The sequence below is a fragment of the Streptomyces sp. NPDC001941 genome, from assembly GCF_040296945.1.
Taxonomy (GTDB): domain Bacteria; phylum Actinomycetota; class Actinomycetes; order Streptomycetales; family Streptomycetaceae; genus Streptomyces.
Window position 1 is genome coordinate 1 of the sequence record NZ_JBEOYE010000075.1, and the last position, 45,855, is coordinate 45,855.

The following is a 45,855-nucleotide window of genomic DNA, read 5'->3' on the forward strand; positions in this document are numbered from 1 at the left end:
ACCGCGCGCGCACGGGTCGGCGCCCCCGGCCGGGACGCGGCGCCCCGCCCGCGCGCGGGCCCGGTCCGCCACGCCGTCCACGACGCCCGCGTTCGTCCCGTCCCTGCCGGGGCCCGCCCTCCCGGCTGGACCGCGGTACGCGCGCCGGGCGGCCTGGGCGGTGGTCGGGTGGATCGCGGCCCTCCTGCTGCTCGCGCTGACCCTCCGGGGCGTCGCCCAGGGGAGCGGCCCGGGGAACGTGATCGCCGGGCTGGTGCTCGGGGCCATCGCGCTGGCCGGACTCGTCTGGTCCGTACGCGCCGTGGCGCAGTCCGGCGTCCTGGCCAGGACGCGGGCCGCGGCGGCGGTGGGGATCCTGCTGCACGCCCTGCTGGTCTTCCGGTCGGTCACGCTGTTCATCGCAGGGCTGTGAGACAGGGGTGTGGGACCGGGCTGTGGGGCCGGCCGCGCGGAGGCCCGGGCTCCTCGTGCCCGGCCGACGGTGGCGGTGACGGCGCGTGCGGCAGAATGGCCCTGCCCTGCCGGCAGACGAGTGATGGAACGGCGATATGACGACTGCAGCGGTTGACGACGTGTCCTCCGACCACGGGACGGGGGGCGCACGCGGTTCCGTGGGGGGCGGGCGCGCGTTCGCGTGGCTGCTGGTGATCACCGGCGCGATGGGGCTGCTCGCCGCCTGGGTCATCACGATCGACAAGTTCAAGCTGCTGGAGGACCCCAACTTCACGCCGGGGTGCAGCCTCAACCCCATCGTGTCCTGCGGCAACATCATGAAGAGCGAGCAGGCCTCGGTCTTCGGCTTCCCGAACCCGATGCTCGGCCTGGTGGCGTACGGCGTCGTGATCGCCGTCGGCGTCAGCCTGCTGGCCGGGGCCCGCTTCCCGCGCTGGTACTGGCTGGTGTTCAACGCGGGCACGCTCTTCGGCGTCGTCTTCTGCGCCTGGCTGACGTACCAGTCGCTGTACAACATCAACTCGCTGTGCCTGTGGTGCTGCCTGGCCTGGGTCGGCACCATCGTGATGTTCTGGTTCGTCACCGCGCACAACGTCCGCAACGGGCTGCTGCCCGCGCCGAACTGGCTGCGCGGCTTCCTCGACGAGTTCACCTGGGTGCTGCCGGTCCTGCACATCGGCATCATCGGCATGCTGATCCTGACCCGCTGGTGGGACTTCTGGACCAGCTGACCGGTGCGGGCGGCGTTGTCAGTGCCCTGACTTAGGGTGGGTCGACGTGGAGCCCGATCTGTTTACCGCAGCCGCCGAAGAGCGCCAGGAGAAGGACCCGTCCAGCAGCCCGCTGGCGGTCCGGATGCGCCCGCGCACCCTCGACGAGGTGATGGGCCAGCAGCACCTGCTCAAGCCGGGGTCGCCGCTGCGGCGGCTGGTCGGCGAGGGCGGGGGAGGCCCGGCCGGGGCGTCCTCGGTGATCCTGTGGGGACCGCCGGGGATCGGCAAGACGACCCTGGCGTACGTGGTGTCCAAGGCGACCAACAAGCGGTTCGTGGAGCTGTCCGCGATCACCGCGGGCGTCAAGGAGGTCCGGGCCGTCATCGACGGCGCCCGGCGCGCGGCCGGCGGCTTCGGCAAGGACACCGTCCTCTTCCTCGACGAGATCCACCGCTTCTCCAAGGCCCAGCAGGACTCGCTCCTGCCGGCCGTGGAGAACCGCTGGGTGACCCTGATCGCGGCGACCACGGAGAACCCGTACTTCTCCGTGATCTCCCCGCTGCTCTCCCGCTCGCTGCTGCTCACCCTCGAACCGCTCACCGACGACGACCTGAGCGGACTGCTGCGGCGCGCGCTCACCGAGGAGCGCGGCCTGGGCGGCGCGGTCACGCTGGCCGAGGACGCCGAGGCGCACCTGCTGCGTATCGCGGGCGGGGACGCGCGGCGCGCGCTGACCGCCCTGGAGGCGGCGGCCGGGGCGGCCCTGGCCAAGCACGAGGAGGAGATCACGCTCTCCACGGTCGAGGAGACCGTGGACCGGGCGGCGGTGACCTACGACCGCGACGGCGACCAGCACTACGACGTGGCCAGCGCGCTCATCAAGTCCATCCGCGGCTCCGACGTGGACGCCGCGCTGCACTACCTGGCCCGCATGATCGAGGCGGGCGAGGACCCGCGCTTCATCGCCCGGCGCCTGATGATCTCGGCCAGCGAGGACATCGGCCTGGCCGACCCGGCGGCCCTGCCGCTCGCGGTGGCGGCGGCGCAGGCGGTCGCGATGATCGGCTTCCCGGAGGCCGCGCTCACCCTGTCGCACGCCACGATCGCGCTGGCGCTGGCGCCCAAGTCCAACACCGCGACGCTGGCGATCGGGGCCGCGCGCGCGGACGTGCGCAACGGCCTGGCCGGCCCGGTCCCGGCCCACCTGCGCGACGGCCACTACAAGGGCGCGGCCAAGCTGGGGCACGCGCAGGGGTACGTGTACCCGCACGACGTGCCGGGCGGGATCGCGGCGCAGCAGTACGCACCGGACGAGATCCACGGCCGCCACTACTACGAGCCGACGCGGTACGGGGCGGAGGCGAGGTACGCGGACGTGGTGGAGAAGGTAAGGGAGCGCCTCAAGGGGGAGTAGGGGCGCTGCCCACGAGGCGCGGGGGCCGGGGCGGTCATAAGCTCGGGCCATGATCAGACGTGGTGTCGGGGTCGGCGTGCTCCTCGTGGTGACGGCCACCGCCTGCGCCCACCCCGGGGACGGCCCCTCCGCCGCGGCGAGGTCCAGCGCGGCCGCGCTCGTCTCGGCCGTGCCGCTGGTCAGCCCCGGTTTCCCGCCCGACCCGGCCCGGGCCAGGGAGCAGCTGGCGAAGCTCACCGTGGCGTGGGGCAAGAACTGGGAGACGTACAAGCGCGCCGAGTTCGGCGAGACGTGGTCCGACGACACCGACGCCCCGGGCGGGCGCAACGGCTGCGACACCCGCGACGACGTGCTGCGCCGGGACCTGAGCGACCTGCGGGTCGGCGACCGCAACCCGTGCGTGGTCCTCTCGGGCGTCCTGCACGACCCGTACACCGGCAAGGAACTGCCCTACTCCTACCGGCGCGCGTCCCAGATCCAGACGGACCACGTGGTCGCGCTCGGGGCGGCCTGGCGGGCCGGCGCGTACGGCTGGACGCCCGCGCGGCGGCTGGCGTACGCCAACGACCTGGACGTGCTGCTCGCCGCCGACAAGCAGACCAACTACGACAAGAGCAGCAAGACCCCGGACAAGTGGAAGCCCCCGCGCCAGGCGTACTGGTGCGAGTACGGCCGCCGCTGGACCGGCATCAAGGCCAAGTACGGGCTGACCGTCACGGCTCCGGAGAAGCTCGCGCTCCAGGACCTGCTCGCCACCTGCCCCTGAGGAAGTCCCCGGGGGCTCAGGAGCGCGCCGCCTCGAAGAGGGTGCGCATCGCGCGGCGCAGCCCGGTCACGTCGGCGACCGGCTCGGGGAAGTCGAAGCGCACGTCGAAGCAGTGCCCGCGCGGCCCGTGCCCGTCGCTGAAGCGCAGCCGCAGGCCGAAGCGGTCCAGGGCCAGCGGGGCCGCCCGGAGGTCCGCCGCGCCCGCCGCCCGCTCGCCCAGGAGCGTCCGCAGCTCGCGCACCTGCCCGCCGTGGACGGAGGCCAGGTGCTGGAGGAGTTCCGTCTCGTGCTCGACGAGCGGGTCCGGGGCCGCCGCCGCGAAGTCGTCCGGCTCCACCGCCTGGGCGCCCCACAGGTCGTCCACGTACGCCTCGCCGACCTCCAGGCGCAGCAGCATCCGGCCGGGCTCGGCGACGCCGGGCACCCGGGTCAGCCAGCCCGACACCCAGGCGCGGCCCCGGATGCGGTGCGGGACGGAGACCGGGGCCACGTCCGTGAGCTCCAGCACGGCGGACAGCTCGTCGTCCTGGGCGTGGGTGGCGGCCCGTACCGCCGGGGAATCGGCCGGGAACAGCAGGTAGACCTCGCCGTCCTCGCCGACCGTGCGACCCTCGGGGACGAGCTGCTCGGGCAGGGGGGCCTCGACCCCCGGCACGACCAGCACCGCGGAGCATGTACTCTGTACGAGAGTTCGTGTGCGCTCGGCTGCTGACGGCATCCGGGTGGTTTCAAGTCCGCTGGGACGCGGCTGACCACGATCTGATCGGACCTCCGTCACGTGACCGGCTCCCTCGAGGATGCCGGGGCCGCCCCCTTGGGTTTTCAGGGTAGCGGCCTTCTTCGTGCTGTCCGTGACGTGACTGGTGTTCCCCGGACGAGACATGCGATCTCCTTGAGTAAGGTGAGCCTAACCTAACCTACAACGGAGGTCTGGAGAACGTGCCTAACCAGTCGCGTCCCAAGGTCAAGAAGTCCCGTGCGCTCGGCATCGCCCTGACGCCGAAGGCCGTCAAGTACTTCGAGGCCCGCCCCTACCCGCCGGGCGAGCACGGCCGTGGCCGCAAGCAGAACTCGGACTACAAGGTCCGTCTGCTCGAGAAGCAGCGCCTGCGCGCCCAGTACGACATCAGCGAGCGCCAGATGGCCCGCGCCTACGACCGCGCCAAGAAGGCCGAGGGCAAGACGGGCGAGGCCCTGGTGGTCGAGCTCGAGCGCCGCCTCGACGCGCTGGTCCTGCGTTCGGGCATCGCCCGCACCATCTACCAGGCCCGCCAGATGGTCGTCCACGGCCACATCGAGGTCAACGGCGGCAAGGTCGACAAGCCGTCCTTCCGCGTGCGTCCCGACGACGTCGTGACCGTCCGCGAGCGCAGCCGCGCCAAGGTCCCCTTCCAGGTCGCCCGCGAGGGTGGCTACGACACGGACGGCGAGACCCCGCGCTACCTGCAGGTCAACCTGAAGGCCCTGGCGTTCCGCCTGGACCGTGACCCGCAGCGCAAGGAGATCCCGGTGATCTGCGACGAGCAGCTCGTCGTCGAGTACTACGCCCGCTGATCCAGCGGTAGCGGCCCCACCAGGCGCTTCAGCCCGCCGTCTCCCCACCGTTCCCGGTGGGCGAGCCGGCGGGCTTCCGCTTGTGCGGCCCCCGTCGCGCCTCCCGGGCCTGCGGTACGGCACGCTGCCCCGCCCCCCGCGCCACCGGCGGCTCCTCCCGCCGGGCCAGCGCCCGCTCCACCAGCGCGTCGAGCCCGAGCTCCGCGCCCTTCGCCCGGCAGCGCGCGTACCCCTCCGCGCCCAGCGCCTCCCCGGCCGTCCGCTCGCACACCGCCCGCGGCGCCCCGAAGTAGCCCGAGCCGAACAGCTGCACCCCCACCGACTCCCACACCGGCGCCGCCGCCCCCTGCAGCACCGCGGCCTCCGCCGGATCGCCCTCGCACGCCGTCACCAGCGCGAGCAGCTCGACGGCGAGCACCAGGCCCACCAGGTCGTGGAAGGCGTGGTCGATGGCGATGCACTCGGCCAGCAGCTCCCGCGCCCGCCCGTGCTCCCCGCGCGTCCACGCCGCGTACGCCAGGACGTACAGCGCGTACGCCCGGGTCCACAGCTCACCGCGCTCCGCGCAGACCGCGCGGACCTCCTCGCACACCTCCACCGCCGCCGCCAGGTCGCCCTGGAAGGCCAGCGCCATCGCCAGCTCCACCCGGCCCATCAGCACGTTGCTGTTCAGCTCGCCCAGCTCCGCGTACTGCCCCAGGGCCCGCCGCAGCAGCTCCTCCGCGCGCGGCATGTCGTCCGAGAGCAGCGCCAGACAGCCCAGCCGGTGCGTGGAGTACGCCGCCGCCACCGGGTTGCCCGTCCGCGCGGCCCCCTCGCGGCACTCGTGCAGCGCCCCCACCGCACCCGTGCCGTCGCCCTGCAGCACCGCCACGTACCCCAGCACCCACAGCGCCTTCAGCCGCGCCTCGTCGTGGGCCGGCTCCGCCGACTCCTGCGCCACCGCCCGGTCCAGCCAGTGCCGGCCCTCCGCCAGCCGCCCGCAGCCCACCCAGTAGAACCACAGGGTCCCCGCCAGGTGCTGGGCCAGGTGCGTCTCGTGCGGGTCCTCCAGGCACAGCTCGATGGCCGCCCGCAGGTGCGGCAGCGCGCTCTCGGTGGTCGCCGCCACCTCCGGCTGCCGGGCGCTGAACCAGTCCAGCTCGCACCAGGTCGCCAGGCCCATGTACCAGTCGCGGTGGCGCCGCCGCATCCGCGCGGTGTCGCCCATGGCCTCCAGCCACTCCGCCCCGTACGCCCGCAGCGTGTCCAGCATCCGGAAGCGCACCCCGGCGGACGTGTCCTCGCGGGCCACCACCGACTGCGCCAGCAGCTCCTCCAGGACCTCCAGCACCTCGTCCGCGGGCAGCCCGGCGCCCGCGCACACGTACTCCGCCGCGTCCAGGTCGAAGGGCCCGGGGAAGACCGAGAGCCGGGCCCACAGCAGCCGCTCGCGCGGCGCGCACAGCTCATGGCTCCAGCCCACGGCCGTCCGCATCGTCTGGTGGCGCGGCAGCGCCCCGCGCCGCCCCCCGCTCAGCAGCCGGAAGCGGTCGTCGAGCCGGTGCAGCACCTGCTCCACCGAGAGCGCCGGCAGCCGCCCCGCCGCCAGCTCCAGGGCCAGCGGGATCCCGTCAAGGCGGCGGCACAGCTCGGCCACCGAGCCCGGGTCGGCCGTGCGGAAGCCGGGCGTCCCGGCCGCCCGGTCGGCGAACAGCCGCACCGCGTCCTCCTGCGCCATCGGGTCCAGCCGCTGCACCGCCTCGCCGTCCAGGCGCAGCGTGCGCCGCCCCGCCGCCAGCACGGTCAGGCCCGGACAGCGCCGCAGCAGGTCCCGCACCAGGGCCGCGCAGGGCTCCACCAGGTGCTCGAAGCCGTCGAGGACGAGCAGCAGCCGCCGCTCGGCCAGGTGCTCGGCCAGCACGTCGCGCGGGGACCGGGAGGTGTGGTCGGTCAGCCCGAGCGCCCCGGCCACCTCGTGGTCCAGCAGCTCCGGGTCGCGCAGCAGGGCCAGCTCGGCCAGCGCGGCGCCGTCGGCGTAGCGGTGCCGGGCCGCGGCGGCGCCGCGCAGCACCAGCCGGCTCTTGCCCACGCCGCCCGCTCCGACCACCGTGACCAGGCGGGACCGGTCCAGCAGGCGCCTCAGCTCCGCCAGCTCCCCGGACCGTCCCACGAACCGGTTGAACTCCGCCGGGAGGTTGCTCCGTCGCATGGGACACGGAGCGTACTGAGTCGGCCCCGCTCCGTACAATCGTCACCCCGTTCTCCTTCCCTCCGGACCGCAAATGCGGTACGGGGACCGCCCCGGGGCGCGATAGGGTCGGAGGTCGAGAGAAGTCTTCGAAGGTGCCCCCGACGACGAGCAGAGAGCGGTGCGCAGTGACCGGTGGAGAGGTGGCCGGGATCCTGGTGGCCGTCTTCTGGGCGATCCTGGTCTCCTTCCTCGCCGTGGTGCTGGTGAGGCTGGCCCAGACGCTCAGGGCGACCACCAAGCTGGTGGCGGACGTGACCGAGCAGGCCGTGCCGCTGCTCGCGGACGCCTCGGCGACGGTGCGCTCCGCGCAGACCCAGCTGGACCGGGTCGACGCCATCGCGTCCGACGTCCAGGAGGTCACCTCCAACGCGTCGGCGCTGTCCACCACGGTCGCCTCGACCTTCGGCGGCCCGCTGGTCAAGGTCGCGGCGTTCGGCTACGGCGTGCGCCGGGCGATCAGCCGGGGCAAGGACGAGGCGCCGCGCCCCCAGGCCCGGCGCACCGTGGTCGTCGGCCGCACCGTACCGTCCGCCAGGCGCCGCAAGCAGAAGGACTGAAGCCGCGATGTTCCGCCGTACGTTCTGGTTCACCGCGGGCGCAGCGGCCGGTGTGTGGGCCACCACCAAGGTCAACCGCAAGCTCCGGCAGCTGACGCCCGAGAGCCTCGCCGCGCAGGCGGCGAACAAGGCCGTCGAGACCGGCCACCGGCTCAAGGACTTCGCACTCGACGTGCGCGCGGGAATGGTCCAGCGCGAAGCCGAGTTGGGAGAGGCACTCGGGCTCGACGCCCCCGTCGACGCCGAACTGCCCTCCCCGCGCCGGGCACCGGCCCTGGACCGGGCCGCGCACCCCACCCACCACTCGTACCCCACGATTTCGTACAACCGGAATGAGGACCACTGATGGAGTCGGCTGAAATCCGCCGCCGCTGGCTGAGCTTCTTCGAGGAGCGCGGTCACACCGTCGTCCCTTCGGCGTCGCTCATCGCGGACGACCCGACTCTGCTCCTCGTGCCCGCGGGCATGGTGCCGTTCAAGCCCTACTTCCTGGGCGAGACCAAGCCGCCCTCCCCGACGCTGACCAGCGTCCAGAAGTGCGTGCGCACGCCGGACATCGAAGAGGTCGGCAAGACCACCCGGCACGGCACGTTCTTCCAGATGTGCGGCAACTTCTCCTTCGGCGACTACTTCAAGGAAGGCGCCATCCGCTACGCCTGGGAGCTGCTCACCAGCTCCGTGGCCGACGGCGGCTACGGCCTGGAGCCGGAGAAGCTCTGGATCACGGTCTACCTCGACGACGACGAGGCCGAGGCCATCTGGCGCGACAAGATCGGCGTCCCGGCCGAGCGCATCCAGCGCCTGGGCAAGAAGGACAACTTCTGGTCCATGGGCGTCCCCGGCCCCTGCGGCCCCTGTTCCGAGATCAACTACGACCGCGGCCCCGAGTTCGGCGTCGAGGGCGGCCCGGCCGTCAACGACGAGCGGTACGTGGAGATCTGGAACCTGGTCTTCATGCAGTACGAGCGCGGTGCCGGCGACGGCAAGGAGGACTTCCCGATCCTGGGCGACCTCCCGTCGAAGAACATCGACACGGGCCTCGGCCTGGAGCGCCTGGCGATGATCCTCCAGGGCGTGCGCAACATGTACGAGACGGACACCCTCCGGGTCGTCATGGACAAGGCCACCGAGCTCACCGGCGTGGCCTACGGCGCCGCCGACGCCTCCGACGTGTCGCTGCGCGTGGTCGCCGACCACATCCGCACCTCCACCATGCTCATCGGCGACGGCGTCACGCCGGGCAACGAGGGCCGCGGGTACGTGCTGCGCCGCATCATGCGCCGCGCCATCCGCAACATGCGCCTGATGGGCGCCACCGGCCCGGTGGTCCAGGACCTGATCGGCGTCGTCGTCGACACGATGGGCCTGCAGTACCCGGAGCTGGTCACCGACCGCAAGCGCATCGAGACCGTCGCGCTCGCCGAGGAGGCCGCCTTCCTCAAGGCCATCAAGGGCGGCACCAACATCCTCGACACCGCTGTGACCGAGACCAAGGCCGCCGGCGGCACGGTCCTGCCCGGCGACAAGGCGTTCCTGCTCCACGACACCTGGGGCTTCCCGATCGACCTCACCCTGGAGATGGCCGCCGAGCAGGGCCTCGCCGTGGACGAGGACGGCTTCCGCCGCCTGATGAAGGAGCAGCGGGACCGGGCCAAGGCCGACGCCAGGGCCAAGAAGACCGGGCACGCCGACGTCTCCGCCTACCGCGAGATCGCCGACGGCTCCGGCGCCACCGAGTTCACCGGCTACGTCGCCACCGAGGGCGAGTCCACCGTCGTCGGCCTGCTGGTCAACGGCGTGCCCTCGCCCGCCGCCACCGAGGGCGACGAGGTCGAGGTCGTCCTCGACCGCACCCCCTTCTACGCCGAGGGCGGCGGCCAGCAGGCCGACCAGGGCCGCATCCGGCTGGACACCGGCGCCGTCATCGAGGTCCGCGACGTGCAGAAGCCGGTCCCCGGCGTCCACGTGCACAAGGGCGTCGTCCAGGTCGGCGAGGTCACCGTGGGCTCCTCGGCCCACGCGGTGATCGACGTCCGGCGCCGCCGGGCCATCGCCCGCGCCCACAGCGCCACCCACCTGACCCACCAGGCGCTGCGCGACGCCCTCGGCCCGACGGCCGCCCAGGCCGGTTCGGAGAACTCGCCCGGCCGCTTCCGCTTCGACTTCGGCTCGCCCAACGCGGTCCCGGGCGCCGTCCTCACGGACGTCGAGCAGAAGATCAACGAGGTGCTCTCGCGCGAGCTCGACGTGCACGCCGAGGTCATGAGCATCGACGAGGCCAAGAAGCAGGGCGCCATCGCCGAGTTCGGCGAGAAGTACGGCGAGCGGGTCCGCGTCGTCACCATCGGCGACTTCTCCAAGGAGCTGTGCGGCGGCACCCACGTGCACAACACCGCCCAGCTCGGCCTGGTCAAGCTGCTCGGCGAGTCGTCCATCGGCTCCGGCGTGCGCCGCGTGGAGGCCCTGGTCGGCGTCGACGCGTACAACTTCCTGGCCAAGGAGCACACGGTCGTCGCCCAGCTCCAGGAGCTGGTCAAGGGCCGCCCCGAGGAGCTCCCGGAGAAGATCTCCTCGATGCTCGGCAAGCTGAAGGACGCCGAGAAGGAGATCGAGAAGTTCCGCGCCGAGAAGGTCCTGCAGGCCGCCGCCGGGCTGGTGGACGGCGCCAAGGACGTCCGCGGCGTGGCCCTGGTCACCGGCCGGGTCCCGGACGGCACCTCCGCCGACGACCTGCGCAAGCTGGTGCTCGACGTGCGCGGCCGCATCCCGGGCGACCGGGCCGCCGTCGTCGCGCTGTTCACCACGGTCAACGGCAAGCCGCTGACGGTCATCGCCACCAACGAGGCCGCCCGCGAGCGCGGCCTCAAGGCCGGTGAGCTGGTCCGCACGGCCGCCAAGACCCTCGGCGGCGGCGGTGGCGGCAAGCCGGACGTCGCCCAGGGCGGCGGCCAGGACCCGGAGGCCGTCGGCCAGGCCATGGACGCCGTGGAGCGCCTCGTGGCGGAAACCGCCTGATGCGACGCGGACGCCGGCTCGCGATCGACGTCGGGGACGCCCGGATCGGGGTCGCCTCGTGCGACCCCGACGGGGTCCTCGCCACACCGGTGGAGACCGTGCCGGGACGCGACGTCCCGGCCGCCCACCGCCGGCTGAAGCAGATCGTGGACGAGTACGAACCGATCGAGGTCGTCGTCGGACTCCCCCGCTCCCTCAACGGGGGCGAGGGCCCGGCGGCCGCGAAGGTCCGGCTCTTCGCCGGGGAACTGGCCCGGGGCGTCGCGCCGGTGACGGTCCGTCTGGTCGACGAGCGGATGACGACGGTGACGGCGAGCCAGGGCCTGCGGGCCTCCGGGGTGAAGTCGAAGAAGGGCCGTTCGGTGATCGACCAGGCCGCCGCCGTGATCATCCTTCAGAACGCTCTTGAGTCCGAACGGGTATCAGGTAATCCGCCCGGTGAGGGCGTCGAAGTGGTCATCTGATCGCGATACGGTAACGTTCCGCGCGATGCGGCGGCATTCGAACAGCCGCCGCACGACGTAGAGGCGGACCGTCCGGACGCCTCGCGGCTGGTTGGGGATCGATGACTGATTATGGCCGGGGCCACGGCTCCGAACCGTGGCATCCCACGGACCCGTTGTACGGGGACCAGGGATGGGAAGGTCAGCAGGGTGCCGACGGCCACGCGACGTACGGCGGTCAGCACCAGCAGCAGTACCCGCAGGCCGCGCAGTACGACGGTCATGGCCAGGGCCAGGTCCCGCACGACCCGTACCAGCAGCAGCCCCAGCACTACGGTGACCAGCACTACGGACACCAGGGCTACCAGCAGGACCCCTACCAGCAGGACCCGTACCACCAGCAGCAGTCGCAGCAGGGCTACGGCGGCGGCCAGCAGCAGTACGCGACCGACTGGGACACCGGCCAGCAGGCGGCGATGCCGTACGCGGCCGGGGTCCCGGCCGATCCGTACGGCGGCCAGGCCCCCGACCTGTACGGCACCCCCGACGCCTACCCGCCGCCGCAGCCCCCGGGCCAGCGGCACGCCGAGCCCGGGCCCGAGGTGCCCGGGCACCAGGAGGAAGAGGAGAACCACCCCTTCTTCACCGGCGCCGACGCACCCGGCGACGACCGCGACGGCCGGGACGGCCGCGACGGGGACGCCCCGGCCGGCTCCCGCAGGGCCGGCCGCGGCAAGGGCGGCAAGGGCGGCAGGAACAAGAGCCGCAAGGGCAAGAACGGGATGGCCTGCCTGGTCGTCGCGGCCGTCCTGGTCGGCGGCGTGGGCGGCGTCGGCTACTTCGGGTACCAGTTCTGGAAGGGCCAGTTCGGCGCGGCCGAGGACTACTCCGGCGACGGCTCCGGCACGATCCAGGTCGAGATCCCCAAGGGCGCCGGCGGCTACGAGATCGGCATGATCCTCAAGAAGGCCGGCGTCGTCGCCAGCCAGGCCGCCTTCGTCTCGGCGCAGAACCAGAACCCGCAGGGCAAGCTGATCCAGGACGGCGTGTACACGCTGAAGAAGGAGATGTCCGCCAAGAGCGCGGTCGCCCTGATGCTGGACAAGGCCAGCCGCTCCAACTTCGTCATCCCCGAGGGCCGGCGCAACGCCTGGGTCTACGCGGAGATCGACAAGCGCACCGGCAGCAAGGCGGGCACCACCGCGGCCGTCGCCAAGTCCCAGGGCGCCAAACTCGGCCTGCCCGAGTGGGCCACCGGCCACCCCAACCTCAAGGACCCGCTGGAGGGCTTCCTCTTCCCGGCCAGCTACCCGGTCGCCCAGGGCTCCAAGCCCGAGGACGTGCTGCGCAAGATGGTCGCGCGGGCCAGCGCCGAGTACGCCAAGAAGGACCTGGAGGGCGAGGCGGAGAAGCTCGGCCTCGACGGGCCCTGGCAGCTCGTCACCGTCGCCAGCCTGGTGCAGGCCGAGGGCAAGACGGAGGACGACTTCCGCAAGATGGCGGAGGTCGTCTACAACCGCCTCAAGCCGACCAACACGCAGACGAACCAGAAGCTCCAGTTCGACTCCACGTACAACTACCTCCGGGGCACCAGCCACATCAAGATCTCCTCCAGGGAGATCAACGCCGACCCCGACCCGTACAACACCTACTACCACCGGGGCCTGCCGCCCGGTCCGATCGGCAACCCGGGCCTCACCGCGCTCGACTCGTCGATGGACCCGACGAAGGACGGCTGGCTGTACTTCGTCGCCACCGACGGCAAGCACAAGACGGAGTTCGCCAAGACGGTCTCCGAGTTCGAACGGCTGAAGAAGAAGTTCAATGACAGCACCGGCTGACCGGCGACGGGCGGCCGTCCTCGGCTCGCCCATCGCCCACTCCCTCTCCCCGGTGCTGCACCGGGCGGCCTACGCCGAGCTCGGCCTCGCCCACTGGTCCTACGACCGCTTCGAGGTGGACGAGGCCGGCCTGCCCGGCTTCTTCGCCCGCGAGCTCGACGGGACCCGCGCCGCGGACGGCGGCTGGGCCGGGCTCTCGCTCACCATGCCGCTCAAGCGCGCCGTGATACCCCTGCTCGACGACGTCAGCCCCACGGCCGCGGCCGTGGAGGCCGTCAACACGGTGGTGTTCCACCGGGACGGCCGCCGCACCGGCGACAACACGGACGTCCCCGGCATGACCGCCGCGCTCGCCGAGCGCGGCGTCGACAAGGCGGAGTCCGCCGCCGTCCTCGGCGCCGGGGCCACCGCCTCCTCCGCCCTGGCCGCGCTGGCTCTGATCTGCACCGGTCCCGTCACCGCGTACGTACGCAGCCCCGAGCGCGCCCGGGAGATGCTCACCTGGGGCGAGCGCCTCGGCGTGGACGTCCGCACCGCCGACTGGGCCGACGCGACCCGCGCCTTCGAGGCGCCGCTGGTCGTCGCCACCACCCCGGCCGGCACCACCGACGCCCTCGCCGCCGCGGTCCCCGACCGCCCCGGCACCCTCTTCGACGTCCTGTACGACCCCTGGCCCACCGCGCTGGCCGCCGCCTGGTCCGCCCGTGGCGCGGCCGTCGTCGGCGGCCTCGACCTCCTCGTCCACCAGGCGGTCCTCCAGGTCGAGCAGATGACCGGACGCGCGGACGTGCCCCTCGCGGCCATGCGGGCCGCCGGGGAACGGGCGCTCGCCGCGCGCTGAGGGCCCCCGCCGTCCGATACCTGGACCGGAGGCGAGCCGATCCCTCCCGGCATGGGAGGATCGGGGGTGGCGGGCCAGGGCCGCGCACCCGGTCGCGCCGTCGCAGTTCCAGGCGCGAGCATCGAGGAGCACCGTTGAGCAGGTTGCGCTGGCTGACCGCTGGGGAGTCCCACGGACCCGCACTTGTGGCCACGCTGGAGGGTCTTCCCGCCGGCGTCCCGATCACCACGGAGATGGTGGCGGACCACCTGGCCCGGCGGCGCCTCGGCTACGGCCGCGGGGCCCGGATGAAGTTCGAGCGCGACGAGGTCACCTTCCTGGGCGGCGTGCGCCACGGCCTGACGATGGGTTCGCCCGTCGCCGTCATGGTCGGCAACACCGAGTGGCCCAAGTGGGAGCAGGTCATGTCGGCCGACCCGGTCGACCCCGACGAGCTCGCCGCGCTGGCCCGCAACGCTCCGCTGACCCGCCCGCGCCCCGGCCACGCCGACCTGGCCGGCATGCAGAAGTACGGCTTCGACGAGGCCCGGCCGATCCTGGAGCGCGCCTCCGCCCGCGAGACCGCGGCCCGGGTCGCGCTCGGCGCGGTCGCCCGCTCCTACCTCAAGGAGACCGCAGGCATCGAGGTCGTCTCCCACGTCGTCGAACTGGCCGCCGCCAAGGCGCCCTACGGCGTCTACCCGACCCCCGCCGACGTGGAGCGACTGGACGCCGACCCGGTGCGCTGCCTGGACGCCGACGCGTCGAAGGCGATGGTCGCCGAGATCGACCAGGCCCACAAGGACGGCGACACCCTCGGCGGCGTCGTCGAGGTCCTCGCCTACGGCGTCCCGGTCGGCCTCGGCTCCCACGTCCACTGGGACCGCCGCCTCGACGCGCGCCTCGCGGCCGCGCTGATGGGCATCCAGGCGATCAAGGGCGTCGAGGTCGGCGACGGCTTCGACCTGGCCCGGGTGCCCGGCTCCCAGGCGCACGACGAGATCGTCCCCACCCCCGAGGGCGTGCGCCGCTCCTCCGGCCGCTCCGGCGGCACCGAGGGCGGCCTGACCACCGGTGAGCTGCTGCGCGTGCGCGCCGCGATGAAGCCGATCGCCACCGTGCCCCGCGCCCTGAAGACCATCGACGTCACCACCGGCGAGGAGGCGGCGGCCCACCACCAGCGCTCCGACGTCTGCGCCGTGCCCGCCGCCGGCATCGTGGCCGAGGCCATGGTGGCCCTGGTGCTCGCCGACGCGGTGGCCGAGAAGTTCGGCGGCGACAGCGTGGCCGAGACCCGCCGCAACGTCACCTCGTACCTCGACAACCTGCGCATCCGGTGAGCGCACCCGTCGTCGTGCTCGTCGGGCCGATGGGGTCGGGCAAGTCCACCGTGGGCGCACTCCTGGCCGAGCGGCTCGGCGTCGCCTACCGGGACACCGACGCCGACATCGTGGCGGCCCAGGGCCGGGAGATCGCCGACATCTTCGTCGACGAGGGCGAGGCGCACTTCCGCGACCTGGAGCGGGCGGCCGTCGCGGCCGCCGTCGCCGGGCACCGCGGGGTGCTCTCCCTCGGCGGCGGCGCGGTCCTCGACGCCGACACCCGGGCGCTGCTGGCCGGACTGCCGGTCGCCTACCTGTCGATGGACGTGGAGGAGGCGGTCCGCCGGGTCGGCCTCAACACCGCCAGGCCGCTGCTCGCCGTCAACCCGCGCCGCCAGTGGCGGGAACTGATGGACGCCCGCCGCCACCTGTACGAAGAAGTAGCCCGCGCGGTCGTCGCCACCGACGAGCGCACGCCCGAAGAGGTCGCCCAGGCGGTCCTCGACGCACTGGAGTTGAAGGAAGCATGACGGACCAGGCAGTCACCCGGATCCAGGTCGCGGGCAGCGCCGGTACGGAGCCGTACGAGGTGGTGGTCGGCCGGCAGCTGCTGGGCGAGCTGCCCGGCCTGATCGGCCCGCTGGCCAAGCGGGTCGCGGTGATCCACCCCGAGGCACTGGCCGAGACCGGCGACGCGCTGCGCGCCGACCTGGCCGACCAGGGCTACGAGGCCGTCGCCATCCAGGTGCCCAACGCCGAGGAGGCCAAGACCGCCGAGGTCGCCGCCTACTGCTGGAAGGCCCTGGGCCAGACCGGCTTCACCCGCACCGACGTGATCGTCGCCGTGGGCGGCGGCGCCACCACCGACCTGGCCGGGTTCGTCGCGGCCAGCTGGCTGCGCGGGGTGCGCTGGGTCGCCGTGCCCACCACCGTGCTCGGCATGGTGGACGCGGCCGTCGGCGGCAAGACCGGCATCAACACCGCCGAGGGCAAGAACCTGGTCGGCGCCTTCCACCCGCCCGCCGGGGTGCTCTGCGACCTGGCCGCGCTGGACTCGCTGCCGGTCCACGACTACGTCTCCGGGCTCGCCGAGGTCATCAAGGCCGGCTTCATCGCCGACCCGGTGATCCTGGACCTGGTCGAGGCCGACCCGGCCGCCGCGCGCAGCCCGCGGGGGCCGCACACCGCGGAGCTCATCGAGCGCTCCATCCGGGTCAAGGCCGAGGTGGTCTCCGGGGACCTCAAGGAGGCCGGCCGCCGCGAGGTCCTCAACTACGGCCACACCCTGGCGCACGCGATCGAGAAGAACGAGCGCTACAAGTGGCGGCACGGCGCCGCGGTCTCCGTCGGCATGGTCTTCGTCGCCGAACTGGCCCGTCTCGCCGGCCGCCTGGACGACGCCACCGCCGACCGCCACCGCACGGTCCTGGAGTCGGTCGGCCTGCCGCTGACCTACCGCGGCGACCAGTGGCCGCGCCTGGTGGAGACCATGAAGGTCGACAAGAAGTCGCGCGGCGACCTGCTGCGCTTCGTCGTCCTGGACGGCCTGGCCAAGCCCACCGTCATGGAGGGCCCGGACCCGGCCGTGCTGCTCGCGGCGTACGGGGAGGTGTCCGCGTGAGCCGTCCGGTCCTGGTGCTCAACGGGCCCAACCTGGGCCGCCTGGGCTCGCGCGAGCCCGACGTCTACGGCGCCACCTCCTACGCGGGCCTGGTGCGGGCCTGCCAGGAGCTGGGCGAGGAGCTCGGCCTGGACGTCGAGGTCCGCGAGACCAACGACGAGGGCGAGCTGATCCGCTGGCTGCACGAGGCCGCCGACGGCAGCGTGCCCGTGGTGATGAACCCGGGCGCCTTCACGCACTACTCGTACGGGATGAGGGACGCGGCGGCCCAGCGCACCGCACCCCTGATCGAGGTGCACATCTCCAACCCGTACGCGCGCGAGGAGTTCCGCCACACCTCCGTGGTGGCCGCCGTCGCCAGCGGCACCGTCGCGGGCTTCGGCATCGGCTCCTACCTGCTGGCCCTGCGCGCCCTGGCGGACCAGCTCGCCGCCTGAGCCGGGCACTTCGCGGGCCCCCCGGCCGTTGCCCTGGTGACGGCCGGGAACGGTACGGTTCGACCACGGCGGGCCGAACGGCCGCCGCACCGGCGCCAGCCGGGACCAGTCGCACGAGGAGTGGCACCGGATGCAGCACGCAGGGGGAGTCCCGCTGCCAGCGCCCCACGGCGTCGGCGGGGGAGCGGCCGGCTGGTCCGCACCGGCCCCGCCGCCCGGCGTACCGCCGCGCCCGCAGGGCCACCCGGTGGCCCCGCACCACCCGGCCCCGCCGCCGCCCCCGCGGGGCGGCCCGCCGCCCGGCTGGATCGGCCCGGCCCCACAGCACGCCCCGGCGCCGCCCTCGCGCGACACCACGGGGCACGTCCGGCTGCCACCCGGCGGCCCCGTACCGGTCCCGGCCCCGCCGGCCGCCGGGGCGGGCACGGGCACGGCGACCCTGGCCGTCCTGCTGATCGGGCCCGCGGGCGCCGGAAAGACCACGGTGGCCCGCCACTGGGCGAGCCGGCGGCCCGTGCCCACCGCCCACATCAGCCTGGACGACGTGCGCGAGTGGGTCTGCTCCGGCTTCGCCGACCCGCAGTCCGGGTGGAACGACCACTCCGAGGCCCAGTACCGGCTGGCCCGCCGCACCTGCGGCTTCTCCGCGCGCAACTTCCTGGCCAACGGCATCTCCTGCATCCTCGACGACGCCGTCTTCCCGGACCGGCCCGTGGTCGGCCTCGGCGGCTGGAAGCGGCACGTGGGCCCCGGCCTGCTGCCCGTGGTGCTGCTGCCGGGCCTGGACGTCGTCCTGGAGCGCAACGCCGAGCGCAGCGGCAACCGGCGGCTGTCCGACGAGGAGGTCGCCGGCATCCACGGCCGGATGGCCGGGTGGTACGGCTCCGGGCTGCCGATCATCGACAACTCCAAGCTCGACGTGGAGGCCACCGCCCGGGTCCTCGACGAGGTCCTGGGCCGCGCCCTGAGCAGTCCGCCCGCCTGGTGACCCCCGGTCGGACGCGCTGAACCGGCCGCCCCGGCGCACCGCTCATAGGCTCGGGGCATGTCAGAGGTGCACGCGGTCCGCCGCACCCGGCTGCGCGACCGAGGCGCGGCGGCCGGAAGCGCGGCGTCACTGGTCTCACGTCCCGCCAACGTCCGTTACCTGGCGGGCGGCGCGCCCCCCGGTGCCGTCCTGCTGGTCGGCCCCGAGGAGGACGTGCTGCTCAGCCCGTTCCCGCTCACCGGCGACCCGGCCCACGGGCGCACGGACGAGCGGCTGCGCGTCGCCGTGCTGTCCGCCGGGGGCGGCGACGCGGTGGTCGCCGCCGCCGACTTCGCCGCCAAGGCGGGCGCCGACTCCCTCGCCGTGGAGGAGCACCACCTGACCGTGGCCCGGCACCGGGCGATGGCTTCGGTGGCGCCCCGGCTGCGGCTGGCGGACCTGGGCACGGCGGTGGAGCAGCAGCGGGTGGTCAAGGACGAGGAGGAGATCGCCTGCCTGCGGATCGCGGCGGAGATCGCGGACCAGGCGCTCGGCGAGCTCCTGGAGTCCATCCTGGTCGGCCGCACCGAGCGGCACCTGGCGCTGGAGCTGGAGCGTCGCCTGGTGGACCACGGAGCCGACGGCCCGGCGTTCGCCACCTCGGTGGCCACCGGACCGCACTCCGGCCGGGGCGGGCACCGGCCCACCGACCGGCGGGTGGAGGAGGGCGACTTCCTCTCGGTGTGCCTGGGCGCGAACTACCGCGGCTACCGCTGCGAGATCGGCCGCACCTTCGTCATCGGGACGACTCCGGCGGACTGGCAGATCGAGCTGTACGACCTGGTCTTCGCCGCCCAGCGGGCCGGCCGGGAGGCGCTCGTACCGGGCGCGGCCTGCCGCGACGTGGACCGCGCGGCCCGCCAGGTACTGGAGGCCGCGGGGCACGGTGAGGCCCTGGCACCGCTGACCGGACACGGCGTGGGGCTGGAAATCCAGGAGGACCCGCAGATCGCACCCGGCGCCATGGGTAAACTGGACGCTTGTGTGCCGGTCACCGTCGAACCGGGGGTCCACCTCCCGGGCCGGGGCGGCGTCCGGATCGATGACACGCTCGTCGTGCGCCAGGAGGCGGACGGCGGACCCGAGCTACTCACCATCACGACCAAGGAGCTGCTCGCGCTGTAAGCGCGTACGCCTCCGGCGGTCCACGTCAGTCCAGGAGATTCCGCAACCGTGGCTTCCACGAACGACCTCAAGAACGGCATGGTGCTCAAGCTCGACGGGGGCCAGCTCTGGTCCGTCGTCGAGTTCCAGCACGTCAAGCCCGGCAAGGGCCCCGCCTTCGTGCGCACCAAGCTCAAGAACGTGCTCTCCGGCAAGGTCGTCGACAAGACGTTCAACGCCGGCGTCAAGGTCGACTCGGCCACCATCGACCGCCGCGACATGCAGTTCTCGTACATGGACGGCGAGTACTTCGTCTTCATGGACATGCAGACGTACGACCAGCTGATGGTCGACCGCAAGTCCGTCGGCGACACCGCCAACTTCCTGATCGAGGGCTTCACCGCCTCCGTCGCGCAGCACGAGGGCGAGGTGCTCTACGTCGAGCTCCCGGCCGCCGTCGAGCTGACCGTCCAGGAGACCGAGCCGGGCGTGCAGGGCGACCGCTCCACCGGTGGCACCAAGCCCGCCACCCTGGAGACCGGCCACCAGATCCAGGTCCCGCTCTTCATCACCACCGGTGAGAAGATCAAGGTCGACACCCGCACGAGCGACTACCTCGGCCGGGTGAACAGCTAACCGTGGCCGCCCGGAACAAGGCCCGCAAGCGCGCCTTCCAGATCCTCTTCGAGGCCGACCAGCGCGGTACGTCCGTGCAGGAGGTCCTCGCGGACTGGGTGCGGCACGCACGGTCCGACGACCGGCAGCCGCCGGTCAGCGAGTACACGATGGAGCTGGTCGAGGGGTACGCGCCGTACGCGGCCCGGATCGACGAGCTCATCTCCACCTACGCCCAGGGCTGGACGCTCGACCGCATGCCGGTCGTCGACCGGAACATCCTGCGGCTCGGCGCGTACGAGCTGATCTGGGTGGACGGTACGCCGGACGCGGTGGTGATCGACGAGGCGGTCCAGCTCGCCAAGGAGTTCTCCACCGACGACTCCCCGACGTTCGTGAACGGCCTGCTGGGCCGGTTCAAGGACCTCAAGCCGAGCCTGCGCCGGGACGCCTGACGTCCCTCGCCCGGGCCGGACGGCGCAAGGGGCCGCGACACCCTCCCAGGGGTGTCGCGGCCCCTTCCGCCGTTCAGGTGGCTCTGGCCAAGGCTTCGGCCGCGGCCGACGGGATCCGGCCAAGCACAGGCCATGGCTCGGGGGACACACGAAACCGCCGGGTGCGAGCGGGCCCCAGGGGTCCCGCCGCTCCCGGCGGCAACGTTTCTGCTGAAGTGCCGTCAGGCGTCTTCGTGGGCGACGGCGCGGCGCGCGTCGGCGTCCAGGACGCCCCAGCTGATCAGCTGCTCGGTCAGGACCGAGGGCGACTGGTCGTAGATCACGGCAAGGGTGCGCAGGTCGTCCTGGCGGATCGACAGCACCTTGCCGTTGTAGTCGCCGCGCTGCGACTGGATGGTCGCCGCGTAGCGCTGGAGCGGGCCCGCCTTCTCCTGCGGGACGTGGGCCAGCCGCTCCAGGTCGAGGACCAGCTTCGGCGGCGGCTCGGCGGCACCGCCGGGCGTCGTGCCGGGGAGCAGCTCCTGCACCGGGACGCCGTAGAAGTCCGCCAGCTCGGCCAGGCGCTGCACGGTCACGGCGCGGTCGCCGCGCTCGTACGAACCGACCACCACGGCCTTCCAGCGGCCCTGCGACTTCTCCTCCACGCCGTGGAGGGAAAGGCCCTGCTGGGTGCGGATGGCACGGAGCTTGGCCCCGAGCTGCTTTGCGTATTCGCTGGACATAAAGCTCCCCGGACGCTGTGGCAACGTGCGGCTTCGCCGCGTTGGTAACTCACTGTGAGGTTACGCAGCGTTACTTGGCCGCGTCAAGCCGAACGGTCCGTACCGACCATGGACCGGCCTGGTGGCAGGGCCGGTGACGGCGGCGGGAAGCGGGCGGCGGGGGCGCCCGCGGAAGGGGCCGGTGAAAGGGTCCCCGAGGGGCCTGCTACCGTGGATGACGCAATTCCGACGTCCTTTAAGGTCCGTCCCGTGAGGCGGAGAAGGAGGTCCTCTTCATGGACAACGCACACTCCGATGCGGCACGCCCCGTTCTCGAGGCCCCCGACATCGCGCGGGTACTGACCCGCATCGCCCACGAGATCGTCGAGCGCGCCAAGGGCGCCGACGACGTGGTGCTCCTCGGCATCCCCACCCGCGGCGTCTTCCTCGCCCGCCGGCTCGCCGACAAGCTCCGGGAGATCACCGGCCGCGCCATCCCGGTCGGCTCGCTCGACATCACCATGTACCGCGACGACCTCCGGCTGAAGCCCGCCCGCGCGCTGGGCCGCACCGAGATCCCCGGTGACGGGATCGACGGCCGCCTGGTCGTCCTGGTCGACGACGTGCTCTTCTCCGGCCGCACCATCCGCGCCGCGCTCGACGCGCTCGGCGACATCGGCCGCCCCCGCGCCGTCCAGCTGGCGGTCCTCGTCGACCGCGGCCACCGCGAGCTGCCGATCCGCGCCGACTACGTCGGCAAGAACCTCCCCACGTCGCTGCGCGAGACGGTCAAGGTCCAGCTCTCCGAGGAGGACGGTCGCGACACCGTGCTGCTCGGCGGCAAGCCCGCCTCCGCCTAGGACCGGCTTCCCGGCGGGCCGGGGCACCCCCCTGCGCGCCCGCACGCCCCAAACCTCCACGATCCCGGAGAAATCCCAGATGATGCGTCACCTCATCTCGGCCGCCGACCTCACCCGCGACGACGCCGTCCTGATCCTCGACACCACCGAGGAGATGGCCCGGGTGGCCGACCGGCCGATCAAGAAGCTGCCCGCGCTGCGCGGCCGTACGATCTGCAACCTCTTCTTCGAGGACTCCACCCGCACCCGGATCTCCTTCGAAGCGGCCGAGAAGCGGCTCTCCGCCGACGTCATCAACTTCGCCGCCAAGGGCTCCAGCGTCTCCAAGGGCGAGTCCCTCAAGGACACCGCGCAGACCCTGGAGGCGATGGGCGTCGACGCCGTCGTCATCCGCCACAGCGCCTCCGGCGCCCCCTTCCGGCTCGCCACCTCCGGTTGGATCGACGCCCCCGTGATCAACGCCGGGGACGGCACCCACCAGCACCCCACCCAGGCGCTGCTCGACGCGTTCACCATGCGCCGCCGGCTGGTCGGCGCCGACGCCGGGCTCGGCCAGGGCCTGGACGGGAGGCGCATCACCCTCGTCGGCGACGTGCTGCACAGCCGGGTCGCCCGCTCCAACGTGGACCTGCTGCACACCCTGGGCGCCGAGGTCACCCTGGTCGCCCCGCCGACCCTGCTGCCCGTCGGCGTCGAGACCTGGCCCTGCGAGGTCAGCTACGACCTGGACGCGGTCCTGCCCAAGAGCGACGCCGTGATGATGCTGCGCGTCCAGCGCGAGCGGATGAACGCCGCCTTCTTCCCGACCGAGCGCGAGTACTCCCGCCGCTACGGCCTGGACGGCCAGCGGATGGCCCGGATGCCCGAGCACGCCATCGTGATGCATCCCGGGCCGATGGTCCGCGGCATGGAGATCACCGCCGAGGTCGCCGACTCCGACCGCTGCACCGTCATCGAGCAGGTCGCCAACGGCGTCCACACCCGGATGGCCGTGCTCTACCTGCTCCTGGGCGGCAACGAGCCCGCCGTCAGCCACACCCGTACCGAGGAGAACAAGTAACCATGAGCAAGACCCTGATCCGCGGTGCGCAGGTGCTCGGCGGCGAGCCGCAGGACGTCCTCATCGACGGCGAGACCATCGCCGAGGTCGGCACCGGCCTGTCCGCCGACGGCGTGGACACCGTCATCGAGGCCGGGGGCCAGGTCCTGCTGCCCGGCCTGGTGGACCTGCACACCCATCTGCGCGAGCCCGGCCGCGAGGACTCCGAGACCGTCCTGACCGGCACCCGGGCCGCCGCCACCGGCGGCTACACCGCCGTCTTCGCGATGGCCAACACCTTCCCGGTCGCCGACACCGCGGGCGTCGTCGAGCAGGTCTACCGGCTCGGCCAGGAGGCCGGCTACTGCGACGTGCAGCCCATCGGCGCCGTCACCGTCGGCCTGGAGGGCAAGAAGCTCTCCGAGCTGGGCGCCATGCACGAGTCCGCCGCCGGGGTCACCGTCTTCTCCGACGACGGCAAGTGCGTCGACGACGCCGTGATCATGCGCCGCGCCCTGGAGTACGTGAAGGCCTTCGGCGGCGTCATCGCCCAGCACGCCCAGGAGCCCCGCCTCACCGAGGGCGCCCAGATGAACGAGGGCGTCGTCTCCGCCGAGCTGGGCCTGGGCGGCTGGCCCGCCGTCGCCGAGGAGTCGATCATCGCCCGCGACGTGCTCCTCGCCGAGCACGTCGGCTCCCGGGTGCACATCTGCCACCTCTCCACCGCCGGCTCCGTCGAGATCGTCCGCTGGGCCAAGTCCCGCGGCATCGACGTGACCGCCGAGGTCACCCCGCACCACCTGCTCCTCACCGACGAGCTGGTCCGCTCCTACAACCCGGTCTACAAGGTCAACCCGCCGCTGCGCACCGAGCGCGACGTGCTGGCCCTGCGCGAGGCCCTGGCCGACGGCACGATCGACATCGTCGCCACCGACCACGCCCCGCACCCGCACGAGGACAAGGACTGCGAGTGGGCCGCCGCCGCCATGGGCATGGTCGGCCTGGAGACCGCCCTCTCGGTGGTCCAGCAGACGATGGTCGAGACCGGGCTGCTGGACTGGGCCGGCGTCGCCGAGCGGATGTCCGCGCGCCCCGCCCGGATCGGCGGCCTCGACGGCCACGGACGCCCCGTCTCGGCAGGTGAGCCCGCCAACCTCACCCTGGTCGATCCGGCTTACCGTGGTGTCGTGGACCCCGCGGGCTTCGCCTCCCGCAGCCGCAACACCCCCTACGAGGGCCGTGAGCTGCCGGGTCGCGTCACCCACACCTTCCTGCGGGGCCGTGCCACGGTCGTCGACGGGAAGCTCGCGTGACATCTCTCATCATCCTGGCCGCCGAGGAGAAGTCGGCGGAGGTGACCAACTGGGCCGGACGCATCGGCTGGGTGGTCGGCCTCGCCCTCTTCGTCGCCTTCGTCTACTGGCTGATGCGCCAGGGCTGGAAGTGGCGCGGCAGCCTCCAGTCCGACCTGCCGGCGCTGCCCGCCGTGCCGGAGCCGGGCGCCCCGGTGACACTGGAACTGAGCGGCCGCTACCACGGCTCCACCACCGCCGGGCAGTGGCTCGACCGGATCGTCGCCCAGGGCCTGGGCGCGCGCAGCCGGGCCGAGCTCACCCTCACGGACGAGGGCCTGACCGTCCTGCGCCCCGGGGCGGACGACTTCTTCGTCCCGGCCGCGGCCCTGCGCGGCGCCCGGCTCGACAAGGGCATCGCGGGCAAGGTCCTCGCCGAGGGCGGGCTGCTCGTCGTGACCTGGGAGCACGGCGGCCGGCTGCTCGACTCCGGCTTCCGCTCCGACCGGGCCGCCGAGCACGCGGCCTGGGTCGAGGCCATCAACCGCATGAACCAAGCAACCACCACGAAGGAAGGCACCGCACGATGACGACCTCCACCAGGGGAGCCGCCAAGACTCCCGCCGTACTCGTCCTGGAGGACGGCCGCGCCTTCCGCGGCCGCGCCTACGGGGCCGTGGGGGAGACCTTCGGCGAAGCGGTGTTCTCCACCGGCATGACCGGCTACCAGGAGACCCTCACCGACCCGTCGTACCACCGCCAGGTCGTCGTGATGACCGCCCCGCACGTGGGCAACACCGGCGTCAACGACGAGGACCCCGAGTCCTCGCGCATCTGGGTCTCCGGCTACGTCGTGCGCGACCCCGCGCGCGTCCCCTCGAACTGGCGCGCGCAGCGCTCGCTGGACGAGGAGCTCAGCCGCCAGGGCGTCGTCGGGATCTCCGGCATCGACACCCGCGCCCTCACCCGCCACCTGCGCGAGCGCGGCGCCATGCGCGTCGGCATCTTCTCCGGCGACGCGGTCGCCGACGACGCCACCCTGCTGGCGCGCGTCAAGGAGGCCCCCGAGATGGCGGGCGCCGACCTCTCCGCCGAGGTCGCCACCAAGGAGGCGTACGTCGTCCCCGCGATCGGCGAGAAGAAGTTCACCGTCGCCGCGGTGGACCTCGGCATCAAGGGCATGACCCCGCACCGGATGGCCGAGCGCGGCATCGAGGTGCACGTGCTGCCCGCCACCGCCACCGTCGAGGACGTCTACGCGGTGGCCCCGGACGGCGTCTTCTTCTCCAACGGCCCGGGCGACCCGGCCACCGCCGACGGCCCCGTCGCCGTGATGCGCGCCGTCCTGGAGCGGGGCACCCCGCTGTTCGGCATCTGCTTCGGCAACCAGATCCTCGGCCGGGCCCTCGGCTTCGGCACGTACAAGCTGAAGTACGGCCACCGCGGCATCAACCAGCCGGTCCAGGACCGCACCACCGGCAAGGTCGAGGTCACCGCGCACAACCACGGCTTCGCCGTCGACGCGCCGCTCGACCGGGTCTCCGAGACCCCCTTCGGGCGCGCCGAGGTCTCCCACGTCTGCCTGAACGACGACGTGGTGGAGGGCCTGCGGCTGCTCGACCGGCCCGCCTTCTCCGTCCAGTACCACCCCGAGGCGGCCGCGGGCCCGCACGACGCCGCGTACCTCTTCGACCGTTTCGTCTCCCTGATGGAGGGCCAGCGTGCCTAAGCGCACCGATATCCAGTCCGTCCTGGTCATCGGCTCCGGCCCGATCGTCATCGGCCAGGCCGCCGAGTTCGACTACTCCGGCACCCAGGCCTGCCGGGTCCTGAAGTCCGAGGGCCTGCGGGTCGTCCTGGTCAACTCCAACCCGGCCACGATCATGACCGACCCGGAGATCGCCGACGCCACCTACGTCGAGCCGATCACCCCGGAGTTCGTCGAGCGGATCATCGCCAAGGAGCGCCCCGACGCGCTGCTGCCCACCCTGGGCGGCCAGACCGCGCTCAACACCGCCATCTCGATGCACGAGAACGGCGTCCTGGAGAAGTACGGCGTCGAGCTGATCGGCGCCAACGTGGAGGCCATCCACAAGGGCGAGGACCGCGACCTGTTCAAGGGCGTCGTCGAGGCCGTCCGCGAGAAGATCGGCCACGGCGAGTCCGCCCGCTCGGTCATCTGCCACTCCATGGACGACGTCATCAAGGGCGTCGACACCCTCGGCGGCTACCCCGTCGTCGTGCGCCCCTCCTTCACCATGGGCGGCGCCGGCTCCGGCTTCGCCCACGACGAGGAGGAGCTGCGCCGCATCGCCGGCCAGGGCCTCACGCTCTCCCCGACCACCGAGGTGCTCCTGGAGGAGTCCATCCTCGGCTGGAAGGAGTACGAGCTGGAGCTGATGCGCGACAAGAACGACAACGTCGTGGTCGTCTGCTCCATCGAGAACTTCGACCCCATGGGCGTGCACACCGGTGACTCCATCACCGTCGCCCCGGCGATGACGCTCACCGACCGCGAGTACCAGCGGCTGCGCGACATCGGCATCGCGATCATCCGCGAGGTCGGCGTCGACACCGGCGGCTGCAACATCCAGTTCGCGATCGACCCCGAAGACGGCCGGATCATCGTCATCGAGATGAACCCGCGCGTCTCCCGCTCCTCCGCGCTCGCCTCCAAGGCCACCGGCTTCCCGATCGCCAAGATCGCCGCCCGGCTCGCCGTCGGCTACACGCTGGACGAGATCCCCAACGACATCACCGAGAAGACCCCGGCCTCCTTCGAGCCGACCCTCGACTACGTCGTCGTCAAGGCCCCGCGCTTCGCCTTCGAGAAGTTCCCCTCCGCCGACTCCACGCTGACCACGACCATGAAGTCGGTCGGCGAGGCCATGGCGATCGGCCGCAACTTCACCGAGGCCCTGCAGAAGGCCCTGCGCTCGCTGGAGAAGAAGGGCTCGCAGTTCGCCTTCACCGGCGAGCCCGGCGACAAGGCCGAGCTGCTGCGCGAGGCCGTGCGCCCCACCGACGGCCGCATCAACACCGTGATGCAGGCGATCCGGGCGGGCGCCACCCCGCAGGAGGTCTTCGACGCCACGAAGATCGACCCCTGGTTCGTCGACCAGCTCTTCCTGATCAAGGAGATCGCCGACGAGCTGGCCGCCGCCGAGCGCCTGGAGCCGGAGCTGCTCGCCGAGGCCAAGCGCCACGGCTTCTCCGACGCCCAGATCGCCGAGATCCGCGGTCTGCGCGAGGACGTCGTCCGCGAGGTCCGGCACGCCCTCGGGGTGCGCCCGGTCTACAAGACCGTCGACACCTGCGCCGCCGAGTTCGCCGCCAAGACCCCGTACTTCTACTCCTCCTACGACGAGGAGAGCGAGGTCGCCCCGCGCGAGAAGCCCGCGGTGATCATCCTGGGCTCCGGCCCGAACCGCATCGGCCAGGGCATCGAGTTCGACTACTCCTGCGTCCACGCCTCCTTCGCGCTGTCCGACGCCGGGTTCGAGACCGTCATGGTCAACTGCAACCCCGAGACCGTCTCCACCGACTACGACACCTCCGACCGGCTCTACTTCGAGCCGCTCACCCTGGAGGACGTCCTGGAGATCGTGCACGCCGAGTCGCTGGCGGGCCCGATCGCGGGCGTCGTCGTCCAGCTCGGCGGCCAGACCCCGCTGGGTCTCGCCCAGGCGCTCAAGGACAACGGCGTGCCCGTCGTCGGCACCTCCCCGGAGGCCATCCACGCCGCCGAGGACCGCGGCGCCTTCGGCCGCGTGCTCGCCGAGGCCGGTCTCCCGGCCCCCAAGCACGGCACCGCGACCACCTTCGCCGAGGCCAAGGCCATCGCCGACGAGATCGGCTACCCGGTCCTGGTCCGCCCGTCGTACGTGCTCGGCGGCCGCGGCATGGAGATCGTGTACGACGAGGCCCGCCTGGAGTCGTACATCGCCGAGTCCACCGAGATCAGCCCCACCCGGCCGGTCCTGGTCGACCGCTTCCTCGACGACGCCATCGAGATCGACGTCGACGCGCTCTACGACGGCCACGAGCTCTACCTCGGCGGCGTCATGGAGCACATCGAGGAGGCCGGCATCCACTCCGGCGACTCCGCCTGCGCCCTGCCCCCGATCACCCTCGGCGGCTACGACGTCAAGCGGCTGCGCGCCTCCACCGAGGCCATCGCCAAGGGCGTCGGCGTGCGCGGCCTGATCAACATCCAGTTCGCCATGGCCGGGGACATCCTCTACGTCCTGGAGGCCAACCCGCGCGCCTCCCGGACCGTCCCCTTCACCTCCAAGGCGACCGCGGTGCCGCTGGCCAAGGCCGCCGCCCGCATCTCGCTCGGCGCCACCGTCGCCGAGCTGCGCGCCGAGGGCCTGCTCCCGGCCACCGGCGACGGCGGCGAGCTGCCGCTGGACGCGCCGATCTCCGTCAAGGAGGCCGTCATGCCGTGGTCGCGCTTCCGCGACATCCACGGCCGCGGCGTCGACACCGTCCTCGGCCCGGAGATGCGCTCCACCGGCGAGGTCATGGGCATCGACACCGTCTTCGGCACGGCGTACGCCAAGTCGCAGGCGGGCGCCTACGGACCGCTCCCCACCAAGGGCCGCGCGTTCATCTCGGTCGCCAACCGCGACAAGCGCTCGATGATCTTCCCGGCGCGCGAGCTGGTCGCCCACGGCTTCGAGCTGCTCGCCACCTCCGGCACCGCCGAGGTCCTCAAGCGCAACGGCATCAACGCCACCGTCGTGCGCAAGCAGTCCGAGGGCGAGGGCCCGGACGGCCAGAAGACGATCGTCCAGCTGATCCACGAGGGCGGGGTCGACCTCATCGTCAACACCCCGTACGGCACCGGCGGCCGGCTCGACGGCTACGAGATCCGTACGGCGGCGGTGGCCCGCGGCGTCCCGTGCCTGACCACGGTCCAGGCGCTCGCCGCGGCCGTCCAGGGCATCGACGCCCTCAACCGGGGCGACGTCGGCGTCCGCTCCCTCCAGGAACACGCCGAACACCTGACCGCGGCCCGCGACTAGCGGCCGGAAGAGGGGGACACCGGAAACGGTGTCCCCCTCTTCATGAGCCGCCCCGCTGCCCGCCCCGTCTCCCAGGCGTCCCGGAGGACACCGCACATGTACAAGCTCTTCTTCGACCTCGTCTTCAAGCGCATGGACCCCGAGAAGGCCCACTACCTGGCCTTCCGCTGGATCCGGCTGGCCGTCCGGGTGCCCGTGCTGCGCACCTTCGTCGCGGCCTTCCTGGCCCCGCGCCGCGCGGAGCTGCGCACCGAGGCCCTCGGCCTGCGCTTCCACAGCCCCTTCGGCCTCGCCGCGGGCTTCGACAAGAACGCCGTCGCCGTCGACGGCATGGCCATGCTCGGCTTCGACCACGTCGAGATCGGCACCGTCACCGGCGAGGCCCAGCCCGGCAACCCCAAGAAGCGGCTCTTCCGCCTCGTGCCGGACCGCGCCCTGATCAACCGCATGGGCTTCAACAACGAGGGCTCCGCGGCCGTCGCCGAGCGCCTGGCCGCCCGCAGGCCGGTCTTCCGCACCGTCCTCGGCGTCAACATCGGCAAGACCAAGGTGGTGCCCGAGGCCGAGGCCGCCGCCGACTACGTGAAGTCCACCGAGGCCCTCGCCCGCCACGCCGACTACCTCGTGGTCAACGTCTCCTCGCCCAACACCCCCGGCCTGCGCAACCTCCAGGCCACCGAGGCCCTGCGCCCGCTGCTCACCGCCGTCCGCGAGGCCGCCGACCGCAGCGTCACCGGCCGCCGCGTACCGCTCCTCGTCAAGATCGCCCCGGACCTCGCGGACGAGGACGTGGACGCCGTCGCCGACCTCGCGGTCGAGCTGGGCCTGGACGGCATCATCGCCACCAACACCACCATCGCCCGCGAGGGGCTCGGGCTGCGGTCCGACCCGGCCCTGGTCAAGGAGACCGGCGGCCTCTCCGGCGCCCCCGTCAAGGAGCGCTCCCTGGCCGTCCTGCGCCGCCTGTACGCGCGCGTGGGCGACCGGATCACCCTGGTGGGCGTCGGCGGCGTGGAGGACGCCGAGGACGCCTGGCAGCGCATCCTGTCCGGCGCCACCCTCGTCCAGGGCTACAGCGCCTTCATCTACGAGGGCCCCTGCTACGCCCGCGCGATCCACCGGGGCCTGGCCGACCGCCTGGCCGCCTCCCCGTACGCCACCCTCGCCGACGCCGTCGGCGCCGACGTGAGGAAGACCGCATGACCCCGCAGCCCTTCGGCACGCGCCTGCGCCGCGCCATGGACGAGCGCGGCCCGCTCTGCGTCGGCATCGACCCGCACGCGGCCCTGCTGTCCGCCTGGGGCCTGGACGACGACATCCAGGGCCTGGAGTCCTTCACCCGCACCGTCGTGGAGGCGCTGGCCGGCACCGTCGCCGTCTTCAAGCCGCAGTCCGCGTTCTTCGAGCGCTTCGGCTCGCGCGGCGTGGCCGTCCTGGAGCGCGCCGTGGCCGATCTGCGGGCCGAGGGCGCCCTGGTGGTCATGGACGCCAAGCGCGGCGACATCGGCTCCACCATGGCCGCCTACGCCGAGACCTACCTGCGCCCCGGCGCCCCGCTGTTCTCCGACGCGCTGACCGTCTCCCCGTACCTCGGCTACGGCTCGCTGAAGCCCGCCGTGGACCTGGCCCGGGAGTCCGGCACCGGCCTCTTCGTGCTCGCCCTCACCTCCAACCCCGAGGGCGCCGAGGTCCAGCGCGCGGTGCGCGAGGACGGCCGCACGCTGGGCGCGACGATGCTGGCCCACCTCGCCGAGGAGAACGCGGGACAGAGCCCGATGGGCTCCTTCGGCGCGGTGGTCGGCGCCACCCTCGGCGACCTGTCCTCCTTCGACCTGGACGTGAACGGGCCGCTGCTCGCCCCGGGCATCGGCGCCCAGGGCGCCACCCCGGCGGACCTCCCGGCGGTCTTCGGCGCCGCGGTGCGCAACGTGGTGCCCAACGTCTCGCGCGCGGTGCTGAAGGAGGGCCCGGACGCGGCCGGACTGCGCTCGGCGGCCGAGCGGTACGCGGACGAGGTGCGGGCCGCGGTCGGTTAGTCCCGTCCACGGACGTCCGTTCGAACGACTCCGGCGACGCGCCGACGGGACCTGGGAGGACCCCTTCCGGTGTGTCCCGCGGGAGCTGTTGACGAAAACTTGGCGCAAAACCGGGGCGATATGCCCGAAAAGTCCTGGTCGGTTGATGCTGACCAGGACTTTTCCGCTGTTCTCGCTGACTGGAGCGGCCTCGGCCGCTAGTCTCCGTCGAGAGTCAGCGTTCGCGGCGGTTCACTGCGTTGCTGCGTTGCTCGCCCTGGTGTGGGGCGACTAGCTTCCTCACCGGTCCGTATCCGACAGTTCGACATCCGAGGTGACGTAGGCGTGGCTCTTCCGCCCCTTACCCCTGAACAGCGCGCAGCCGCGCTCGAAAAGGCCGCCGCGGCTCGCCGGGAGCGGGCCGAGGTCAAGAATCGACTCAAGCACTCCGGTGCCTCCCTCCAGGAGGTCATCAAGCAGGGCCAGGAGAACGACGTCATCGGCAAGATGAAGGTCTCCGCCCTGCTGGAGTCCCTGCCGGGCGTGGGCAAGGTCCGCGCCAAGCAGATCATGGAGCGCCTCGGCATCTCCGAGAGCCGCCGCGTGCGCGGTCTCGGCTCCAACCAGATCGCCTCCCTGGAGCGCGAGTTCGGCACTCCCGGCGCCTGACCTCCACCCAGTGCCCGGGACGGCGTCCCGGGCACTGCCGTGAAGCTGGAATAATCGCTGCATGGCAGCAGAGGTACGTCCGCGGCTGACCGTGCTCTCCGGCCCCTCCGGGGTGGGCAAGAGCACGGTCGTCGCTCATATGCGCAAGGTCCACCCCGAGGTCTGGCTCTCGGTGTCGGCCACGACACGGAAGCCGCGGCCCGGCGAGAAGCACGGGGTGCAGTACTTCTTCGTGACCGACGACGAGTTCGACAAGCTGGTCGCCAACGGCGAACTCCTGGAGTGGGCCGAGTTCGCGGGGAACCGCTACGGCACCCCGCGCGGCGCGGTCCTCGAGCGCCTGGAGTCCGGGGAGCCGGTCCTCCTGGAGATCGACCTCCAGGGCGCGCGCCAGGTGAAGGAGTCCATGGCGGACTCCCAGCTGGTCTTCCTGGCCCCGCCGAGCTGGGAGGAGCTGGTCCGCCGGCTCACCGGCCGGGGCACCGAGGCGCCGGACGTGATCGAGCGCAGGCTCGACGCCGCCAAGGTCGAACTCGCCGCCGAGGCGGAGTTCGACACCACCCTGGTCAACACCTCCGTCGAGGACGTGGCGCGCGAGCTGCTAGCCTTGATGGAAGTTGTCTGAACATTTGCGTGATCACCCAGAAGTTTCTTCGGAAGGCTAGAGAGTGTCCTCTTCCATCACCGCGCCCGAGGGCATCATCAACCCGCCGATCGACGAGCTGCTTGAGGCCACGGACTCCAAGTACAGCCTCGTGATCTACGCGGCCAAGCGCGCACGCCAGATCAACGCGTACTACTCGCAGCTCGGTGAGGGCCTGCTGGAGTACGTGGGCCCCCTGGTGGACACCCACGTCCACGAGAAGCCGCTGTCGATCGCGCTGCGCGAGATCAACGCGGGTCTGCTGACCTCCGAGGCCGTCGAGGGCCCGGCGCAGTAACCGCGTACACGCACTTCACCACAGGCCCGGCGGCACGTCCGCCGGGCCTGTGGTGTCTGATGGAGTCGTACGTCGTACGGGGCCGGCGGGTCCCGTACGAGCCGGAAACCGGAACCGAGTGCGGGGAGACGCAGTGGGCAAGCCGAAGGTCGTCCTGGGGGTCAGCGGCGGGATCGCCGCCTACAAGGCGTGCGAGCTGCTGCGGCGACTGACCGAGTCCGGCCACGACGTCCGGGTGGTGCCGACCGCGTCCGCCCTGCACTTCGTCGGCGCCGCCACCTGGTCCGCCCTCTCCGGCCACCCGGTCTCCACCGAGGTCTGGTCCGACGTCCACGAGGTGCCGCACGTACGGATCGGCCAGGGCGCCGACCTCGTGGTGGTCGCCCCGGCCACCGCCGACATGCTGGCCAAGGCCGCCCACGGCCTCGCCGACGACCTGCTCACCAACACCCTGCTCACCGCCCGCTGCCCGGTCGTCTTCGCCCCCGCCATGCACACCGAGATGTGGGAGCACCCGGCCACCCAGGAGAACGTGGCCACCCTGCGCCGCCGCGGCGCCGTGGTGATCGAGCCCGCCGTGGGCCGCCTCACCGGCGTCGACACCGGCAAGGGCCGGCTGCCCGACCCTGGCGAGATCTTCGAGGTGTGCCGCCGCGTGCTCGCGCGCGGCGCGGCGGAGCCGGACCTGGCGGGCCGGCACGTGGTGGTCAGCGCGGGCGGCACCCGCGAGCCCCTGGACCCGGTCCGCTACCTGGGCAACCGCTCCTCGGGCAAGCAGGGCTACGCGCTGGCCCGCACCGCGGCGGCCCGCGGCGCCCGGGTCACCCTGGTCGAGGCCAACACCGGCTTCGCCGACCCGGCCGGGGTGGACGTGGTCCACGTCGGCACGGCCCTGCAGCTGCGCGAGGCGGTCCTGAAGGCCGCCGCGGACGCCGACGCGGTGGTGATGGCCGCGGCCGTCGCCGACTTCCGGCCCGCCGAGTACGCCGCGGGCAAGATCAAGAAGCGGGACGGGGTGGAGGCCCCCGAGGTGCGCCTGGTGCGCAACCCCGACATCCTCGCCGAGATCTCCGCCGGGCGGCCCCGCCCCGGCCAGGTCGTGGTGGGCTTCGCCGCCGAGACCGACGACGTGCTGGCCAACGGGCGCGACAAGCTCCGCCGCAAGGGCTGCGACCTGCTGGTCGTCAACGAGGTGGGCGAGCGCAAGACCTTCGGTGCCGAGGAGAACGAGGCCGTGGTGCTGGCGGCGGACGGGGCGGAGACCCCGGTGCCGCACGGCCCCAAGGAGGCCCTGGCCGACACCGTCTGGGACCTGGTCGTCCCGCGCCTGGCCCCGGGGGCCTGACGCGGGGGAGGCGCGGTGTGAGAAGTCCGACCGCGCGGGCCCGCGTCGCCGCACGGCCGTGCGGCGTGTCGGGCGGATGAATTTCGGTTCGCCCCACCGGACGGTCGAAACCGCATGAATCCAGGCTTTTCGACCGCCCGGCACGCCCGATGGTCGTACCGGCGGAGCACTTTTCCCGGGTGATCCGGCTCCCACCTTGCGAGACGCCTGGTCCGACCGACGAGAGCGCCCGATAAGCTGTTCCCGGAACGTCGCGGGGCGCAGCCCCCCGCCGGTCCGGTAAATGATCAGCCAGCAGCCGCTGCAACCACAGGGAGCGTTGTGTCCCGTCGTCTCTTCACCTCGGAGTCCGTGACCGAGGGTCACCCCGACAAGATCGCTGACCAGATCAGCGACACCATTCTCGACGCGCTTCTCCGCGAGGACCCCACCTCCCGCGTCGCCGTGGAGACCCTGATCACCACGGGTCTCGTGCACGTCGCGGGCGAGGTCACCACCAAGGCCTGGGCGGACATCCCCACCCTGGTGCGCAACAAGATCCTCGAGATCGGCTACGACTCTTCGAAGAAGGGCTTCGACGGCGCCTCCTGCGGCGTCTCGGTGTCCATCGGCTCGCAGTCCCCGGACATCGCCCAGGGCGTCGACACGGCGTACGAGAAGCGGGTCGAGGGCGACGAGGACGAGCTCGACAAGCAGGGCGCGGGCGACCAGGGCCTGATGTTCGGGTACGCGTCCGACGAGACCCCCGAGCTGATGCCGCTCCCGATCCACCTCGCCCACCGGCTCTCCCGTCGGCTCACCGAGGTCCGCAAGAACGGGACCATCCCGTACCTGCGCCCCGACGGCAAGACCCAGGTCACCATCGAGTACGACGGCGACAAGGCGGTCCGCCTCGACACCGTGGTCGTCTCCTCGCAGCACGCGAGCGACATCGACCTGGAGTCCCTGCTCGCCCCCGACATCCGCGAGTACGTCGTCGAGCACGTGCTCAAGCAGCTCGTCGAGGACGGCATCAAGCTGGACACCGAGGGCTACCGCCTGCTGGTCAACCCGACCGGCCGCTTCGAGATCGGCGGCCCGATGGGCGACGCCGGCCTCACCGGCCGCAAGATCATCATCGACACCTACGGCGGCATGGCCCGCCACGGCGGCGGCGCCTTCTCGGGCAAGGACCCGTCGAAGGTGGACCGTTCGGCCGCGTACGCCATGCGCTGGGTCGCCAAGAACGTCGTCGCCGCCGGCCTCGCGGGCCGCTGCGAGGTCCAGGTCGCCTACGCGATCGGCAAGGCCGAGCCCGTCGGCCTGTTCGTCGAGACCTTCGGCACCCACACCATCGAGACCGAGCGCATCGAGAACGCGATCGCCGCGGTCTTCGACCTCCGCCCGGCCGCGATCATCCGCGACCTCGACCTGCTGCGCCCGATCTACGCGCAGACCGCCGCCTACGGCCACTTCGGCCGCGAGCTCCCCGACTTCACCTGGGAGCGCACGGACCGCGTCGAGGCCCTGAAGAAGGCCGCGGGCGTCTGACCGCCCACCCCGTACCACCCCGGAGCCCGGCACCCCTGGTGCCGGGCTCCGGCGCGTTCGCGGCCGCCCGCCGCTGTCGGTGCCGTCTGGTAGGAATGCTGCTGTGAGCAGCGAGAACGGTACGGGGAGCGGGAGCGGCGAGGACGAGCCGGAGCAGCTCGCGCTGATCCGGGAGACCGTGCGCCAGGCCAAGGTGCCGCGGGCCAAGCCGCGCACCCACCGGGGGGCGCCGCTGGCCGAGCGGCTGCCGGTGGCGCGGGTCCTGGTGAACAAGGGCGTGCTCCACCTCGACCGGTACTTCGAGTACGCGGTGCCCCGCGAGCTGGACGCCGACGCGCAGCCCGGCGTGCGGGTGCGGGTGCGCTTCGGCGCGGGCACCAGGAACGTGCGCGGCGGGCGGCGCGAGGGCGGCGGGCTCATCGACGGCTTCCTGGTGGAGCGGGTCGAGGAGGCCGAGTACCAGGGGCCGCTGGCCGCGCTCGCCCAGGTCGTCTCGCCCGAGCCGGTCCTCGACCCCGCGCTCCTCGACCTCACCCGGGCCGTCGCCGACCGCTACGCGGGCAGCCTCGCCGACGTCCTCCAGCTCGCCGTGCCGCCCCGGCACGGGAAGGCCGAGGCCGAGGAGTTCCCGCCGCCGCCCGCGCCGCCCGCCGCGCCCGCGCCCGGCTCCTGGCAGTGCTACCCGCGCGGCCCCGAGTTCCTCTCCTCGCTGGCCGGCGGCGGGGCGCCGCGGGCCGTGTGGACGGCGCTGCCCGGGCCCGGGTGGGCCACCGAGATCGGCCTCGCCGTGCAGGCGGCCCTCGCCTCCGGGCGCGGCGCCCTCGTCGTCGTACCGACCGTGCGGCTCGCCGAGCGGGTGGACCGGGCCCTGCGCGAGGTCCTCGGGCCCGGGCAGCACGCCCTGCTCACCGCCGACGCCGGACAGCAGCGCCGCTACCGCGAGTGGCTGGCCGTGCGGCGCGGCGCCGTGCGGGCCGTGGTGGGCACCCGCGCCGCGATGTTCGCCCCCGTGCGCGACCTCGGCCTCGTCGTGCTGTGGGACGACGGGGACGCCCACCACAGCGACGACCACGCGCCGTTCCCCCATGTCCGCGAGGTCCTCGAACTGCGCGCCTCCCGTGACAAGTGCGCCTTCCTCGCCGGGAGTTGGAGCTGCACCGTGGAGGCGGCCCAGCTGGTGAGCAGCGGCTGGGCCGGGACGCTCGCGGCGCCGCGCGAGACCGTGCGCCGGGTCGCGCCGACCGTGCGCACCATCGGCGACCTCGACGACGCCCGCGACGAGGCCGCCCGCGCGGCCCGACTGCCCAGCCTGGCCTGGGAGGTGGCGCGCGGAGCGCTGCGGGAGGGGCCGGTGCTGGTGCAGGTGCCCCGGCGGGGTTACGTACCCCGGCTGGCCTGTCAGCGCTGTCGGACGCCCGCGCGGTGCCGGCACTGCGCGGGGCCGCTGGAGGCCCGGGAGCAGGGGGAGTTGTGCTGCGGCTGGTGCGGGCGCGGCGAGGGCGACTGGCACTGCGCCGAGTGCGGCGGGGTGCGGCTGCGGGCCCAGGTGGTGGGCGCGCGGCGGACCGCGGAGGAGCTGGGGCGGGCCTTCCCCGCGGTGCCGGTGCGCACCTCGGGCCGGGACCACGTCCTGGACACGGTGCCGGGCCACCCGGCGCTGGTGGTGAGCACGCCCGGCGCGGAACCGGTGGCCGAGGGCGGGTACGCGGCGGCGCTGCTGCTGGACGGCTGGGCGATGCTGGGCCGGGCCGACCTGCGGGCGGGCGAGGAGGCGCTGCGGCGCTGGATGTCGGCGGCCGCGCTGGTGCGGGGGCAGGAGGCGGGCGGCGCGGTGGTGATCGTCGCGGAGCCGACGCTGCGGCCGGTGCAGGCGCTGGTGCGCTGGGACCCGGTGGGGCACGCCCAGCGCGAGCTGGCGGAGCGGGCCGAGCTGGGGTTCCCGCCGGTGTCGCGGATGGCCTCGGTGACCGGGCGCCCCGAGGCGGTGGCCCAGTTCGTGGCCGGGGCCGAACTGCCGCCGGACGTCGAGGTGTTGGGGCCGGTCCCGGTGGCGCCGACGCGCGGGCCCGGTGGGCCTCCGGCGGGGGAGTCCTGGGAGCGGGTGCTGCTGCGGGTGCCGCCGGGGACCGGGGCGGCACTGGCCCGCGCGCTGAAGGAGGCGCGGGCGGGTCGGGCGGCGCGCGGAGGCGCGGGTGCGGCGGAGGGCGTGCGGGTGCGGGTGGATCCGCCGGACATCGGGTAGGGCGGGGCGCGGGGCCGTGGTGCGCGAAGGCTCTGAAGGCCGTCCCCCCGCGCGCGGCCGGTGCGGAACACGACGATGCCCCGGGTCCACGGTCCACCACCGCGTGGCCGGGGCAGTCGGGTCGTGTCAGCCGTTGCGCGGGCCCGGGAAGGCCGTGGGGCGGCTCTCCTCGCGCAGGGACTGGGAGCTCGCCGTCGGCTGAGGCGGCATCGAGCGGGCCGCGGGCACGGCGGGGAGCGGCGGGACGGGCGGGACCGGCAGCGTGCGGGTCGTCTGCTCCTCCTGGACCGTCGGCTGCTGGGGCGCGCGCCGGGCACCGTAGCGGCGGTGCACCGCCTGCTTGGTGACGCCGAGCGCCGAGCCCACCGCGTCCCACGAGAAGCCCAGCGAGCGGTCGAAGTCCACGGCCGCGGTCACCAGGGTCTCGACGCTGTCCCGCAGTTCCTGGGCCAGGCGCACGGTCGGGGCGGGGGCCCTGCCGTAGACGACGAAGCCCGTGGACGGGCCGGAGCGGCGCGGGCGGTAGACGTTGCCCAGCTGGGCGGTGAGGGTGCGCAGAGCGTCCACCTGCCGGCGGACCCGCTCGATGTCCCGTACCAACAAGTGCAGGCTTGCCCGGGCTTGGGCGTCGTGGGTTGCGTGGTCGGCCATTTACAAGCCTCTCGAACCGGCGTTGACAAGTCGAAAAAAGGGGCGGGCCGCGCACGACTGCGGCCCGATTCGGTCAATCTCTCTTGACCAACGCGCCACCGGGGGTTGGGTCACGCTGGAGGGGCGTGTCCGCATATGCGCAGGGCGCGCGGGTGTGCGTACGCCCCCTGACGTGCGGCCCCATAGACTGGTGCGTCGCTCGTCCACGCCCGAGCCACCGCCCCGAGACAGACAGGCAGCCGCCACCATGAAGCTGGTCTTCGCAGGCACCCCCGAGGTCGCCGTACCCGCCCTGGACGCACTGATCGCCTCCGGCCGGCACGAGGTGGCCGCCGTCGTCACCCGACCCGACGCCCCCGCCGGGCGCGGCCGCCGACTGGTCGCCAGCCCGGTCGCCGAGCGGGCCGAGGAAGCCGGCATCGAGGTGCTCAAGCCCGCCAGGCCGCGCGACGAGGACTTCCTGGCCCGGCTGCGCGAGATCGCCCCGGACTGCTGCCCGGTCGTGGCCTACGGCGCGCTGCTGCCCCGGGTCGCCCTGGACGTGCCCGCGCACGGCTGGGTCAACCTGCACTTCTCGCTGCTGCCCGCCTGGCGCGGCGCGGCGCCCGTGCAGCACTCGCTGATGGCGGGCGACGAGGTGACGGGCGCCTCCACCTTCCTGATCGAGGAGGGCCTGGACTCCGGCCCGGTGTACGGGGTGGTCACCGAGGACGTCCGGCCCACCGACACCAGCGGGGATCTGCTGACCCGGCTGGCGTTCGCGGGCGCCGGGCTGCTCGCCGCGACCATGGACGGCATCGAGGACGGCACCCTGAAGGCCGTGCCGCAGCCGTCCGAGGGCGTCACCCTCGCCCCGAAGATCCAGGTCGAGGACGCCCTCGTGGACTGGTCGGCGCCCGCGCTGCGGGTGGACCGGGTGGTGCGCGGCTGCACCCCGGCGCCCGGCGCCTGGACGGTCTTCCGCGGCGAGCGGCTGAAGCTGGTGCAGGCCGTGCCGGCGGTGGACCGCACCGACCTGGCGCCCGGTGAGCTGTCGGCCGGGAAGAACAACGTGTACGTCGGCACCGGTTCGTACGCCGTGGAACTGCTGTGGGTGCAGCCGCAGGGCAAGAAGCCGATGCGCGGCGCCGACTGGGCCCGCGGGGTGCGCATCGCCCCGGGTGAGCGCGTCGGGGCGCCCGGCGTACGCTGAGGGGATAGTTCAGCCCCTTTCGAAACGCGGAGCACCTTTTGAGCGAGCAGTCCCGTCGCCCTGCCCCCCGGCCGCACCGGCGCCCCAAGAAGGACCCGGTCCGGATCCTCGCCTTCGAGGCCCTGCGGGCCGTGGACGAGCGGGACGCCTACGCCAACCTGGTGCTGCCGCCGCTGCTGCGGAAGGCGCGGGAGAAGGGCGACTTCGACGGGCGCGACGCGGCGCTCGCGACGGAGCTGGTGTACGGGACGCTGCGCCGCCAGGGCACGTACGACGCGGTCATCGCGGCCTGCGTCGACCGCCCGCTGCGCGAGGTGGACCCGCCGGTGCTCGACGTGCTCTCGCTCGGCGCCCACCAGCTGCTCGGCACCCGCATCCCCACCCACGCGGCCGTCTCGGCGACCGTGGAGCTGGCGCGCGTGGTGCTCGGTGACGGGCGGGCCAAGTTCGTGAACGCCGTCCTGCGCAAGATCGCCCAGGACGACCTGGACGGCTGGCTGGAGCGGGTCGCGCCGCCCTACGACGAGGACCCCGAGGACCACCTGGCCGTCGTGCACTCCCATCCGCGCTGGGTCGTCTCGGCGCTCTGGGACGCGCTCGGCGGGCCGCGCGCGGGCATCGAGGACCTCCTGGAGGCCGACAACGAGCGGCCCGAGGTGACCCTGGTCGCCCGGCCCGGCCGGTCCACCCCCGAGGAACTGCTCGCGGCGGTGGGCGAGGACTCGGCGGAGCCGGGGCGCTGGTCCCCGTACGCCGTGCGGATGGCCGAGGGCGGCGAGCCCGGGGCGCTGCGGCCGGTCCAGGAGGGCCGGGCCGGGGTCCAGGACGAGGGCAGCCAGCTGGTGGCGGCCGCGCTCGCCAACGCCCCGGTCGAGGGCCGCGACGAGCGCTGGCTGGACGGCTGCGCCGGGCCCGGCGGCAAGGCCGCGCTGCTCGCCGCGCTGGCCGCCGGGCGGGGCGCCGCGCTGCTCGCCTCCGAGAAGCAGCCGCACCGGGCGCGCCTGGTGGAGCGGGCGCTGGCCGGCAACCCCGGCCCGTACCAGGTCATCACCGCCGACGGCACCCGCCCGCCGTGGGGCCCCGGCTCCTTCGACCGGGTCCTGATGGACGTGCCCTGCTCGGGCCTCGGCGCCCTGCGCCGCCGCCCGGAGGCCCGCTGGCGGCGCCGCCCGGAGGACCTGGACTCGTTCGGCCCGCTGCAACGCGCGCTGCTCACCGAGGCGTTGAAGGCGGTCCGGGTCGGCGGCGTGGTCGGCTACGCGACCTGCTCGCCGCACCTGGCCGAGACCCGGGTCGTGGTGGACGACGTGCTCAAGAAGTTCCCCGGCGCCGAACTCATCGACGCCCGCCCCCTGATGCCGGGCGTCCCCGCCCTGGGCGAGGGCCCCGACGTCCAGCTCTGGCCCCACCTGCACGGCACGGACGCGATGTACCTGGCCCTGCTGCGCAGGACGGCCTGATTCCACCCGGCTCCGGGCGCTCCGGTGCCCGGAGCCGGGCGTTCTCCAGAGGCGAATGGCCTGGATTGCCGGGACTGTGGGGGGATCCCGAGCGGTCCCGCGGGATCCGGGGGCGCGCGGAGGCGGGGAAGTGCCGTGGGGCATGGCAGGCTTGGCACATGGCCCAGATCAACCCCAGCATCCTGTCCGCAGACTTCAGCCGACTCGCCGAGGAGGCGAAGGCCGTCGAGGGCGCCGACTGGCTGCACGTCGACGTCATGGACAACCACTTCGTGCCCAACCTGACCCTCGGGGTGCCGGTGGTCGAGTCGCTCAGCCGGGCGACCGACATCCCGCTGGACTGCCACCTGATGATCGCGGACCCCGACCGCTGGGCGCCGCAGTACGTCGAGGCCGGGGCCGGGTCCGTGACCTTCCACGCCGAGGCCGCCGCCGCGCCGGTGCGGCTGGCCCGGGAGATCCGCGCCAAGGGGGCCCGCGCCTCCATGGCGCTGAAGCCCGCCACGCCGATCGAGCCGTACGAGGACCTGCTCCCCGAGCTCGACATGCTGCTGATCATGACGGTGGAGCCGGGCTTCGGCGGCCAGGCGTTCCTGGACATCATGCTGCCCAAGATCCGCCGCACCCGGGAGCTGATCTCCAAGCACGGCCTGGAGCTGTGGCTGCAGGTCGACGGCGGTGTCTCGGCCGCCACCATCGAGCAGTGCGCCGAGGCCGGCGCGGACGTGTTCGTGGCCGGATCTGCGGTCTACAACACCGACGACCCGGCCGCCGCGGTGCGCATGCTGCGCAACCAGGCGGACGAGGCGACCGCCGCCGCGGCCTGGGCCTGCGCCCACTGACCCGTACGGGCGAACCGGCGCCCGGGGCCGTGGCCACCGGGCCACGGGCAGATGAACGGGGCCCGACGAGGGCCCCGCAGGACTGATCAAGTACCGCCGGATCTGACAGGATGAACGGCGAGTCCAGAGTGTGAACGGCACCGGCGCCCACGCGCCGGTGCGCGAGCAGTGACGCAACAGCAGTGAGGAGATCGCGGTGTCTGCAATGTCGGCGGGTCGGTCAGCCCTGCGGATGGGACCCGCGGAGCTCGTGCAGGCGGCGGCCATGGCCCGTCGCTTCTACCTGGAGGGCAAGTCCAAGATCCAGATCGCCGAGGAGTTCGGCGTCAGCCGCTTCAAGGTGGCCCGGGTCCTGGAGACGGCCCTGGAGCGGGACCTCGTACGGATCGAGATCCGCGTCCCGGCCGAGCTGGACGCCGAGCGCTCCGACGCGCTGCGCGCCCGCTTCGGCCTGCGCCACGCGGTCGTCGTGGAGTCCCCGGCCGAGGGCGAGGACGAGTCGCCCGACCCGGAGAACCTCGGCGAGGTGGCCGCCGACCTGCTCGGCGAGCTGGTCAACGAGGGCGACGTCCTGGGCCTGGCCTGGGGCCGCTCCACCATCCACATGGCCGCCGCGCTCGACCGGCTGCCCCCGTGCACGGTCGTCCAGCTGACCGGGGTGTACGACGCCGGGACCGCCGAGCGCGGCTCGGTGGAGGCCGTGCGGCGCGCCGCCCAGGTCTCCGGCGGCGAGGCCCACCCCATCTACGCCCCCATGCTGCTGCCCGACCCGGCGACCGCCGCGGCGCTGCGCAACCAGACCGGGATCGCCCGGGCCTTCGAGTACTTCGACAAGGTCACCGTGGCCTGCGTGTCCATCGGCTCCTGGGAGCCGGGCATCTCCACCGTGCACGACATGCTCTCCGACGAGGAGCGGGCCCACTACGCCTCCCTCGGCGTCGCCGCCGAGATGTCGGCGCACCTGTTCGACGCCGACGGCCGCCGCGTCGGCCGCGACCTGGGCGAGCGCTGCATCACCGTGGAGGCCGACCGGCTGCGCCGCATCCCGGAGGTCGTCGCCATCGCGGGCGGCGCCCGCAAGGCGCACGCCATCGGCGCGGTGCTCCGCTCCGGCCTGGTCACCAGCCTGGTCACCGACACCGCGGCCGCCGACTTCCTGCTCGGCGACTCCGCCCCCGGCGCCCACCCCGCCCTGGAGCGGGCCGACCCCGACGACGAGTAGGACGGTCGCCCGGTAGCGCCGGACGGCGGGTACGGAACCGCGGATACCGGTAGCTTCGGGGCATGGTGTCTCGCTCCGGGCGGTTCACGGCCGTCCTCGTCGCCGTCGGTGTCGTCCTCGGCCTGCTGCTCACCGGCTGCGGGCGCCAGTCGGGCTCCCAGGGCGGCGCCTCGCCGTCCCCGTCGCGCCCGCCCGCGTCGGCGTCCTCCGGGGCCCTGCGCGTCGCCGACCTGCCCGCCGAGGCCCATCAGACCCTCCGCCTGATCAGGAAGGGCGGCCCCTTCCCGTACGACAAGGACGGGGTCGTCTTCGGCAACTTCGAGAAGCGGCTGCCGTCGAAGAAGCGCGGCTACTACCACGAGTACACCGTCCGCACCCCGGGCGAGCGCGGGCGCGGCGCCCGGCGGATCGTGACCGGCTCCGGCGGCGAGGTCTACTACACGGCCGACCACTACGAGACCTTCGAGGAGGTCGAGCCCGATGACGCTCGCTGACCCGGTCGTCCTCGACCTGAGCGGGGTGGCCGACAAGGCCGCCTTCATGGAGCGCTGCGCCTCCGCGCTGGACCTGCCCGGCTGGTTCGGGCGCAACTGGGACGCCCTCGCCGACAGCCTCACCGACCTGCCCCGGGGCACCGTCGTGGTGGTGGAGGGCTGGCAGGACTACGCGGCCGGGCGGCCCGACGAGTGGGAGGTCGCCCAGGAGGTCCTGGAGTCGGCCGTGCTGCCCGGGGCGCTCGACGTACTGCTCCGCCTTGGAGGATCCCACCAGCACCCGGACCGAAGCCCTGGATGATCGGCCCGGGCAGCGCATTCCCGCCGACGTGGGACAATGAACTACGTGCTTTTTCCCCCTGGCTGAAATGCCCGGGGGCCACTCCGATCGACTGGGATGTCCAGCACGTGCGTTTCCTCAATGACCAGAAGCCGCCGTACGACCTGACGTACGACGATGTGTTCATGGTGCCGAGCCGCTCGGCCGTCGGTTCCCGCCAGGGCGTGGACCTCAGCTCGCCCGACGGCACCGGGACGACCATCCCGCTGGTCGTGGCGAACATGACCGCGATCGCGGGCCGCCGGATGGCCGAGACCGTCGCCCGCCGCGGCGGCATCGTCGTCATCCCCCAGGACATCCCGATCGAGGTCGTCACCGACGTCATCTCCTGGGTCAAGACGCGCCACCACGTCCTGGACACCCCGATCGTGCTGGCCCCGACCCAGACCGTCGCCGACGCGCTGGCGCTGCTGCCCAAGCGCGCCCACAACGCCGGTGTCGTCGTCGACGCCGACAACAAGCCGGTCGGCGTCGTCACCGACCAGGACCTGGCCGGGGTGGACCGCTTCACCCAGCTGTCCGAGGTCATGTCCAAGGACCTGCTGCTGCTCGACGCGGACATCGACCCGCGCGAGGCCTTCAACAAGCTGGACAACGCCAACCGCCGCTACGCGCCCGCCGTGGACCGCGACGGCAAGCTGGCCGGCATCCTGACCCGCAAGGGCGCCCTGCGCGCCACCCTGTACTCGCCGGCCGTGGACGCCAAGGGCGGGCTGCGCGTCGCCGCCGCCGTCGGCATCAACGGCGACGTGGCCGGCAAGGCCAAGCAGCTGCTCGACGCGGGCGTGGACACGCTCGTCGTCGACACCGCGCACGGCCACCAGGAGTCGATGATCGCCGCGGTCAAGGCCGTGCGCGCGCTCGACCCGCAGGTGCCGATCGTCGCGGGCAACATCGTGGCCGCCGAGGGCGTCAAGGACCTCATCGAGGCCGGCGCGGACATCATCAAGGTCGGTGTGGGCCCCGGCGCCATGTGCACCACCCGCATGATGACCGGCGTGGGCCGCCCGCAGTTCTCCGCCGTCCTGGAGTGCTCCGCCGAGGCCGCGAAGTACGGCAAGCACGTGTGGGCCGACGGCGGTGTCCGCCACCCGCGCGACGTCGCCATGGCGCTCGCCGCCGGTGCGTCCAACGTGATGATCGGCTCCTGGTTCGCCGGTACGTACGAGTCCCCGGGCGACCTCCAGCAGGCCGCCGACGGCCGCCTGTACAAGGAGTCCTTCGGCATGGCGTCCGCGCGCGCCGTGAAGAACCGCACCAGCGAGGAGTCCTCCTACGACCGCGCCCGCAAGGCGCTGTTCGAGGAGGGCATCTCCACCTCGCGGATGTTCCTCGACCCGGCCCGCCCGGGCGTCGAGGACCTGATCGACTCGATCATCGCCGGTGTGCGCTCGTCCTTCACCTACGCGGGTGCGGGCAGCCTGGCCGAGTTCGAGGACAAGGCGATCGTCGGCGTGCAGTCCGCCGCCGGGTACGCCGAGGGCAAGCCGCTGCACTCCAGCTGGAGCTAGGGCCTTTCGTTTGATGGTGCCGCGGGGCCCCGGGCCCCCCGCCCCGGGGGCGCGGGCGGGGGGGGGGGGGGGCGCGGGCACCCCGGCGC

General features: G+C 73.2%; 43 protein-coding genes and 1 pseudogene. 40 read left to right on the forward strand and 4 right to left on the reverse strand.

Annotated elements, in window-relative coordinates:
* The 4 genes and pseudogenes from ABT160_RS34930 to ABT160_RS34945 form a co-directional block, all read left to right on the forward strand.
* Positions 1-412, forward strand: a pseudogene (locus tag ABT160_RS34930) (hypothetical protein); the annotation flags it as partial.
* A gap of 136 nt (positions 413-548) precedes the next feature.
* Positions 549-1,184: a vitamin K epoxide reductase family protein gene (locus ABT160_RS34935; protein WP_351651993.1), complete on the forward strand. Its 636-nt coding sequence runs from the start codon at positions 549-551 to the stop codon at positions 1,182-1,184.
* A 46-nt stretch (positions 1,185-1,230) separates the two neighbouring features.
* The gene (locus tag ABT160_RS34940; protein WP_351651994.1) at positions 1,231-2,580 is read left to right on the forward strand and encodes a replication-associated recombination protein A; all 1,350 of its coding nucleotides are present in this window, start codon (positions 1,231-1,233) and stop codon (positions 2,578-2,580) included.
* A gap of 49 nt (positions 2,581-2,629) precedes the next feature.
* Positions 2,630-3,346 carry an HNH endonuclease family protein gene (locus ABT160_RS34945; protein WP_351651995.1) on the forward strand — a complete coding sequence of 239 codons (717 nt, stop codon included), beginning with the start codon at positions 2,630-2,632 and terminating at the stop codon, positions 3,344-3,346.
* Between the two features lie 16 nt (positions 3,347-3,362).
* Here ABT160_RS34945 and ABT160_RS34950 read toward each other — a convergent pair whose 3' ends face one another.
* A complete protein-coding gene (locus tag ABT160_RS34950; RefSeq protein ID WP_351651996.1) occupies positions 3,363-4,064 on the reverse strand; it encodes a DUF2470 domain-containing protein in 702 nt (233 codons plus the stop codon).
* Between the two features lie 221 nt (positions 4,065-4,285).
* Between ABT160_RS34950 and rpsD the strand changes: the two genes are divergently transcribed.
* A complete protein-coding gene (rpsD, locus tag ABT160_RS34955) occupies positions 4,286-4,900 on the forward strand; it encodes a 30S ribosomal protein S4 (protein WP_351651997.1) in 615 nt (204 codons plus the stop codon).
* Positions 4,901-4,928: 28 nt separating this feature from the next.
* On the opposite strand, the gene ABT160_RS34960 is transcribed toward rpsD, so the two are convergent.
* The gene (locus ABT160_RS34960) at positions 4,929-7,091 is read right to left on the reverse strand and encodes an ATP-binding protein (RefSeq protein WP_351651998.1); all 2,163 of its coding nucleotides are present in this window, start codon (positions 7,089-7,091) and stop codon (positions 4,929-4,931) included.
* 167 nt (positions 7,092-7,258) lie between these two features.
* On the opposite strand from ABT160_RS34960, the gene ABT160_RS34965 reads away from it, so the two are divergent.
* The 14 genes from ABT160_RS34965 to nusB all read left to right on the forward strand — a co-directional run bounded on the left by ABT160_RS34965 (position 7,259) and on the right by nusB (position 20,390).
* On the forward strand, positions 7,259-7,690 hold the full coding sequence (locus ABT160_RS34965; protein ID WP_351651999.1) for a DUF948 domain-containing protein: 432 nt from the start codon (positions 7,259-7,261) through the stop codon (positions 7,688-7,690).
* A gap of 7 nt (positions 7,691-7,697) precedes the next feature.
* Positions 7,698-8,036, forward strand: a complete 339-nt coding sequence (locus tag ABT160_RS34970; protein WP_351652000.1) for a DUF6167 family protein — start codon at positions 7,698-7,700, stop codon at positions 8,034-8,036.
* Positions 8,036-10,705: an alanine--tRNA ligase gene (gene alaS, locus ABT160_RS34975; RefSeq protein WP_351652001.1), complete on the forward strand. Its 2,670-nt coding sequence runs from the start codon at positions 8,036-8,038 to the stop codon at positions 10,703-10,705. The genes ABT160_RS34970 and alaS overlap by 1 nt, the downstream gene beginning before the upstream one ends.
* Complete coding sequence (ruvX, locus tag ABT160_RS34980) at positions 10,705-11,169, forward strand: Holliday junction resolvase RuvX (RefSeq protein ID WP_351652002.1); 465 nt, start codon at positions 10,705-10,707, stop codon at positions 11,167-11,169. Before alaS ends, ruvX begins: the two co-directional genes overlap by 1 nt.
* A 101-nt stretch (positions 11,170-11,270) precedes the next feature.
* Positions 11,271-12,989: an endolytic transglycosylase MltG gene (gene mltG / locus ABT160_RS34985; protein WP_351652003.1), complete on the forward strand. Its 1,719-nt coding sequence runs from the start codon at positions 11,271-11,273 to the stop codon at positions 12,987-12,989.
* Positions 12,973-13,830, forward strand: a complete 858-nt coding sequence (locus tag ABT160_RS34990; RefSeq protein WP_351652004.1) for a shikimate dehydrogenase — start codon at positions 12,973-12,975, stop codon at positions 13,828-13,830. Before mltG ends, ABT160_RS34990 begins: the two co-directional genes overlap by 17 nt.
* A gap of 134 nt (positions 13,831-13,964) precedes the next feature.
* The gene (aroC, locus tag ABT160_RS34995) at positions 13,965-15,149 is read left to right on the forward strand and encodes a chorismate synthase (protein ID WP_351652005.1); all 1,185 of its coding nucleotides are present in this window, start codon (positions 13,965-13,967) and stop codon (positions 15,147-15,149) included.
* Between the two features lie 29 nt (positions 15,150-15,178).
* Entirely contained in the window at positions 15,179-15,661 is a 483-nt protein-coding gene (locus ABT160_RS35000) for a shikimate kinase (RefSeq protein ID WP_351652032.1), read from the forward strand.
* Positions 15,658-16,752, forward strand: coding sequence for a 3-dehydroquinate synthase (aroB, locus tag ABT160_RS35005; RefSeq protein WP_351652006.1), 1,095 nt, complete (start codon positions 15,658-15,660; stop codon positions 16,750-16,752). The genes ABT160_RS35000 and aroB overlap by 4 nt, the downstream gene beginning before the upstream one ends.
* Positions 16,749-17,189 (forward strand): type II 3-dehydroquinate dehydratase, encoded by a 441-nt coding sequence (gene aroQ / locus ABT160_RS35010; RefSeq protein ID WP_351652007.1) that lies wholly within the window; start codon positions 16,749-16,751, stop codon positions 17,187-17,189. The genes aroB and aroQ overlap by 4 nt, the downstream gene beginning before the upstream one ends.
* A gap of 130 nt (positions 17,190-17,319) precedes the next feature.
* Complete coding sequence (locus ABT160_RS35015) at positions 17,320-18,177, forward strand: Pro-rich N-terminal domain-containing protein (RefSeq protein ID WP_351652008.1); 858 nt, start codon at positions 17,320-17,322, stop codon at positions 18,175-18,177.
* Positions 18,178-18,234: 57 nt separating this feature from the next.
* Positions 18,235-19,341 carry a M24 family metallopeptidase gene (locus ABT160_RS35020; protein ID WP_351652009.1) on the forward strand — a complete coding sequence of 369 codons (1,107 nt, stop codon included), beginning with the start codon at positions 18,235-18,237 and terminating at the stop codon, positions 19,339-19,341.
* 48 nt (positions 19,342-19,389) lie between these two features.
* Complete coding sequence (gene efp, locus ABT160_RS35025; protein ID WP_351652010.1) at positions 19,390-19,956, forward strand: elongation factor P; 567 nt, start codon at positions 19,390-19,392, stop codon at positions 19,954-19,956.
* A gap of 2 nt (positions 19,957-19,958) precedes the next feature.
* Positions 19,959-20,390: a transcription antitermination factor NusB gene (nusB, locus tag ABT160_RS35030; protein ID WP_351652011.1), complete on the forward strand. Its 432-nt coding sequence runs from the start codon at positions 19,959-19,961 to the stop codon at positions 20,388-20,390.
* A 221-nt stretch (positions 20,391-20,611) separates the two neighbouring features.
* Here nusB and bldD read toward each other — a convergent pair whose 3' ends face one another.
* Complete coding sequence (gene bldD / locus ABT160_RS35035; RefSeq protein WP_351652012.1) at positions 20,612-21,112, reverse strand: transcriptional regulator BldD; 501 nt, start codon at positions 21,110-21,112, stop codon at positions 20,612-20,614.
* Positions 21,113-21,387: 275 nt separating this feature from the next.
* Here bldD and pyrR point away from each other — a divergent pair, with 275 nt between their 5' ends.
* From pyrR to ABT160_RS35105, 14 genes are all read left to right on the forward strand, one after another.
* Positions 21,388-21,951, forward strand: a complete 564-nt coding sequence (gene pyrR / locus ABT160_RS35040; RefSeq protein WP_351652013.1) for a bifunctional pyr operon transcriptional regulator/uracil phosphoribosyltransferase PyrR — start codon at positions 21,388-21,390, stop codon at positions 21,949-21,951.
* A gap of 79 nt (positions 21,952-22,030) precedes the next feature.
* Positions 22,031-23,011: an aspartate carbamoyltransferase catalytic subunit gene (locus ABT160_RS35045; RefSeq protein WP_351652014.1), complete on the forward strand. Its 981-nt coding sequence runs from the start codon at positions 22,031-22,033 to the stop codon at positions 23,009-23,011.
* Between the two features lie 2 nt (positions 23,012-23,013).
* Complete coding sequence (locus ABT160_RS35050) at positions 23,014-24,303, forward strand: dihydroorotase (RefSeq protein ID WP_351652015.1); 1,290 nt, start codon at positions 23,014-23,016, stop codon at positions 24,301-24,303.
* Positions 24,300-24,872 carry a PH-like domain-containing protein gene (locus tag ABT160_RS35055; protein WP_351652016.1) on the forward strand — a complete coding sequence of 191 codons (573 nt, stop codon included), beginning with the start codon at positions 24,300-24,302 and terminating at the stop codon, positions 24,870-24,872. The genes ABT160_RS35050 and ABT160_RS35055 overlap by 4 nt, the downstream gene beginning before the upstream one ends.
* Positions 24,869-26,011, forward strand: a complete 1,143-nt coding sequence (gene carA, locus ABT160_RS35060) for a glutamine-hydrolyzing carbamoyl-phosphate synthase small subunit (RefSeq protein WP_351652017.1) — start codon at positions 24,869-24,871, stop codon at positions 26,009-26,011. Before ABT160_RS35055 ends, carA begins: the two co-directional genes overlap by 4 nt.
* The gene (carB, locus tag ABT160_RS35065) at positions 26,004-29,312 is read left to right on the forward strand and encodes a carbamoyl-phosphate synthase large subunit (RefSeq protein WP_351652018.1); all 3,309 of its coding nucleotides are present in this window, start codon (positions 26,004-26,006) and stop codon (positions 29,310-29,312) included. Before carA ends, carB begins: the two co-directional genes overlap by 8 nt.
* A 96-nt stretch (positions 29,313-29,408) precedes the next feature.
* Positions 29,409-30,515, forward strand: coding sequence for a quinone-dependent dihydroorotate dehydrogenase (locus ABT160_RS35070; protein ID WP_351652019.1), 1,107 nt, complete (start codon positions 29,409-29,411; stop codon positions 30,513-30,515).
* Positions 30,512-31,348: an orotidine-5'-phosphate decarboxylase gene (pyrF, locus tag ABT160_RS35075; protein ID WP_351652020.1), complete on the forward strand. Its 837-nt coding sequence runs from the start codon at positions 30,512-30,514 to the stop codon at positions 31,346-31,348. Before ABT160_RS35070 ends, pyrF begins: the two co-directional genes overlap by 4 nt.
* A 324-nt stretch (positions 31,349-31,672) precedes the next feature.
* On the forward strand, positions 31,673-31,996 hold the full coding sequence (locus ABT160_RS35080) for an integration host factor (protein ID WP_351652021.1): 324 nt from the start codon (positions 31,673-31,675) through the stop codon (positions 31,994-31,996).
* A gap of 61 nt (positions 31,997-32,057) precedes the next feature.
* Positions 32,058-32,621: a guanylate kinase gene (gene gmk / locus ABT160_RS35085; RefSeq protein ID WP_351652022.1), complete on the forward strand. Its 564-nt coding sequence runs from the start codon at positions 32,058-32,060 to the stop codon at positions 32,619-32,621.
* A 43-nt stretch (positions 32,622-32,664) separates the two neighbouring features.
* Positions 32,665-32,937, forward strand: coding sequence for a DNA-directed RNA polymerase subunit omega (gene rpoZ / locus ABT160_RS35090; RefSeq protein WP_003982715.1), 273 nt, complete (start codon positions 32,665-32,667; stop codon positions 32,935-32,937).
* A 133-nt stretch (positions 32,938-33,070) separates the two neighbouring features.
* A complete protein-coding gene (gene coaBC, locus ABT160_RS35095; RefSeq protein WP_351652023.1) occupies positions 33,071-34,282 on the forward strand; it encodes a bifunctional phosphopantothenoylcysteine decarboxylase/phosphopantothenate--cysteine ligase CoaBC in 1,212 nt (403 codons plus the stop codon).
* Between the two features lie 321 nt (positions 34,283-34,603).
* Positions 34,604-35,812: a methionine adenosyltransferase gene (metK, locus tag ABT160_RS35100; protein ID WP_351652024.1), complete on the forward strand. Its 1,209-nt coding sequence runs from the start codon at positions 34,604-34,606 to the stop codon at positions 35,810-35,812.
* 103 nt (positions 35,813-35,915) lie between these two features.
* Positions 35,916-38,054 (forward strand): primosomal protein N', encoded by a 2,139-nt coding sequence (locus tag ABT160_RS35105; RefSeq protein WP_351652025.1) that lies wholly within the window; start codon positions 35,916-35,918, stop codon positions 38,052-38,054.
* A 126-nt stretch (positions 38,055-38,180) separates the two neighbouring features.
* Here ABT160_RS35105 and ABT160_RS35110 read toward each other — a convergent pair whose 3' ends face one another.
* On the reverse strand, positions 38,181-38,705 hold the full coding sequence (locus ABT160_RS35110) for a hypothetical protein (RefSeq protein ID WP_351652026.1): 525 nt from the start codon (positions 38,703-38,705) through the stop codon (positions 38,181-38,183).
* A 247-nt stretch (positions 38,706-38,952) separates the two neighbouring features.
* Here ABT160_RS35110 and fmt point away from each other — a divergent pair, with 247 nt between their 5' ends.
* From fmt to ABT160_RS35145, 7 genes are all read left to right on the forward strand, one after another.
* Positions 38,953-39,897, forward strand: coding sequence for a methionyl-tRNA formyltransferase (fmt, locus tag ABT160_RS35115; RefSeq protein WP_351652027.1), 945 nt, complete (start codon positions 38,953-38,955; stop codon positions 39,895-39,897).
* 38 nt (positions 39,898-39,935) lie between these two features.
* Positions 39,936-41,357: an RsmB/NOP family class I SAM-dependent RNA methyltransferase gene (locus ABT160_RS35120; RefSeq protein WP_351652028.1), complete on the forward strand. Its 1,422-nt coding sequence runs from the start codon at positions 39,936-39,938 to the stop codon at positions 41,355-41,357.
* Positions 41,358-41,515: 158 nt separating this feature from the next.
* The gene (gene rpe, locus ABT160_RS35125) at positions 41,516-42,199 is read left to right on the forward strand and encodes a ribulose-phosphate 3-epimerase (RefSeq protein ID WP_351652029.1); all 684 of its coding nucleotides are present in this window, start codon (positions 41,516-41,518) and stop codon (positions 42,197-42,199) included.
* Positions 42,200-42,404: 205 nt separating this feature from the next.
* The gene (locus ABT160_RS35130) at positions 42,405-43,421 is read left to right on the forward strand and encodes a sugar-binding transcriptional regulator (protein WP_351652033.1); all 1,017 of its coding nucleotides are present in this window, start codon (positions 42,405-42,407) and stop codon (positions 43,419-43,421) included.
* A gap of 62 nt (positions 43,422-43,483) precedes the next feature.
* Positions 43,484-43,915: a guanyl-specific ribonuclease gene (locus tag ABT160_RS35135; protein WP_351652030.1), complete on the forward strand. Its 432-nt coding sequence runs from the start codon at positions 43,484-43,486 to the stop codon at positions 43,913-43,915.
* A complete protein-coding gene (locus ABT160_RS35140) occupies positions 43,902-44,216 on the forward strand; it encodes a barstar family protein (RefSeq protein WP_351652031.1) in 315 nt (104 codons plus the stop codon). Before ABT160_RS35135 ends, ABT160_RS35140 begins: the two co-directional genes overlap by 14 nt.
* Before the next feature lie 86 nt (positions 44,217-44,302).
* Positions 44,303-45,766 carry a GuaB1 family IMP dehydrogenase-related protein gene (locus ABT160_RS35145; RefSeq protein ID WP_351652034.1) on the forward strand — a complete coding sequence of 488 codons (1,464 nt, stop codon included), beginning with the start codon at positions 44,303-44,305 and terminating at the stop codon, positions 45,764-45,766.
* The last annotated feature ends 89 nt before the right edge of the window (positions 45,767-45,855 follow it).

What these genes read in the sequence shown, in the direction of transcription:
- ABT160_RS34935 (WP_351651993.1), top strand. Translation starts at nt 549, where the DNA reads ATGACGACTGCAGCGGTTGACGACGTGTCCTCCGACCACGGGACGGGG.
- ABT160_RS34945 (WP_351651995.1), top strand. Translation starts at nt 2,630, where the DNA reads ATGATCAGACGTGGTGTCGGGGTCGGCGTGCTCCTCGTGGTGACGGCC.
- ABT160_RS34950 (WP_351651996.1), bottom strand. Translation starts at nt 4,064, where the DNA reads ATGCCGTCAGCAGCCGAGCGCACACGAACTCTCGTACAGAGTACATGC.
- ABT160_RS34960 (WP_351651998.1), bottom strand. Translation starts at nt 7,091, where the DNA reads ATGCGACGGAGCAACCTCCCGGCGGAGTTCAACCGGTTCGTGGGACGG.
- ABT160_RS34970 (WP_351652000.1), top strand. Translation starts at nt 7,698, where the DNA reads ATGTTCCGCCGTACGTTCTGGTTCACCGCGGGCGCAGCGGCCGGTGTG.
- alaS (WP_351652001.1), top strand. Translation starts at nt 8,036, where the DNA reads ATGGAGTCGGCTGAAATCCGCCGCCGCTGGCTGAGCTTCTTCGAGGAG.
- ruvX (WP_351652002.1), top strand. Translation starts at nt 10,705, where the DNA reads ATGCGACGCGGACGCCGGCTCGCGATCGACGTCGGGGACGCCCGGATC.
- mltG (WP_351652003.1), top strand. Translation starts at nt 11,271, where the DNA reads ATGACTGATTATGGCCGGGGCCACGGCTCCGAACCGTGGCATCCCACG.
- ABT160_RS34990 (WP_351652004.1), top strand. Translation starts at nt 12,973, where the DNA reads ATGACAGCACCGGCTGACCGGCGACGGGCGGCCGTCCTCGGCTCGCCC.
- ABT160_RS35000 (WP_351652032.1), top strand. Translation starts at nt 15,179, where the DNA reads ATGGGGTCGGGCAAGTCCACCGTGGGCGCACTCCTGGCCGAGCGGCTC.
- aroB (WP_351652006.1), top strand. Translation starts at nt 15,658, where the DNA reads ATGACGGACCAGGCAGTCACCCGGATCCAGGTCGCGGGCAGCGCCGGT.
- ABT160_RS35015 (WP_351652008.1), top strand. Translation starts at nt 17,320, where the DNA reads ATGCAGCACGCAGGGGGAGTCCCGCTGCCAGCGCCCCACGGCGTCGGC.
- ABT160_RS35020 (WP_351652009.1), top strand. Translation starts at nt 18,235, where the DNA reads ATGTCAGAGGTGCACGCGGTCCGCCGCACCCGGCTGCGCGACCGAGGC.
- bldD (WP_351652012.1), bottom strand. Translation starts at nt 21,112, where the DNA reads ATGTCCAGCGAATACGCAAAGCAGCTCGGGGCCAAGCTCCGTGCCATC.
- pyrR (WP_351652013.1), top strand. Translation starts at nt 21,388, where the DNA reads ATGGACAACGCACACTCCGATGCGGCACGCCCCGTTCTCGAGGCCCCC.
- ABT160_RS35045 (WP_351652014.1), top strand. Translation starts at nt 22,031, where the DNA reads ATGATGCGTCACCTCATCTCGGCCGCCGACCTCACCCGCGACGACGCC.
- ABT160_RS35050 (WP_351652015.1), top strand. Translation starts at nt 23,014, where the DNA reads ATGAGCAAGACCCTGATCCGCGGTGCGCAGGTGCTCGGCGGCGAGCCG.
- carA (WP_351652017.1), top strand. Translation starts at nt 24,869, where the DNA reads ATGACGACCTCCACCAGGGGAGCCGCCAAGACTCCCGCCGTACTCGTC.
- ABT160_RS35070 (WP_351652019.1), top strand. Translation starts at nt 29,409, where the DNA reads ATGTACAAGCTCTTCTTCGACCTCGTCTTCAAGCGCATGGACCCCGAG.
- pyrF (WP_351652020.1), top strand. Translation starts at nt 30,512, where the DNA reads ATGACCCCGCAGCCCTTCGGCACGCGCCTGCGCCGCGCCATGGACGAG.
- gmk (WP_351652022.1), top strand. Translation starts at nt 32,058, where the DNA reads ATGGCAGCAGAGGTACGTCCGCGGCTGACCGTGCTCTCCGGCCCCTCC.
- ABT160_RS35110 (WP_351652026.1), bottom strand. Translation starts at nt 38,705, where the DNA reads ATGGCCGACCACGCAACCCACGACGCCCAAGCCCGGGCAAGCCTGCAC.
- fmt (WP_351652027.1), top strand. Translation starts at nt 38,953, where the DNA reads ATGAAGCTGGTCTTCGCAGGCACCCCCGAGGTCGCCGTACCCGCCCTG.
- rpe (WP_351652029.1), top strand. Translation starts at nt 41,516, where the DNA reads ATGGCCCAGATCAACCCCAGCATCCTGTCCGCAGACTTCAGCCGACTC.
- ABT160_RS35130 (WP_351652033.1), top strand. Translation starts at nt 42,405, where the DNA reads ATGTCGGCGGGTCGGTCAGCCCTGCGGATGGGACCCGCGGAGCTCGTG.
- ABT160_RS35135 (WP_351652030.1), top strand. Translation starts at nt 43,484, where the DNA reads ATGGTGTCTCGCTCCGGGCGGTTCACGGCCGTCCTCGTCGCCGTCGGT.
- ABT160_RS35140 (WP_351652031.1), top strand. Translation starts at nt 43,902, where the DNA reads ATGACGCTCGCTGACCCGGTCGTCCTCGACCTGAGCGGGGTGGCCGAC.